Source organism: Lunatimonas sp., assembly GCF_020832325.1.
GTDB lineage: Bacteria > Bacteroidota > Bacteroidia > Cytophagales > Cyclobacteriaceae > Lunatimonas.
Genome location: NZ_JAFIEU010000036.1, coordinates 1 through 57,671, shown reverse-complemented (window position 1 = coordinate 57,671; position 57,671 = coordinate 1). Strand labels below are relative to the sequence as shown.

Annotated in this window: 40 protein-coding genes (1 of these 40 running past the window's edge); 12 read left to right on the top strand and 28 right to left on the bottom strand. The window is 46.2% G+C overall.

What is annotated here, in order from left to right:
* From JJU34_RS13055 to JJU34_RS13040, 4 genes are all read right to left on the bottom strand, one after another.
* Positions 1-488, bottom strand: the 5' portion of a protein-coding gene (locus JJU34_RS13055) for a LamG domain-containing protein (protein WP_228692822.1). Its footprint begins 352 nt before the window's first position; the window shows 488 of its 840 coding nt (coding positions 1-488); the start codon lies at positions 486-488; its stop codon lies beyond the left edge, outside the window.
* A gap of 119 nt (positions 489-607) precedes the next feature.
* On the bottom strand, positions 608-2,587 hold the full coding sequence (locus JJU34_RS13050) for a tetratricopeptide repeat-containing sensor histidine kinase (RefSeq protein WP_228692821.1): 1,980 nt from the start codon (positions 2,585-2,587) through the stop codon (positions 608-610).
* A gap of 246 nt (positions 2,588-2,833) precedes the next feature.
* Positions 2,834-4,210 carry a Gfo/Idh/MocA family oxidoreductase gene (locus tag JJU34_RS13045; protein ID WP_228692820.1) on the bottom strand — a complete coding sequence of 459 codons (1,377 nt, stop codon included), beginning with the start codon at positions 4,208-4,210 and terminating at the stop codon, positions 2,834-2,836.
* A 142-nt stretch (positions 4,211-4,352) separates the two neighbouring features.
* The gene (locus JJU34_RS13040) at positions 4,353-7,160 is read right to left on the bottom strand and encodes a DUF6797 domain-containing protein (RefSeq protein WP_228692819.1); all 2,808 of its coding nucleotides are present in this window, start codon (positions 7,158-7,160) and stop codon (positions 4,353-4,355) included.
* A gap of 259 nt (positions 7,161-7,419) precedes the next feature.
* Between JJU34_RS13040 and JJU34_RS13035 the strand changes: the two genes are divergently transcribed.
* Complete coding sequence (locus JJU34_RS13035; RefSeq protein ID WP_228692818.1) at positions 7,420-9,900, top strand: TonB-dependent receptor; 2,481 nt, start codon at positions 7,420-7,422, stop codon at positions 9,898-9,900.
* Between the two features lie 136 nt (positions 9,901-10,036).
* On the opposite strand, the gene JJU34_RS13030 is transcribed toward JJU34_RS13035, so the two are convergent.
* Positions 10,037-12,199 carry a molybdopterin cofactor-binding domain-containing protein gene (locus JJU34_RS13030; RefSeq protein WP_228692817.1) on the bottom strand — a complete coding sequence of 721 codons (2,163 nt, stop codon included), beginning with the start codon at positions 12,197-12,199 and terminating at the stop codon, positions 10,037-10,039.
* Positions 12,196-12,663, bottom strand: a complete 468-nt coding sequence (locus JJU34_RS13025) for a (2Fe-2S)-binding protein (protein ID WP_228692816.1) — start codon at positions 12,661-12,663, stop codon at positions 12,196-12,198. Before JJU34_RS13025 ends, JJU34_RS13030 begins: the two co-directional genes overlap by 4 nt.
* Before the next feature lie 275 nt (positions 12,664-12,938).
* Here JJU34_RS13025 and JJU34_RS13020 point away from each other — a divergent pair, with 275 nt between their 5' ends.
* From JJU34_RS13020 to JJU34_RS12985, 8 genes are all read left to right on the top strand, one after another.
* The gene (locus JJU34_RS13020; protein WP_228692815.1) at positions 12,939-13,781 is read left to right on the top strand and encodes a DUF5675 family protein; all 843 of its coding nucleotides are present in this window, start codon (positions 12,939-12,941) and stop codon (positions 13,779-13,781) included.
* Positions 13,782-13,814: 33 nt separating this feature from the next.
* Entirely contained in the window at positions 13,815-15,506 is a 1,692-nt protein-coding gene (locus tag JJU34_RS13015; protein WP_228692814.1) for an N-acetylmuramidase family protein, read from the top strand.
* The gene (locus JJU34_RS13010) at positions 15,503-16,135 is read left to right on the top strand and encodes a DUF4230 domain-containing protein (protein WP_228692813.1); all 633 of its coding nucleotides are present in this window, start codon (positions 15,503-15,505) and stop codon (positions 16,133-16,135) included. The genes JJU34_RS13015 and JJU34_RS13010 overlap by 4 nt, the downstream gene beginning before the upstream one ends.
* Complete coding sequence (locus JJU34_RS13005; RefSeq protein ID WP_228692812.1) at positions 16,132-18,267, top strand: DUF4230 domain-containing protein; 2,136 nt, start codon at positions 16,132-16,134, stop codon at positions 18,265-18,267. Before JJU34_RS13010 ends, JJU34_RS13005 begins: the two co-directional genes overlap by 4 nt.
* A gap of 125 nt (positions 18,268-18,392) precedes the next feature.
* Complete coding sequence (locus tag JJU34_RS13000) at positions 18,393-19,124, top strand: hypothetical protein (RefSeq protein WP_228692811.1); 732 nt, start codon at positions 18,393-18,395, stop codon at positions 19,122-19,124.
* Positions 19,121-21,874 (top strand): TonB-dependent receptor, encoded by a 2,754-nt coding sequence (locus JJU34_RS12995; protein WP_228692810.1) that lies wholly within the window; start codon positions 19,121-19,123, stop codon positions 21,872-21,874. The genes JJU34_RS13000 and JJU34_RS12995 overlap by 4 nt, the downstream gene beginning before the upstream one ends.
* A gap of 4 nt (positions 21,875-21,878) precedes the next feature.
* The gene (locus tag JJU34_RS12990) at positions 21,879-23,045 is read left to right on the top strand and encodes a DUF4249 domain-containing protein (RefSeq protein WP_228692809.1); all 1,167 of its coding nucleotides are present in this window, start codon (positions 21,879-21,881) and stop codon (positions 23,043-23,045) included.
* 189 nt (positions 23,046-23,234) lie between these two features.
* Positions 23,235-24,851, top strand: coding sequence for a hypothetical protein (locus JJU34_RS12985; RefSeq protein WP_228692808.1), 1,617 nt, complete (start codon positions 23,235-23,237; stop codon positions 24,849-24,851).
* Between the two features lie 7 nt (positions 24,852-24,858).
* On the opposite strand, the gene JJU34_RS12980 is transcribed toward JJU34_RS12985, so the two are convergent.
* Genes JJU34_RS12980 through JJU34_RS12970 form a run of 3 tightly spaced genes read right to left on the bottom strand, consistent with a single transcriptional unit; the run spans position 24,859 to position 27,279 of the window.
* Positions 24,859-25,386 (bottom strand): hypothetical protein, encoded by a 528-nt coding sequence (locus tag JJU34_RS12980; RefSeq protein ID WP_228692807.1) that lies wholly within the window; start codon positions 25,384-25,386, stop codon positions 24,859-24,861.
* Between the two features lie 14 nt (positions 25,387-25,400).
* The gene (locus tag JJU34_RS12975; protein WP_228692806.1) at positions 25,401-26,690 is read right to left on the bottom strand and encodes a hypothetical protein; all 1,290 of its coding nucleotides are present in this window, start codon (positions 26,688-26,690) and stop codon (positions 25,401-25,403) included.
* 22 nt (positions 26,691-26,712) lie between these two features.
* Entirely contained in the window at positions 26,713-27,279 is a 567-nt protein-coding gene (locus tag JJU34_RS12970) for a YceI family protein (protein WP_228692805.1), read from the bottom strand.
* A gap of 523 nt (positions 27,280-27,802) precedes the next feature.
* Here JJU34_RS12970 and JJU34_RS12965 point away from each other — a divergent pair.
* On the top strand, positions 27,803-28,831 hold the full coding sequence (locus tag JJU34_RS12965; protein ID WP_228692804.1) for an LLM class flavin-dependent oxidoreductase: 1,029 nt from the start codon (positions 27,803-27,805) through the stop codon (positions 28,829-28,831).
* 146 nt (positions 28,832-28,977) lie between these two features.
* On the opposite strand, the gene JJU34_RS12960 is transcribed toward JJU34_RS12965, so the two are convergent.
* The 4 genes from JJU34_RS12960 to JJU34_RS12945 form a co-directional block, all read right to left on the bottom strand.
* Positions 28,978-31,317, bottom strand: a complete 2,340-nt coding sequence (locus JJU34_RS12960) for a GMC family oxidoreductase (protein ID WP_228692803.1) — start codon at positions 31,315-31,317, stop codon at positions 28,978-28,980.
* Complete coding sequence (locus tag JJU34_RS12955) at positions 31,301-33,043, bottom strand: metallophosphoesterase (RefSeq protein WP_228692802.1); 1,743 nt, start codon at positions 33,041-33,043, stop codon at positions 31,301-31,303. The genes JJU34_RS12960 and JJU34_RS12955 overlap by 17 nt, the downstream gene beginning before the upstream one ends.
* Positions 33,044-33,120: 77 nt before the next feature.
* Complete coding sequence (locus tag JJU34_RS12950; protein WP_228692801.1) at positions 33,121-34,008, bottom strand: acetoacetate decarboxylase family protein; 888 nt, start codon at positions 34,006-34,008, stop codon at positions 33,121-33,123.
* Positions 34,009-34,011: 3 nt separating this feature from the next.
* Positions 34,012-35,028 carry an esterase gene (locus tag JJU34_RS12945; RefSeq protein ID WP_228692800.1) on the bottom strand — a complete coding sequence of 339 codons (1,017 nt, stop codon included), beginning with the start codon at positions 35,026-35,028 and terminating at the stop codon, positions 34,012-34,014.
* A gap of 410 nt (positions 35,029-35,438) precedes the next feature.
* Here JJU34_RS12945 and JJU34_RS12940 point away from each other — a divergent pair, with 410 nt between their 5' ends.
* Positions 35,439-35,918: a nuclear transport factor 2 family protein gene (locus tag JJU34_RS12940; RefSeq protein WP_228692799.1), complete on the top strand. Its 480-nt coding sequence runs from the start codon at positions 35,439-35,441 to the stop codon at positions 35,916-35,918.
* Positions 35,919-36,311: 393 nt separating this feature from the next.
* Here the strand turns inward: JJU34_RS12940 and JJU34_RS12935 are convergent, their stop codons facing one another.
* Complete coding sequence (locus JJU34_RS12935; RefSeq protein ID WP_228692798.1) at positions 36,312-37,832, bottom strand: sulfatase; 1,521 nt, start codon at positions 37,830-37,832, stop codon at positions 36,312-36,314.
* A gap of 4 nt (positions 37,833-37,836) precedes the next feature.
* The gene (locus JJU34_RS12930; protein ID WP_228692797.1) at positions 37,837-39,606 is read right to left on the bottom strand and encodes a c-type cytochrome; all 1,770 of its coding nucleotides are present in this window, start codon (positions 39,604-39,606) and stop codon (positions 37,837-37,839) included.
* Positions 39,607-39,749: 143 nt separating this feature from the next.
* Between JJU34_RS12930 and JJU34_RS12925 the strand changes: the two genes are divergently transcribed.
* Positions 39,750-40,286 carry a hypothetical protein gene (locus JJU34_RS12925; protein WP_228692796.1) on the top strand — a complete coding sequence of 179 codons (537 nt, stop codon included), beginning with the start codon at positions 39,750-39,752 and terminating at the stop codon, positions 40,284-40,286.
* Between the two features lie 3 nt (positions 40,287-40,289).
* Here JJU34_RS12925 and JJU34_RS12920 read toward each other — a convergent pair whose 3' ends face one another.
* From JJU34_RS12920 to JJU34_RS12860, 13 genes are all read right to left on the bottom strand, one after another.
* Positions 40,290-42,023 (bottom strand): M14 family zinc carboxypeptidase, encoded by a 1,734-nt coding sequence (locus JJU34_RS12920; protein ID WP_228692795.1) that lies wholly within the window; start codon positions 42,021-42,023, stop codon positions 40,290-40,292.
* A 94-nt stretch (positions 42,024-42,117) separates the two neighbouring features.
* Entirely contained in the window at positions 42,118-43,329 is a 1,212-nt protein-coding gene (argJ, locus tag JJU34_RS12915) for a bifunctional glutamate N-acetyltransferase/amino-acid acetyltransferase ArgJ (RefSeq protein WP_228692794.1), read from the bottom strand.
* A 15-nt stretch (positions 43,330-43,344) separates the two neighbouring features.
* Positions 43,345-44,391 carry an N-acetyl-gamma-glutamyl-phosphate reductase gene (gene argC, locus JJU34_RS12910; protein WP_228692793.1) on the bottom strand — a complete coding sequence of 349 codons (1,047 nt, stop codon included), beginning with the start codon at positions 44,389-44,391 and terminating at the stop codon, positions 43,345-43,347.
* Complete coding sequence (locus JJU34_RS12905; protein ID WP_228692792.1) at positions 44,392-45,579, bottom strand: aspartate aminotransferase family protein; 1,188 nt, start codon at positions 45,577-45,579, stop codon at positions 44,392-44,394.
* A 2-nt stretch (positions 45,580-45,581) separates the two neighbouring features.
* Positions 45,582-46,400, bottom strand: a complete 819-nt coding sequence (gene argB, locus JJU34_RS12900) for an acetylglutamate kinase (protein ID WP_228692791.1) — start codon at positions 46,398-46,400, stop codon at positions 45,582-45,584.
* A 273-nt stretch (positions 46,401-46,673) separates the two neighbouring features.
* A complete protein-coding gene (locus JJU34_RS12895) occupies positions 46,674-47,471 on the bottom strand; it encodes a PhzF family phenazine biosynthesis isomerase (protein WP_228692790.1) in 798 nt (265 codons plus the stop codon).
* Between the two features lie 50 nt (positions 47,472-47,521).
* Positions 47,522-48,973: a potassium transporter TrkG gene (locus JJU34_RS12890; RefSeq protein ID WP_228692789.1), complete on the bottom strand. Its 1,452-nt coding sequence runs from the start codon at positions 48,971-48,973 to the stop codon at positions 47,522-47,524.
* Positions 48,974-48,976: 3 nt separating this feature from the next.
* Complete coding sequence (gene trkA, locus JJU34_RS12885; RefSeq protein WP_228692788.1) at positions 48,977-50,323, bottom strand: Trk system potassium transporter TrkA; 1,347 nt, start codon at positions 50,321-50,323, stop codon at positions 48,977-48,979.
* Between the two features lie 341 nt (positions 50,324-50,664).
* Positions 50,665-53,718 carry a type I restriction endonuclease subunit R gene (locus JJU34_RS12880; protein WP_228692787.1) on the bottom strand — a complete coding sequence of 1,018 codons (3,054 nt, stop codon included), beginning with the start codon at positions 53,716-53,718 and terminating at the stop codon, positions 50,665-50,667.
* Positions 53,705-55,222, bottom strand: coding sequence for a Fic family protein (locus tag JJU34_RS12875; protein WP_228692786.1), 1,518 nt, complete (start codon positions 55,220-55,222; stop codon positions 53,705-53,707). The genes JJU34_RS12880 and JJU34_RS12875 overlap by 14 nt, the downstream gene beginning before the upstream one ends.
* A gap of 15 nt (positions 55,223-55,237) precedes the next feature.
* The gene (locus tag JJU34_RS12870; RefSeq protein WP_228692785.1) at positions 55,238-55,657 is read right to left on the bottom strand and encodes a GxxExxY protein; all 420 of its coding nucleotides are present in this window, start codon (positions 55,655-55,657) and stop codon (positions 55,238-55,240) included.
* Positions 55,658-55,714: 57 nt separating this feature from the next.
* Positions 55,715-57,091 carry a restriction endonuclease subunit S gene (locus tag JJU34_RS12865; protein ID WP_228692784.1) on the bottom strand — a complete coding sequence of 459 codons (1,377 nt, stop codon included), beginning with the start codon at positions 57,089-57,091 and terminating at the stop codon, positions 55,715-55,717.
* Positions 57,084-57,632, bottom strand: a complete 549-nt coding sequence (locus JJU34_RS12860) for a DUF1016 N-terminal domain-containing protein (protein WP_228692783.1) — start codon at positions 57,630-57,632, stop codon at positions 57,084-57,086. The genes JJU34_RS12865 and JJU34_RS12860 overlap by 8 nt, the downstream gene beginning before the upstream one ends.
* Between the last annotated feature and the right edge of the window lie 39 nt (positions 57,633-57,671).

Genomic DNA, 57,671 nt, shown 5'->3' with positions numbered 1-57,671 from the left:
GAAATATGCCCGTGTATCCGTCCATTCGTGGGGTATCGCTTCATCTCGTCGTGGTGTGTTTTACTGGCCGCATTCAAAAATAAGTAGTATTGCCGTTTCTCCCGTGTCTCGTCCCAGACACCCCCTATGGCCTGCCAATATTTTTCGGAGTCTTTTTTCACCCAAGCGACCACTGTCACCGCTGCATCCTTTCCGTAGATGTTCAATTTACCGAGCTCACCTCTCGGAATGTAGAACCAGGTACTGTCTTTAATGTAGGCAGAACTCTTGGCAATAGGTCCTTCAGATATCCGCTCAATGGGTACAGTGCCCTCCAAAAGGTGGTATTGTTCATCATTTTGAAATGATTTGGAAACCCTTGGCTGACCTGCATCCTCCGAAAAATCCCAAAAAGCCAACAAGTGGCGCTTTATCACCTTGGTCTGGGAATAGGCTACCGATTGAAGACCGAGCGCACCAATCAGTACCAAAAACAGCATACGTTTCATACTTTTTTAGGTAAATATATGCGTTTTGACAGGGACTTGAAAAATGGACCTACAGTAATCTATCCCCAAAAAAGTCAGTAAATTGATTATCAGCAATAACCGTTCATTCATAACAGAGGCTACGCCGGTGATTCATTCAAGGGCAATTCCACAAAAAAAGTGGACCCTTTTCCGTCTTCACTTTCAAACCAAATCCTACCCCCATGCGCTTTCACAATCTGTTTTGAAATGGCCAGTCCCATACCGTGAGGGGTCTCACCATCCGTGCCATAGCGCTTGCTGTTCGTGAAGAGCTCAAACAAGGTATCCTTTAACTTATCCGGAATGCCTATTCCATGATCCTGTATGGAAATCAACGCACGGTCGACTTTCTTTACCAGCTGTATATGTATGTTCCCTCCCTTGTGACTGAATTTTATCGCGTTAGCGATCAGGTTACTGACTACCCGCCACATTTTCTCTCTACTGATCCAGGCTTTGACTGGCTCGGTAGAAAGCGTAATTTGCTGCTGCTTTTCCTCTGCTTTGAAGCGAAGCAGGTCTGCACAGTAATTCAGCATACGCTCCAGATCTACTTCCTCCTTTTGTAGCCCCTCGATCCCCCGGTTTACCTGCAGCATCTCTGAAACCAGGTTCAGAGAATTATTACCTGATATCTTTATATGTTCGATTAAAGTACGGTCCTCCTCTGACCAGTTCCCGCTTTCCAACAATACATCGGCAATCATGGTCATGCTGCTGATGGGGCTTCGAAGATCGTGCGCCACGATGTGCATCATGCGGGAATTTTCTGCATGGCTTTGCTCCAATGCACCTAGCGCATCCTGCAACTCAATGTTTTGCTGGCTGATTTGCCGATTTATTGCCCGAAATCTTCTGAGGTGATAGCCTACGTTGACTAAAAAGCCAACTGCTACCACCAAGAAAATCAACGTACCCAAAAGGTAGATATTCTTAATTTCGTTTTCGCGACTGATAATGGCAATTTCGTATTGTTGTTCCGTAACCCGAAATGCTTCCTCCATATCCAAGTACCGAGAAGCCTCTGCAGACCGCTCGTTTTCCTCGTATAGTTTGGTGTAAGCACTCAAATCCCGATAGGCGAGTATTTCCTCATCGATAGCGTCGTAATACCGCCAACGCAATCTGAGAAACCGCGATAGGATATCGAAGTAACTGGTGTTTTTGAGGGTAATTCGGCCGATGGAGGAATCCAGTTCATCGATCAACCGTTTCGCACTAGAGAGATTACCCTGATCAAGGTAAAGACCCGCGAGCTTTATCTTGGCCGTCCTCGCATCGGGAATATCATATTCGGGTCTATCGTTGATCTCTATACTTCGCAACAGTGCTTTTTCTGCATTTTCAACGTACCCTAACTTGGCAAGTACACCCCCAAGATTTCCAAGCACAACGCCCTCGGCGACTTCCAGAAAATGATATTCCAGTGGTTGGGACTTTTTTGGATAGGTGGCCACCCTACTATTGATAAAATCCTTTGCCTTTTCATAATAAAAAACAGCACTGTCCAGTTTATCTAATTTTTCATAAGAAAGAGCGATCGTGGTCAGGTACCTTTGGGGATCCATCACAACAACATTAAAAGACTCATCGGGACCACAGGTAGCCACCTCTTCTACCGCTTGTAGGAAATAATCGATTGCCTGGTCAAACTGCCGTTGATTGTACTTAAATAATCCGAGCTGATACGTCAGGTCGGCAGTGGTACATAGTGGTAGGTGATTCTTTGCGAACTCCCTCCCATTGTAATAACTCCTGAACGCATCAAAAAACATCTTTCTTCCTTTTAGGATATCCCCTTCGATGAAGAAATTACGTGAATATTCCACCTTATATACCTGCTCCTTTCCCTTCAATACCAAGTCCATGCTGTCCTTATAGGCCTTGGCCATATCTAGATCCTGGTTAAAGTTAATGTAAAACAAGGCAATATGCAGGTACTTGTTCCACTGCTCTAGCGAATTCAGGCCCGAAAATTGGCTGTAAAGCGAATCCAAATAGGCGGGGTAATTGGGCAATGCCCCGGAATTTAATAGCCGATTACTCGAATGGTATAGCTCGTAAATCTCCGGTCTCATAGGTTCATATTCCTCTTGCGTAGCATCACAGCCGAAAAGAAAGCAACCCAGAAATAAAAATATACCACTTGCTATTAGAGACTTAACCATTTCAGAGAATCAACTATCTTGCGAACAAAAATCAATTTTTAAAAATAGCACAAATTTAAATATCACGCATATATATGCCAAAAATATGATGGGGTGGCCAACAGCCACCCCATGAATCCCTGCGGCTAATTTCCAGCCTGTTAACGTCCATCCACCTCAACTGAACCCTTTTACTTCCCAGCCCTTACGGTATGGTCGGCTTAGGTGCTTTTCAGCGGCGGGCAAATTGCTGATCTTCATTTTTTTCGCATCCCACTTCAACAACTTGCCGGGTTCACGCAAAGCGACCGTCCCCAGTATAATCGCTTCGGTCATGGGACCAGATTGATTGAAATGGCTCTCTGTACGTGTCCTGCCCAAACAGGCATCCACAAAATGATGGTAATGATCCCTATCTTCTAACGATGACTCCTTCACGTGACTAAATTTGGTTTCAGGCAACAACACCGGCATTTTGGTATGGGGTATTAACAAGGCCCCTTCGGTACCGATCAGCATGGCCGACTCAGCGGGATAATCTTCCACAGAAAATAAAGCCCTCACTTCCTCGGGAGGATAAAACTCGCCATCAAACCATTCTACCTGCAATTGCTTGTCTGCTGTCAGGGAATTTCCCGGAAACATCCAGGTGATATGGTTGGATTGGGGCCATGTATCGGCCATCCGTTCAGGGGATTGCTGCCAAGAATCCTGTACTCGCGCAATTACCGATACAGGATCTTTCAATCCCATCCCCTTCCAAACTGCATCAAAAATATGGCAGCCGATATCGCCGGACCATCCCGTGCCGAAGTCCTGCCACGCACGCCACTTGGAGGGATGGTAAATTGTGGGGGAATAGTCGCGCATAGGGGCTGTACCTACCCAAAGATCCCAATTTAAATGAGCAGGTGCGGGCTCACCTTGAGCAGGTCTGGGCCCTTTGTAACGGTAAGCCTCCGTTGCTCCTGGACGGTTTGAGCAAAGGTAAACGTTTTTTATTTTTCCGATATGGCCCTCTTTGATCCATTGCACCGCGGTGCGATCACCCTTACCGGAGGCATGTTGGGTTCCCAATTGGCTAACAATGCCCGCCTTATCTGCAGCACGGGTCAAAGCCCTGACTTCCGCCACGTCGTGGCACATCGGCTTTTGGCAATACACATGCTTTCCCAACCGAATGGACTCATAGGATATGGCAAAGTGGTTATGATCCGGCACACTGACATTGATGGAATCGAAATTGCTGGACTCTGCTTTCAACAGCTCGCGCCAATCGGAATAGGCTTTTGCATTGGGCAACGCTTCGGCTGCTCTCTTGAGGTGATTGGCATCCACATCGCATATCGCTACGATCTCTACATCACTGTGGGCCATAAACCGGTTCAAATCATGCCATCCCATACCCCCTACTCCCACAGCTACATGTCGCAACTTGCCATTTCGGCTTGCTGCGTTTGCGGGAAGGGACATCAATATGGGAGGCGTAAGGGCTGCCAAGGCAGCTTGTTGAATAAATCGGCGCCGGGAGGCACCTGTAAAATCTTTGTTCATAGAGAAGGCTTCAATAAGGTTATTGGGATTGTTACAAGATGAATTTAAAAATAAAATTCGGAGAAACAGCTGCAAAAATAAAAAAATCGAACAGGGATTTTTTTAACGGCTAAACCCCTGTTCGACTGGAATAATGCTTGCTCTAAAGAGACTTGATATACATAATCAACGAGGATACATCATTTTCTGACAAAACACCCAAAAACGAAGGCATACCTTCATCGTACCCCTCTACGATTTTCTTGCTGGGCTCTATGATAGACTCTTCGAGATACGCTTCGTCAGCTACCACGGGCTCCCCATCCTTTACGGGCCGTTCTTTTCCGTAGATACCCTTCATGCCGGGGCCAATTCGGCCCTCATTGTTACCATCGATCGAATGGCAGGCTATACAATTCATCTTGGCATACAACTGACGGCCATGTTCCAATGAAGCCGTTCCCTCTTCACGCACAGCTGTCAACGTAAAATCCGTGTTTTCCAATATTTCCTCTAAATCCACCGAATTGAATCCCTCCGCTAGTAGGTTTGGCTTTGCCAGATCGTTTACCGTAAACCACAGCTTATCATCCAAAGACATACCGCTCTTCGCAGCAATTTGGTATCCTACTTCCATTTGCATGACTTCGGTCATGTGCGGGACGACCAAAAAAACAGCTCTTCGATCTTCGGATAGCTCAACTGCCAAAACCGGAAGCTGCTCCTCTCCATCCTCACCGTTCAATTTGTAATGGCCGGAACCGTATTTACCACTTCGGTGGTAGTTCCAACGCTTTACCGAGTAATTGGTCACGTCCGTTGCGGAAGATTCGTCAAGTTCGGTGGCAAAGCGTATCATCACACCTCCTTCTCTGGCCTGGAATTTTTCGGGCAGATGGCTCTCCATTCCGGTATACCTGAGCCGCAACATCGCTGTCAATACATCGGATTTATGGCCCCAAAGTGCGAAGCCAGCTAGGTACATCAACCCATCGCCTGGATTGATCTCCGCCTTCATGGTGGGTGCTGGATAGTCAGCATCAATAACTGTCACGGCCCCTTGCAGTGCTTTGCCCGTATCATCTACCAATACCTGAAACAATCCCGGCCTACCATACGATAGGTGCACCATCTTGCCATTTAGTGGGCCCATCTGATCACTATGTACCCACACCTGACTAACACCCGACCGATCCTCTGCATGAGGTATCCAGGTAAGCGGTGGGGTGATCTCGGGCAGTTCCGGCAAATGCGACGTGGCCGATACACCATAATAGTCGCCTTGTTTGATCATCATAATGGGCGTTGAGGGCATGTGGTGTCCCTGTTGATCGGAACCACTCAAGCTACCTGTTTTTGGGTCGATGCCCAAATAAGGTCCGCGGAATCCAGATGCGATCATCTCCATCTCGCGGCCAGTTGCCGACACCTTAAATACGGCCCCTCCATGCTGCGATCCAGCCCGGAATCCCATGATGGCCTTCGGAGAGGAGGTTTCCGGCCCCATATCCAGCGCACCGAATTTGGCAATGTAAAAACCACCTTTTGGATCTTTGACCATATCACTGGCCCATTCACGAGTTTCGATTGACTGCGCCATGATATTGGAAAAGTTTTCGTAAAAATCGGCTTCACCATCTTTATTAAGGTCGTGGAGTCGGACAATTCCCTCTTTGCCATACACATATATCTGCCCATCTACCACGGAAATCGATTGGGGCTCATACAGTCCGGAGGCAAACCTCTTCCAAGAAAGCCGATTTAGCTTGGCATTGATGCCCTCTAATATCCAGACATCGCCGTCAAAGGTCACCACCGCTGCCTTGCTTTTATCAAAAAAATCCAGATCAACCACCCGCACATTTCGATTCCACGGATTCGGTACCGGAAGTGTCAAGCGGTCCGTCACAAATAACGCGGTGTCTGGCGCCAACTCACCTTTGGTAAGTACCTTTTCCTTCCACCTAGCCGGAGACCCTTTTTCAATTGCAGGGATCGTAGGTTTGAAATCAACCAACAGATTGGCAAAATCACTACTTTCCGTAGCTGAACCGGTCCAAATGCCTACGCCAAAGTTCCTTTTTGTGTCGGAATTGGGAATGGAAAGATAGAGGATGCGGTCATCTTTCACCCGAAGCTGCAATCCGGCTACATCTCCTGCCAAGTTTACCGCTGTGACGCGGTCACCATCCGAGCCGTGAAAAATCTTTGCGGTATGTTCAGTGAGCTCCGAACGGGCTCCGTCCGTAACTTCAGCCAACACCACATGCAACTCCTCCCGATGTGACTCAATCTGAAAAGAGCGCGTAAATACCGTGCGGTCTACATTCTGAACCGAACCAGGCTTCTCCAAAATGGCTGTTCCTTTGACAGTATAGGCCAGTACCAATTCGTTTTCCGCCAAATAGTGTCCTTCCCACCTTGCTTCACGGACATCCAATGGTCCCCAAGAAGGTGCTCCGGGATATGGGTTGGCAGGTCTCGGGTCGATAAACTCCGGAGACCTACCTGAAAGCCATCCAGGATATTGGCCCGTAGCAAAATGGGGATCTCCTAAAATACGGGGGATCTTGTTGTTTTTATCGTAAAAGCTGTTGTAAGAAATCTGGGCCATGGTAACCATGGGCAGGAAATCACCGGTCCAAGCAACAGTCCAACGCAGCATATCCGGGTCGAAGGAAGCATAGGCGCGATCACCTACTTTGATAGCCAAAGCCCTCGCTGAGATATTATCGGTAGGAAAGCCTGACCCCAGCTCTCTCGCATCGATGGAAGTCGTGATATACGGAAAGTCTGGCTCCACAAAATCTCCAAACTCCACTTGATCAAAATCTACCTGGGTAATCTCCGGTTCCTGCTGCTTACAGCCTGCCGTCAGTATCAAGATAAGCAGCAATGCAATCAGTCGATCCGCGTAGCCTTCCCGCACCAGGAGCAACTTTTGATATAGAACGTTACTTGAAATATACATCTTATTTGAGATCGTTTTTCGATTAAATCTAAGCAAGTAAGCACCAAATCGCTTAATTTCAAAAATTTAAGCGGTGCAAAACCAAGAACAAACAGGTTTCCCGAAGAAAAAAAATCCCAGAACTGTCGATCCTTAACGGGATTTCGTCGAGTGATACCCAGATACTGCCTATTGCCACCCCCTCACTCATTTTTCAACTTAAACGATCTCAGCTACATGGTGTCTAACATTCAATTAACACCTCATAATCCAGCTCATCATGAACGTACTAAGATCCATTCTATTCATTGCCGTGCTTACCTTTGGCAGCCTAGAAAGAACCTATGCCCAACAGGCACCCCGCCAGGTAATCGGCCAAATTGTGGATAGCGAAACCCGTGAACCTGTAGGCTTCTCCACCGTTTCCCTCATCCGTTCTGAAGACGAATCTTTGGAATCCGGTGCGGTGGCGGATTTTGATGGTGAGTTTGTACTAACTGGCCTACGAGACGGCCTGTATAAGCTCAAGATCTCCTTTATGGGATACCAAGAACTAATAAGCGAAACCTTTCAAGTGGCGGAAGACGTCTCCCCATCGATTCCGCTCATTTTTCACTTGGAACCTGCCCATATCTCATTGGATGAAGTGGTCATTACGGGCCAGCGGGACCTCTTTGAAGAAAAAGTGGATCGCACAATTTACCATGCCGAAAATGACAAAACACTTCTTGGCGGGGATGCTACGGATGTCATGCGTCGGGTACCAATGCTTTCAGTGGATATGGATGGCAATGTATCCATGCGGGGAAGCTCCAATATCCTGGTACTCATAGATGGCCGGCAGTCGGCAATCGTCGCATCCAACGTAGCAGATGCGTTGAAACAAATCCCCGCCGAGGAAATCAAATCTGTGGAAGTAATCACCTCCCCTTCCGCAAAATACGACGCAGAAGGCACAGGCGGCGTGATCAATATCATCACCAAGAAAAATAACCTGCAAGGATCCTCCCTGAATATCAACAGCTCTGCAGGCAACAGAAGCTCTACGCTAGGCCTGAATGGTAGCCTAAAGCAAGGAAATATGGGCTGGACTCTTGGTGGTTTTGGTCGTTCCATGTACAACGTGCTAGGATCTTTCTCCAACGAACAGACGCTTACCCAGCCCAACGGATCGCTCATGCAGGTGCTGCAGCAGGCGAATACAGGCACCAACATGCTTCTAGGCAGATACAACTTGGGGTGGGATTACGAGATCAATACGTATCACTTCTTATCGGCATCGGTTAGTTTTGGACTTCGTAACCGCGAAAACCTCCAGCAAAACCTCCTCACTGAAACCTATGTATCGGATGCCTTGATAAGCTCCCTATTAAGAAATGTGAGCACCAATGACCAGTCCAATAATGTGGATGCCAACTTTAACTACATCAAAACATTTGACCGCAAGGGCGAAGAATTTAGCCTGTCTACTCTCTACAGCGTAAGCAACCAATCCAACGCATTCGAAAACAGTCTGTATGGTGAAACCGCCGCAGAAGTAGTAAGCAGGATTCTAAATAACAACCTAAGCAAAAACGAAGAATTTACGGTGCAACTGGACTATATCAAGCCCCTGTCGGAAAACCAACTAGTGGAATTCGGCGCGAAGAACATCACCCGACAAGCGGAAAGTGACTTTATGTATTACACAGCAGAGGGCGCATCCGGGACCTTTCAGGAGTCAGCCAATCCTGCCCTCTCCAACAACTTCGCTTACAACCAGCAGGTAACCGCCGGATATGCTTCCTTTACCACCGATTTCCTCCAAGATTTCTCCTTTAAAGGGGGAGTACGGTATGAATACACCCACATCAACGCCAATTTCGGTACGATGGGTCAGGAAGCGAACATCCCCTCCTATGGGGTTTGGGTTCCCAGCGTTAATTTCAGCCATAAATTGACCACCGGGGAAATGATCAAAGCCGCCTACAACCGACGGGTACAGCGTCCGTTTCTGAACTTCCTGAACCCAAACCTCAACGCAGCCAACCCGCAGCAGGTATCTCAGGGAAATCCCTTGTTAAGCCCTGAACTTACCGACAATTGGGAACTTTCCTACAGCACAGCCTCTAAAACGGCCACTTTCAACTTCACTACCTACTTCCGAAATACCACGGGATCCATTCAGCCAGTCAGAACAGTGACCGGCCAAGACGTGATTTTCACCACCTTTGAAAATATTGGCTACGAAAAAACAGTAGGCCTGTCGGTTTTTTCCAATATCAACCTCACCAGCAAATTGACTGTGAACGGAAGCATAGACGGATATTATGCCACATTAAACAACGGTCTGACCGATCCCTTGTACGCGGCATTTAACTCAGGCTTCGTTCTGAGCGGCAGAGGAATGGCCAGCTACCAACTGCCCAACAAATGGCAAATTCAAGCCTTTGGATTCGCTCGTGGCCAGCAGGTTCAGCTTCAGGGGCAAGCCGGTGGATTGGCGATTTATAACCTTAACATCAACAAGCAATTCAACGAAAACCGGGGAAGCATTGGGTTTGGATTCGAAAACTTCCTTACCAAAGAGTTTACCATGAAAAATGAACTTATCACTCCGACCATCCTGCAACAAAGCACCATAGGCATGCAAAATGCGGGATTCCGCATCAACTTCACCTACAAAATCGGAAAACTCACCACCGATAAAAACACAAAAAAAGCAAAGGCCGTCACCAACGATGACGTAAAAGGAAGCCTCAACAACAGCTCGATGGACTAAAAACCCTATAAAGCTTTTACACGGGGCGAAAAAAAGGATGCCCATCCTTCCTTACAACGTTGAAAAAACTCCTAATACCAAAAATGCCATCTTGTAACAAGATGGCATTTTTGGTTGATCTATCGAACTAGCTCCATTAGGCCCGCTGACCCAAGTTGAATTCCTTCAATTCCTCCTGTTCGATAAATGGCTGATTTCGAAGTCTTTTTCCCGTAGCCCAATAAATGGCGTTGGAGATCGCTCCACCAGTGGGTGGAAGTGCAGGTTCTCCCAGCCCAGTGGGGTCTATGCCATTGTCCACAAAGTGGGTCTCTATTTCAGGTATTTCCTTCATACGGATCAATCGGTAGCTGTCGAAATTCTTTTGCTCCGCCAGGCCGTTTTTGATGGTCATATTCGTGTACATGGCATGGCCCATGCCATCCACCATGCCACCCCGCACCTGCTGATCAGCACCAGTAGGATTTACCACGATACCACAGTCGGTCACCGCATATATTTTTTCCAACACCGGATTTCCCTGATTCATGCGAACTTCAGCGACTTGCGCCACATAGGACCGGTGCGAGAAATAAACGGAAAAGCCCTGAGCCACACCGTTTTTCTTGCCCCATCCAGACTTTTCAGCTGCCAGTTCTACCACGCCCCTCATTCGGTCCACATCGTAATGTATACTTCCTACCGGGTTATTTTTTGCTCGGTCCAGCAATTCCAACCGAAATTGAACCGGGTCTTTACCAGCGGCTTCCGCCACTTCGTCTATGAAGGACTGCTCTGCAAAGGCCAGGAAATTCGTAATGGGGGCTCTCCAAGCATTTGTCGTGATGTGGGACTTGTAGTCGATGGACTCGATAAGCAGGTTATCTACTGAACCGGAAGGGAAGTTGTTTTCCCGGGTAGTGTTTCCTGCATTTAATCCAACCCCTTTCAGTTTGTACCCTATAAGCTTATTGTTAGCATCCAATGCCGCCTCAAATCGATACTTGACAGCCGGACGGTATGCACCTCCCGTATTGTCATCTTCTCTGGTCCAAATTAGCTTCACAGGCGCATTGACCAACTTGGAAACGTGTACCGCCTCCTCCACGAAGTCAGCTCGAAGCCGTCGTCCAAATCCACCTCCCAGGCGGGTCATTTCCACGGTGACCTTTTCGGGATCAACACCTGCAATCTCCGCCGCTGCTGCCTTGGCGCGGTCTGGGGTTTGGGTAGGACCAACCAATTCCACTCCGTCAGCCCTTACATGGGCAAAGAAATTCATTGGCTCCATGGGCGAGTGGGATAGAAACGGACACTGAAATTCGCTTTTTATCACCTTGGCAGCATTTCGGAAGGCGGCGTTTACGTCACCATCCTTACGCATTACTTGTGCCTTTCCATTATTCAGCAGATCGTCAAAGATCTTATTGTGCATTTCTGTACTTTCCAATTCCCCATCTATGGGCTCATACTGAATGTTAAGCAGCTTCCTTGCTTTCATGAGGGGCCAGGTCGAAGTGCCCACCACTGCTACATTGTCATTAAATGAAACGACATCGGTGATGCCATTTACTCCTTTTGCTGCATCCGCATCGAAGGACTTAATCTTCATCCCAAAAGGAGGACGTTGTACCATGGCGTGTTTCATCCCATCCCGATAGATATCCAGGCCATACAGCGGCTTACCCGTAAACATGGCCTTATTGTCCACGTTTTTCACCGGGGTACCGATGATTTTAAAGTCTTTGATATCCTTCAGCGGCACATCCTCCGGCACGGTCATGGTAGCGGCTTCGGTAGCCAGTTCACCGTAACCCAATTTTTTTCCACTACTGCTGTGAATCACTTGACCCTTATCGGTCGTCAAGCTAGCAATATCTACATCCAACCGTTTGGCAGCGGCTTCCAGAAGCATCCTTCGGGCCGTCGCACCGGCTTTTCGGAGCCGTTCCCAAGAGTGGGGCATGGCACCGGAACCTCCGGTAACCTGTCGGTCGTATTTTTCATTGTCCAAAAAGGCCTGCATGACTCGGACTTTTGCCCAATCTGCATCCAACTCTTCCGCTACAATCATCGGGAAAGAGGTTTTGATGTTTTGGCCGAGTTCCGGGTTGGGTGAGAAAATCACCACATGTCCGTCGGGAGCAATGGACAAAAATGCGTTGTAATTAACTGCCTGAGCCATCAGTTCCTCGTCCGTCACCACCTGCATTTTTGGTGAATCACAACCGGAAAAATGGAAGCCCAGCAAAAGGCCACCACTGGCTGTGGCTGCAATTTTCAGGAAATCTCTTCTATTGGTCTTTAGTTGTGTGCTCATGATCTGGTGGTTTTAGAGGCGGCGAGTAGGACTGCTTCTTTGATTCGGTGGTAGGTGCCACAGCGGCAGATATTGCCATTCATGGCTTCCACCACGTCTTCCTCGCTTGGCGAAGGATTCTTTTTCAGAAACGCCGCTGCAGTCATGATTTGCCCTGCTTGGCAATAGCCACACTGCGCGACGTCTACTTCTTCCCATGCTCTTTGCACAGGATGGTCTCCCTCTTCGGACAGACCCTCGATGGTGGTGATTTTTTCGGTGCCTACAGCAGAAACCGGATAGGTGCAGGATTTGACCGCATTGTCGTTTACATGGACCGTGCAAGCTCCGCATTGGGAAATGCCGCAGGAATACTTGGTTCCTACCAGGCCCAAATGATCACGGAGCACCCACAAAAGTGGGGTATCCTCATCCACATCAACCTGATAGTTCTTTCCGTTGATTTGCAAGTTGTAGTTAGCCATTTTTTAGAATCTATTGTTTAATCAGTAAATTAAAAAATTATCCAATTGTTTTCAAATAAACGACCGCTTTTAAACCTAATTTAATTTCAATCTATATTACGCCAGTCCTAAGGCCTCCAGTGGAGTTATAAAATCATATTTTTTTAAATAGCCTTCTAAAATATCGAAACTATGTTTGAAATCCGGATTTAAATAATTAAATTTTGCTCTAACTTAGATAGACGTACGTTTATCTCTGAAAATTTACTTCTAAACTATAGAACAGAGTTGATTTCATGAGTCGGTTTCTACTGATTGCTCTTATCGTGATCCTGTTGGTACTTGCCATCCTGTTTATCCTACAACCGCAGGTACTGGATGGCATATGGATGTGGTTGGTAGGATTTGCCGGCTATGTCGTGCTGTTGTTCCGGCGCGCATCGGAAGGTCTAAAAAGCCTGTTCACCAAATCGGAGAGTCCAGCCAAAACGGCAGATCCCGTACAAGCCCCCGCACAACCCACTCCTCTGATCACTCCGCAACTCTCCAACGATACATTGGACGAACTGAACGAAAAGGTCAGGGCATTGGAAAATCAGTTGCTCAACGCACAGAAATCAGGACTTCCAATGGCTTCACATGCGGTCACCGTCCTTCGGTACCTGGATGACGGCCAAACAACCCTAGGGCTGATATTCCTGAAGAATCGCTTTTTTGCCTACACGTTAGAAGACACCCACCGGGATAGTAAGGTTCACGGAAAGACGCGCATCCCGGAAGGCACCTATCCGCTGGAACTCAACCGCGTAGAAACACCGCTTACCCAACGGTATCGAAACAGATTTCCTTGGTTTGACTACCACATCGAAATCATGAAAATCCCTAACTTTAGCAGGGTCTACATCCACATTGGAAATACACACGCAGATACCGAAGGCTGTATCCTAATCGCTGACGGGGTGAATGCCGCCGATCCTCAAAAAATGATTACGCATTCCCGGTTGGCCTTTGAACGATTCTACAAGACGCTGCATCCACTACTCAATCAAGGAAAGCAATTAAGTATACAGGTGCTGAATGAGGATTGGTTCAGCAGATCTCATCTCTTGCAAAAGACAGAAGCCATCGCAATGGAATAAAAAAGCTTTAAGAAACTCCAAACTCTCATTTTTATGTCCACTTCACACCCAGAAAACGTCAAGCCCATATTCCAAAACAAACCCTACTTGTTGGTCCAACTTGGGGCCGTGGTGCTCGTCACTTTGGTTCTGCTTTTCGGGGTCGTGCCCGAGTGGCAAGACAAAAACGCCAGTTTTGCCGTGACTTTGATTCTGCTGCTTGCCGTTGGACTCCTTTATGGGATAGCAGCACGTCACATGAACCCCAGGGCCAAACAGGTAAACCAAAACAACAATCCCTACCACAGCTTTTTCTTTAAGGGTACTGTTGTGTTGACTTCCCTCCTCACGCTTTTCGGTCTATTGGGGGCATTCTTTGTGTATATCGAGCATCAAAACCTTTTTCAAGCCGTCGGGTTGGCAACAGCGGTGATTTGGATGGCAGTTTTTCTGGTCTACTTCATGTGGTCGGTGTATTTTTACAATATCAACTACGGCATTACCGATCAGGATTGGGACAGGATCTACGAGCAAGCGGAGCAAAAGCGAAACGGAATCTTTGTACCCGAAACCGAAGTAATGGATGTCCCTAGATACAATCCCTACCGGAGCCAGACATTTGGTCTGCCTCCCGGTACCGTGAGGGGCATGATTGCATTCACCCTTTTGATGGGAGGCATGTCCCTGCTCATCACCAGCTTTGGATCCGGGTACACCGGTATGGACTTGGCACTTTTACGCCAACAGTTTGAGTTTTTTGAGACGGCCTTTCTGATGATGATAGCCTTTTATTTCGGTGACAGGTCCTTGAAATACGTAAGTAAACGATGGACTGACCCGAACAAAAGCAGTTCGGAGGACAATTCAGGTACACAATCTATCCAATCCGATGGGTCGAGGCTAGCGACCTCTTCCTCGGGGCCTATGGATGACGTGGAGATAGATGATCAGGAGTTTATGCGAGAGAACGTCGGATTTCCGGACTCCCAACCCAATTCACTCACTAGCCAGCGAACCCTCCTTTCGGCATCCCTAGACACAGCGATTGTGGAGCAATCGGGTGACGATTTCATCAAATCCAACGACATGGCCCATGCCAAGGTACTCAGCGACATGGACATACGGGTCGCCTTGGAGGACTTTGAGGTAAAGCGGGGTATTCAACTAAGCCTGCCGGTAGTTAAAGCTGTCATATCTGTGGAATCGTCCGGAAGAGGGCATTTGGCCGATGGAAGAGCTAAAATACTGTTTGAAGGGCATGTGTTTTGGAGAAACTTGGTGAAGCTTGGGGAAGATCCCCAAAAGCACCTGAAAGGCAACGAAGACATCCTGTTCGAAAAATGGACCAGAGCACATTACAAAGGCGGCGCCAAAGAGTACGACCGATTGGATAGAGCCATGGGTATTCATAAAACCGCCGCGGTATACGCCGCATCTTGGGGTATGTTTCAGGTATTAGGAGAAAATCTGGAAGGAAATATCAAAGGTAGAGGCTACAAGGATGTGGATGACTTTATGGAGCATCAACACCAATCGGAGTACTTTCATCTGCTGGATTTTCTCGAATTCATCCGAACCAAAAAGTCCCGTGGAAAAAGGTTGGTTGACTACATTTCGGAGGAGCTGAATGGAAAGTACGATTGGGAGGCCTTTGCGTTCGGCTACAACGGTAGTGCCTATGCCGTTACCCAATACCACACCCGGATGAAAGCTGCCTATGAAAAACTAAAAGAACAGGGGCTATGAAAACCTGTCAACCCCTCCTATTCCGTCTCATTTCTCTTTTGGTGGTAGGGATCGGACTGTTTGCCTGCAAATCAAACGAACGAGAATTGGTGGTGGGAAAAATTCAACAAGCCAGCGACTTAGTGACATCGGAGTTTGTGGTAGACAAGGTGGTATTCGGCAAAAAAACGAAAAAAGTATTTTTCATCCCTGTAAACGAAGCTTCTTTTCTGGCATACTCCCAGGCAACGGTTAAAACCGGCATTGACTTAAGCCGCCTTGCCGAAAAGGACATCGACATCCAAGGGACAAAAATCACCCTGTCGTTACCGCCGATCGAGGTGATTAATTTCTCCTACCCCCCGGACAAGTTTGTGGAAGATACCCTGATTTCCAATCCCAGCAGGTTCTTGAACAGTATCAGCTTGGAGGATCAAGAAGAGTTTTTCCGCATGGCGGAAACAGATATCCGCGAAAGCCTGCCCTATTTAGGCATCGTAAAAACATCGCAAGAACATACACGAAAGATGATGAACTCCCTGCTTCGGGCATTGGGTTTTACCGAAATCTACATTCATTTCGCCAACAACGAACTCATTCTCCGAAGGGTCGAAATCAATGAACCCGTAGACACTGTAAGGCAACCATGATACGGCAGATCTTAAAAAGCGCCCGATTGCTACTAGAGATAGGACTCGTTATAGGGATCCTCGTGCTGATCTATTGGTGGAACCCGCTGGGACTTTTCGGTGGAAAACTAAAGCTACAACCCACGGCTACGCTTAGTGCGCAAGTGAGAGAACTCGGTGAATTGGTTACTGCCGAATATTACGGCGAAGTGATTTCAACTATAGAAGACACCCAAGTAGACAAACTGGATGAACCCAACCTACTGGAACATGCCAATGAGGTGGTGAGTGAAATCCAGGAGATGCTACAGCAACTCAAAACGTTCGACGAGCTCAACACTAATCAAAAGGATGCTATTTTAGGATCTGAACAAAGTAACTTGAACAGGCGCGAAAGAAGACGGCTGATCACAGATAAAGTATCCCGAAGCAACCTACTTGAGCGGCTGCGGTTTCACGGCGACTGGGAAGCTCTCGAATTACTACCTAAGCATAATGATGTACTGAATTACCTGTTTGATCGAACCAATCAACGTACTCGTCCAGTCCGCACCAACCTGAACGACAATCAGCTAAAAGACTTGCTGATCAGACTATATGAACGACCGCTGGAAATCAATCGGCTTTGGGATGAAAACGACTTTTTAACTACTTACTATCGACGAAGACTGGAGGAAATGCCCAAAAATGAACAGCGGAAAAAACTGGCCATGATAGGCAGGGGCACGGTAAAGGCAGGTTTTGACCTTAGAGAGCTTACACCAAACATGTTTTATATCAATGAAGTATCCAAAGAGCTTCATTTCTTTGGGCTTTCTGCCAAAATTCTGGATGCGGATATAAACCCATGGTTTATACCGGAAAAGGGTGTACCGGGATTTGACATACTAACCTACAACGGTAGGGTAAACTTCAAGGATGCTAAAAAGGTAAAACAATATGCGATCCAAAAGTTGGAAACCAACGCAGTAAACGCCAACATCCTGGAGAGCGCAGAGACCTTTGGAGGTGAGTCTCTGATGCGATTATTCAGCTTGATGACCGGCAAGGAGATCAATCAGGTGTTTTTTCATAACGACCGCATCATCCAATTGAGTCAGCAAATCATGAAGGACCGGTTTATCAATTACGAGGAGGCCATGATGTTTGAAAGTGCCCTTCGTTCGGAAATGAAAACCATTGACTCGCTCCAAAACAGCACCCAAAACCGATTCAACAACCAACAACTTGCCAATGAAAAGTGGGGGGTCGTCAATCAGCTGGCTAAAGAAATGCAAAATTACCCTTTCGAAAACGACGGATGCCGCTACGGTTGTTTTTCGACATGGGCTTTTAGCTTGTCGCACGCAGGGTTGATAGACGAAGTAGCCCAAGACTCCCTCAGCAGACTAAGAACGGCACTAAAAACCAAGCCTGTCCTCCCTGACTCTTTGTTTACGCTTTGGGCAGGGCGTGATTCGTTGTTTTTGATGGACCAATTCAATCAGGCGGTACAATTTTTAATGGCGGCAAATACTCCCGTCGGAAAGACCAAGACGATCGAATTTGCCGGTGGGGCTGTAGACAGTTTGGCCGTAGACAGTCTTCGCGCAGGGCTGATATCTTTTTCACCTGAAAAATCCGTTTTTGCGCATATTCAAGCTTCGATGGCAGACAGCGTATTTTTAATGGAGACGTTGTTTCCCTTTCGCTACGTGCCTAGTGAATGGGAAATGCTTGCCGGTCAACGGTATAAAGAACTACCCGAAAACACGGACTACGTTTCATTGCAAGGTATAGGGGCTACGTCATTCCTTGTAAATTCGCAGCATGGAAACGGGCCATGGAAACTGATTTCTGTCCCTTTCTCCCAGTTGGTCCACCCGCTACTAGTAGCCTCTTTTACCGAAAGACGGGTAATCTGTTTAGATGAAAGGGTATGCATAGCGCTATCCCCCGAACAAATCCAAAGCGGTCCGCCCGTATTTGCAGACAGGACAGGGATAACTTCGCGGCAAGGACGGGAGTTGGCTGCATTTATCGAATACCTGGTTCGTGTTCAAGAGGCAGGTTCGAATCTGGGGCCCGTCACCCGGGCAAACTTGTGGTTTACCAGAAAACTCCAAAGATCCAGTGCGGTTGTTGGAAGGGCTACCGGCTTGGAGGGTCCCTAAAGTGAGCTCTTCAATTTAAATGCCTTGGTTTTAACCAAATTAAAAAAAAGGAAAAAATGGAATTTTTAATTTTTTTCCCGTTATTTAATGCAAAATTTTAACTAGCCAACATTATTTGTAAAACGTTGAATACATTACGTCTCTTGCTTCATTTTTTTTTCCTGACGATCTTATTGTTGATTCACGCTTCAATCCTCAATGCGCAGGTACCGGTAAACGATAGCCTTTACGTGCAGTCCTATCAGCAAATGCGCGCTTTTTATCCAGAAGTGCACACCGGGTCGCAATATGCGCGGTCCCAATCATCGGTTGCAGGTCATCCCTATTTTGGACCCAATGCGATGGAATTTGGCAGCGTCACGATTCAGCAGTATACCTTCGCCCGGGTTCCATTGCAATTTGATATTTACGATGAACTACTGGTAACCTTGACGCCAGCCAAAGGACAACGAACCATCCTTAATCCGCAGAGAATAAATACATTCGAAATGGCAGATGGCAGTCGATTTGTAAAAAAGAAAAACGTGCCAGGTTTTTTCTTTCACCGGAGTGGATTCTATCGGGAAATTACAAAAGGGGATCAAAGTTTGTATTGTAAACATTACAAGGAAATTAAGAAGGACAGCTCCCCGTTAAATCCTTACCTTTCCTACCTCGAAGTGAAGCGCTATTTCATCGAAAAAGACGATCACATGCATTTGATCCGTCGAAAAAAGGACGCCTACCGTATATTGTCACTAAACCGAAGGGAAATCAGGCCGCACCTGCGGGATCCCAAACTTAAATTTAAGCGGGACAGGGAAGCCTATCTACTTCTTTTGGTCACTTCCGCCAATCGCCGTTCCAGTCAGCTATGAACCGTTTTTTTGTTACATGGGTTTTTTTATTTATTAGTTTGCCGGTAGCATGGTGCCAGGTTACTGCAAGTGAACCTATCAGTGGCCTTTTTGCCGGTGTTTCCTTCGAACGTTTTGCCCAAATGGTAGAAGACCGGTCGTCCTACCGGTTTTTCTTTAAAGCTGCAGATGTTGCCGATCTAGAGATCAACCTAAATGCAAACAATAATAGCTTGGGTGAATTGTTGGGGACGGTGTTTTCTGGCACCGATCTAAAGTATAGCATAGACCGATCAAATCGGGTATACATCAGCAAAGGGAAGGCACTACAGACTACCTTTCCAAGAACGTTTTTTCAAAGGGATCAGCTAGCGGAATCTGCGTTAGACACACTTATCGGAAGTAGCGAGCAGGATCGGCTTTTTGCCAAAAACAAGCTGTGGGAAATTGGAGTCCCTGATCAATCATTTAGTGTCCGTCAGGCCCGATTGACGGGTACGGTGAAAAGCTCCGAATCAGGCGCTCCAATCATTGGTGCCCTCGTGTATGCCGCCGGACAGGACAGCCGCGGAATTACCGACGAAAATGGCAACTACGAAATACTCCTGCCCAAAGGACGGCATACCTTGATATTCCAGAATTTTGGTGCATATCAAGAACAACGACAAATTAACATGGTGGGAGACGGCACCTTGGATGTATTCATGGATGATAATATCATTTCACTCACCGAAGTAACCGTAACCTCCCAGCGTTCCGCCAATATCCAACGTCCCGAGATGGGACTGGAGAGTATCACCGTACAATCGATGAAAAAAATCCCGGCTGTATTGGGTGAGGTAGATGTGCTCAAAGCGATTTTGACCCTTCCCGGTGTCAAGACGGTCGGAGAGGCAAGTGTCGGGTTTAATGTACGAGGAGGCGCAGCCGACCAAAACCTTGTACTTTTCAATCAGGCGACGGTTTACAATCCTTCCCACCTGTTTGGATTATTTTCCGCTTTCAACTCCGATATGATCGAAAGCGTAGACCTCTACAAGGCGGGTATCCCCGTTCAATACGGTGGTAGACTATCATCCGTTTTGGATGTGAAAGCCAAATACGGCAACCGCGAAAAAATCGAAGGAGGCGGGGGAATCGGTCCGATGACTAGCAGGATCTACCTGGAGGGGCCGCTTGGCGAGGGCACCACTTTTGCTGTCGGAGCCCGGACTACGTATTCCAACTGGCTGTTTGGCCTGCTGGATGAAACTTCCGAATTCAGAGATAGCAGGGCTTCCTTTGCCGATCTAAACCTAAATCTAAGCCATAAAATCAACGAAAAAAATGAGATCCGATTGGCCTCGTATGGCAGTGAAGACAGCTTTCGCTTTGACAGTGACACCACCTTCCGCTACCAAAACCGCAATATAAATCTGAGCTGGATAAGTTACCTGAATGAAAAGCTAGAGGCCGAATTCACCGTTGGACACGACTATTATGGGTTTCAAATTGATGGAAACTTGGATTCCCTAAACGCCTTTGATTTTGGCTTCAAAATGAATCAATCCCACTGGCGAAACCATTTTACCTACGAGCTGTCCGATAAGCATAAGATTTCCTTCGGGATGAACCACGTACTGTACCGACTGGCAGCCGGAACGCTGGACGCAAGGGATGAAAATTCGCTGGTAATCCCCCGGCAGGTGGAGCCGGAGCGAGCCTTGGAAAGTGCGGTCTATCTCGGTGATGAATTCGAAATCAATTCCCAGTGGCTAATCAGCTACGGATTAAGGTACGTCGTATACAACTACCTGGGTCCAAAAGAGGTGAACCGTTATGTACCCGGTCAAATACGCTCGGACGCTACGTTGGAAAGGACGGATGTGTATGGATCCGGTGATATCGCCCAGACTTATCACGGGCCGGAAGTAAGGCTTTCTGCGAGGTATTCCATTGACAACATGACCTCCATCAAGGCAGGCTACAATACTGGCCGGCAGTTCATTCACATGTTAAGCAACACGGCCGCCATCTCCCCTACTGACACCTGGAAAATGAGTGATCCGAACATTGCTCCGCAGTTTGGCGAGCAAGTCTCTGTTGGTTATTTTAAAAACTTCAAAAACAACAGTATAGAGACGTCCATCGAGGTATACTACCGGCGCATGCGCAACCTGCTAGACTTTGGCAGTGGAGCCACCTTGATTTTGAACGAGGCCATCGAGCAGGATATACTCAATACGCGGGGCAAAGCGTATGGGGTGGAATTAATGGCCAAAAAGACGGTGGGTAAATTAAATGGATGGGTCAGCTATACCTATTCCAGATCCCTGCTACAAACATCAGCCGAAGAGCTGGCAGAAAGCATCAACGACGGAAGGTTCTACCCCAGCAACTTTGACCAACCCCATGACGTTATGGTTGCGGCAAATTTTGAGTTTACAAGACGCTTAAACACCTCCTTAAACGCAAACTATAGCACGGGCCGACCAATTACCTTACCCATTGCCAAATTCCAATATGGAGGATCAGACCGTGTATTCTACTCAGACCGAAACGAACACCGCATCCCCGATTACTTCCGGGTAGACTTTTCTGTCAATATCGAGGGAAATCACCGGGTCCGAAAGCTGGCCCATGCGTCTTGGTCATTGGGTATTTACAATGTATTGGGACGTAGCAATCCCTACTCGGTGTTTTTCGCCCCAGTGAACGGGATATTGCAAGGCTACCAGCTTTCGATCTTTGCAAGGCCCATTCCATTTATTACCTATAACTTTAAGTTTTAAGCCCATGAACAACCACAAAATCGGAATGCTGGCAGTTTTCATGGTCATTCTTCTCGGACCCCTTGCGTGTAGGGAATTCTATGAACCAGAGGTCACAGACATCGATCATCAGTTTTTGGTGGTAGAGGGTTTTTTGGAAATCGGAGGGGGTATCAGTGAAATCAATCTTACCCAAACCATGCCGATCTATCTAAATCAAACATCCCGGCCGGTAAGTCAGGCGAATGTACAAGTGGAAAGCGAACATTCGGGCACATGGATCATGAACAGATCCCAAGCAGGAAAATACACGCTGGAGGCCACCTTGCCTGAAAGCGATGTATACCGAGTCCGAATTCAAACATCCTTCGGGGAATACCTATCGGACGAAATCATCCCGGTACCCACGTCGGAAGATCTGGAACTGGGATATGTAGGAAGACCCGGCTATGTAAGCATCCACGCATCTACCACCGGCACCGATCAATCCAAGTATTTTATTTGGGAGTTTGAGGAAGACTGGGAATTTAGAAGTCCTTATCAAAACTACTATTACTTTGACGAGCCCTCCAGGACGATTAGGAATACCCCCTTTAACGAAATCGTACAAAGTTGCTATCAAAGTTTTCAATCCTCCAATATCATACTGGAATCATCTGAGCGATTTCAAAACCAACGAATCACCCGAAAAGAAATCCAACGGATCGATACGCTCTCCGAGAAATTGGGAGAACGGTATTCCATCCTGGTACGACAGCGCGGTCTGGACCGGGATGCTTTTGAGTTTTGGGATGCTATGCGAAAAAATTCCGACGAAATCGGCGGCATTTTCAGCCCCATGCCCTCTATGATTGGCACCAACATCCGCAGCCTTTCCAATCCCGGCGAGCCAGTGATCGGTTATGTCAGTGCTGGGAAGACCGTTGAAAAAAGAATGTACATTGACAAAAGAGAGCTGGATGGCTGGGCTTCCCGGATTGAGGATTACAGATTTTGTGTGTTGGATACAGTCACTCCGCTGGATTATGAAGACCGGTACATCATTGGAGATATGGTTCCTGTACTCCCAATTTGTGAGGGTGCCGTTTGTGTTACCTACATGGCGTCCACGAGAAATTGTACGGATTGTAGGTTGAGAGGTAGTGAATTCCCGCCGGATTTCTGGGAACCCTACGACCACCATACTCCCTAGGTGCCCTGGGGGAACGTCCCCTGAATCGAGCCCGTCAGGCGGAAAAAGGCCTAAGGTATCCGTCACACCGTGGGATCATGATGATCCATGTACCTGCCTTTAGGTAGCGACTCCCACTGCGAGCAGACTGGCATCCCTGCTTTCGGTGCAGGACAGGTTATGATCAATAAAGATAACAATGATAAACAGATGACACGAATAAATATACTGTGTTTTTTCCTAACACTTTACACGACAGCACCCCTAATGGGGCAACAGTCACTGCCCGTGCTAGAGGAGGAGGTCTTGGCATTTGTTTCAGACGAATACGTGATGCCTGGAGAACACCTGTGGGTAGAAGCAAGGGTTAGCTTCCACGGAAAAGTAACCCCCTCGAAGGTTTTGTATTTGGAAATAATCAACCGGGAGGGAGTGCCCGTGCTCCAAGAAATGGCAAAAATCGAAGAAGGAAAAGCGATGGCTTACCTACTGATCAACGACAAACTCCCGTCTGACTATTACCTCCTGCGGGTATATACAAAGGTGAGTCCCTATCACTCGCCAGAAAAAGGGATCCATCATCAGGTAATCGGCATTATCAATCCGGCCCTGCCTCCGAAAGCCCCTTTGCCAAGCAATAGACCTCAAGCTCCCATTGGCAACGAGCAGGCATTTCCCTTTGACGGAATTGCTGACGGAGAAGTTTTTGGAACGAACGAGGAAGTTACCCTGTCACTGGAGGACCGTCATGCCAACGATTTCACAGTGGCCATCACCTATGTAGGGGATCTCCCGGAAATAACTCCAATAAACACATCAAACCTATACGATGTGGACGATACACAACCCGTTCCCCAACCAGAGATTTTTGGACATTTGATACAAGGGAGAGCGCTGAACTTCCCCATAGACACCACAGAGACCTATTACCTTTCAGCGCACGGCATTTCCTCCAAATTGATGATCAGCAAGCCGTTGGTTGACGGCCGCCTATTTTTTGAATCAGCAGATTTTCAGCACTATGACTTCGTGATCGTACAGGCCGAAAACCAGGAAAGCCAGCTCGACTTCGTGTTAGAATCTCCTTTCTGGCAGGTGCAACCCAAAGCAAGTTTTCAGCTACCGGCACTTCAGTTACCTGAAACACTGCTTCCCACGCTCCAAGATAGGCTTTTAGCCAGCCAAACCGGAAATTACTATTTTCCAGCACTCCCTGCTGCACCGGATACCCTGCCTCCGTTTCTCGTCGAGGACTATACTTACCTGCTTGACGACTACAACCGTTTTGATGACATGGCCACGGTCATTCGAGAATACGTACCAACTGTCTTGGTTCGGCGCGAAAACCGACAGACCATCTTTAAAAATGTAAACAAACCTGCCGCAGTGGTTTTTCAGCGTAATCCATTGATTTTGATTGACGCCATGCCCGTATTTGATAGTGACGCCTTCGCGCAATTTAACCCAGCTGGGATACGGAAAATGGAAATTGTAAACCGGCAATTTTACTTAGATCACAAAGAGTTTGAAGGTGTAATCAATCTGACCTCGTTTGATAACGATTTTGGCAAATTTGATCTGCCAAAAAACGCCCTATTTATTGCCTATAAGGGAATTCAAATTCCGAAAAACCATGAGGGAACTTGGGTCAAAAACGACGATAAACGACTTGCTGATTTCCGCGCCCTGAGACTGTGGCGCGCACTTTCAAATGAAACGAAATGGACGCTAGAAACAGGTAGATTAACGGGGAAGTTTAAAATCCGCTACCGAGACTGGAAACTTCCTTCGACGCACACCAAAAGCAGAACCTTCGTCGTACAATGAGCAAGGACTACATGCCCATGATTATCTGTAGGGATAGTTTATCCTCCACCTGAATCAATCCACCAAGCTTTTTTGGAGGAGACAGGTCGAGTTGCCCAAAAGAAAGGTCTACATCCCCTATGAGCTGATTATTCTGATGCCTAAACACCACATCTTTCAAGGAAAGGTCTTTTCCCGCTAAACTCACATCCAGATTACTCAAAAAACCCTGTCCGTTCCGGCTGAGAGACTTGACAGTTACTTTGCAAAACGGAAACTCTTCCGCCTTTATCGTCACCTTGAAGTCCCTGTTTAACAAAAAATTGCCACATCCAAAATCATCTACCGGGATAATAAAGTCAAGCTGCCTTGCCTTTGGCAGATTGCCTGTATAAAGCGTATCGCTTAGCTTCTCGTTTCCGTAGGAGCACTCGAACTTGCCAATGGAAGTAACACCCTTTACACGGATTTCCTTTTCCTTGATGACAAACAGTTCTTCCCTGTTTGCATTGGCCATCAGCAGCATCCCACAGATCAAAAACCAAGCGATACGCATGTTAACTATTTTAATTAGAAACCAATTACGCCTTCAATCATGAATCCGTTGAACTTTCCACCTCTGCGGATATCCGTGGGTCCAAAGTCATTGTAATTCTGACTTACGTACTCAAATTTAGTCAAAATATTTTTGGTTACGAACCATCCGCCGCCTACTTGCACGCGATTGATGCTAGGCGCTACGCCATTGGGAAGAGTTCCGCTCACTTCGTTGTATCTACCGGCCACGTAAAACTTGTCTGCGGTTCCGAATCGGTAAACGGCATCTACTCCCAGTTGATTCCAGGTACGGTCTACACTTTCATTCGCTGCTTTACCTTTGGATTGCTCTATATTGCCAAATAGCTCCAGCCCTTGGAATTTGACAAATGGATTCAACACCATGGCTGTTAAATTGCTTCTCATGCCCGGATTGAACCTTCCGGAGGTAAATTGCGCCGCTGTGGTAGCAAAGGTGTTCTCCATAACCATGTAATACCTGGAACCCGCACGGTCTCCCCCCCATAGGGTGTTGTTCACAGATCCTGCGGTGGTGTAAACTGATCCTGTGAGGCGAACCCTCAGGTCATCGTTGAGCTGCTTGTCATAGCCCAATTTCCCGATAAAAGAAGGCTTTCGAACATCCGGATTGGTCACTCCCCCTTGAATCTCTCCGCCTGTCATAGACGCGACAGCCAAGAATCCTCTGTCCTGAAAAATTACCTCACCACCAATTTCCGTAGTAAATGCATCCATGATGTAGTTTCCGACAAATGGATTGTAAAATGCGTTTCCGTTATCAGACCTTCTGTAGTGTGCATCACCGTAATTGATTTCCATGTGGCCAACCTTGATGGTCACCTTTTCCATGATTTTGTCAAAAGTAGGACTGTTTAAAAACGGAACCTTGTCCACTTGCAGGTAACCGCCTTTCACCCAAGATTCGGGGTGGTGCCTGGAAGAAAGGTACGTGACCAAGTTAAGTCGCACCCCATCGGCAAGCGCCACGTCAATGTTCAGGTTGGCAGTTGCCAAGTTAAATCCAGGCCCAATGTTCATCAATTGATTGAGGTTTACATTGTTGTCGTTTAACATGGGCGAGGCACTATTGGAGTGACTCAAGGATTGAAACTGCTGGGCAAAAGCACCACCGATTCGTACTTTGACACCATCGTAGGCAACTGTATCCTCTTTGCCTGTCTCAAAAATATTCAATCCCCGCTGATCATAGGGTCGCCAAAACTGCATATCACGGTCGCTCTGCGCCATCAGGCTGGTAGATAAAAATCCAGCCAATCCCATCAATATTATGTGCTTTTTCATACAAATTTGGTGTTGTTTAAGTTTAGTTGATTGCTGATAATGTCATTTCAATAGAAAGGGTTACATCGTCTCCCGTCTTGATTGTGCCGAGCATTGCTGTAGGCGGATCTATCCCAAAAGCGGTCAATTTAAAGGAGGTGGACGATTGAATGGTAACTTTAGATCCAGCTACGTTTACGTTTGAGTCAAAAGTGACGGGCTTTTTTACCCCCGCCAATTCAAGCGTTCCGGAGATCAACCATTTATTGCCCTGTTTCTTGGCTTCGGTTAATTGAAACTTTACGTCTTTGTGCCTGTCGGTAGACAAGGCCTTGTAGGCATTACCGTCCATCTGGCGCTTTCCACTTTTGATACTTTCCGCTGGCATGGATAGGCTCGCCGAATTGATGGCCTGCACGGCGCTACCACTTACTGTGAGCCTAGCTGAACCGGTTGCCTGATCAGATACCATATCCCAATCGTGCAACGTAGAAGTCCCGGATACCTTGAGAGTTGGCTTACCATCGATTCGATATTCTGCTTGTGCATGGCCTTGAAGGCTTAAGACGACTAGCAGTAAGAGTAAAAAGGTTATAGATCTGGATTTCATACTTTATATATTTAAATGATTAAATAAAACTAAATCAACAAAATAGACCATACCTGCATCGGGTACAAGCGATTTGATGCTTCAAAATTAGATAGAAGTACAACCCTAAAACATGACAAAAATCACTCTTTAGCATGAGAGATTTCAGTTCCTTGACTCAGTTTATATATAACTGAAAATCAATTTGTTAAAAATACTCTACAAGGCGCTACTCCCAGAAATCGATCTCATTTCACAAAATAAAATACCAAAAGAAATAAAAATCGCTCATCCTTAAGTAATTAGACTCGGAGGTTAAAAATATTATTATTTTTATTAAAAATTTCTTATCTGGCTAATGACAATGCAGGTGACCTGGGAACGAAAGCACTCCCTACTCCGTTGCATTCCGAGGTGGAGTCTTCCCGAATCAAGCGATGAATGGGCCATGACGGACCAAGCCCAGTAAGCTAAGGCTGAAATTGCTACCATCAACTTCGGGGAAACCTACGGATAGTTTCCCCAAAAAACCGATCATACACTCATGAAGAAAAAGATCCCTTATTCAATTTTAGACCTGGCAATCATCCGTGAAGGATACGATGCAAAGGATGCTTACCATCGTAGCATAGATCTTGCCCGTAAGGCTGAATCCATGGGATATAGACGTTTTTGGGTCGCAGAGCACCACAATATGGCCTATGTAGCCAGTTCCTCTCCTACCCTGTTGATGGGATACCTTGCTCAGGGTACCGAACACATACGCATAGGGTCAGGTGGCATCATGCTACCTAACCACAGCCCGCTGATGGTGGCGGAACAGATTGGGTTTTTGGAGACACTGTATCCGGGTCGCATCGACTTGGGTTTGGGGCGTGCGCCGGGTACAGATCAGCGAACGGCCGCTGCATTGCGGCGGGGGCGTATGGAAAGTGTACAGGAGTTTCCCAACGACTTGGAGGATCTCAAAACCTATTTTTCCGACGACAACTGGGACTCCCCTGTCCGGGCATTTCCGGCAGAAGGCTTACACGTTCCAATTTACTTACTAGGCTCAAGTATGAGTAGCGCGGTGCTTGCCGCAGAGAAGGGCTTGCCATACGCATTTGCCAGCCATTTTGCTCCTACCTACTTTATGCATGCTGCTAGTCACTACAGAACACACCATACCCCTTCCACTGAAAACCCAAAACCTTATTTTTTGGCCTGTGTCAATATGATTTTGGCGGAAACGGAGGAAAGAGCCCACTACTTAGCTACATCCTTCTACCAAATGGCATTGGGAATTATACGAGGCAGATCCTATCCGCTGAAAAAACCGGTTGCCGACATGGATGCTATATGGAGCGAACAGGAAAAAGCAGCGATACAAACTATGATGGCCTATACCTTCGTCGGTACTCCGGACACCGTGAAACCGGCATTGGAAAAATTTGTCAGCCAAGGTGGCGTGGATGAATTGATGATTACTACGAACTTGTACGATCACGAAGAAAGATTGTCATCCTATGAAATGGCATCCGTACTCATACAGAGTATACAACCCAAGGAATCAAAGTCTGTGGTATACTAGCCACTTAGTACCTATCAGATACATCAGCTTATCGAACCCACAGGTACCTTTGATTGGGTAGAGCCACTCACATTTTGAACTAGAAGGACCGAATCTTCCACCACCTAAACGGGCATGGTGAAAAATTCGGTTCTCCCATCTATTGATTATAAACGGGCGTACGTTTCAAACACATTGCCAGCGAAAAACTTTCCAAATGTCGCTACGGCTCGTATGCCTTCCTGCTTACTACTTGCATGGATGGCTTTTACGGTCCGCAATTGCTGAATAAAGTCTGCAATCCGAATCACCAACTTACCTTTTCCTACCAAAGCACCCGTTCGGTTGGTCCCTTTATAGACATCAATAAACAGCGTAGTAGTATCCTTCCAAACATCAACTACCCTATCATTAAAAATGTCCTTAAAGCCTTCAAAATAGAACGTATCTCCCTCCTCGCTTTTCAAAATGGCCGTGTATTTCATCTTTTTACGGTCCGGGGCTTCGGGGTTTTCGATGAACAAGTTAAAGCCCCCTCCAAGTGCCGTCATCGGAGACGCAGATAATGCAGGAGCAAGCATGGTTCCAAATAAACTGCCGGGATGACTGGGGTCGTTAGTGAAGTGATCCATATCTTCAGTCTGTATGGTCAGGGTAAACTCAAAGGCAGATTTGTGCTTCTTTCCCTGTTCAAACCCCCGCTCGTAGTCTTCCAGTTCGCCCATTCCAAAGAAACCCCGCATGGTCTCGGTGAATTGAACTCCCGTTCCTGTGGGAGCCGTGTTCCTATCCGGTTCTGCGGGGGGATTAAATGCGTAGGAAAATGGTTTACCCAACTCCTCTAGGATTAACTTGCAACTGCGTTCAGCCAGGCCACTAATAGTGAGTAGTGGGTTGGTTCCCACCGGACGAGGGATGATTGCCCCATCCATCACATAGAGCCCTTGATGGAGCGCTACCCCTTCCTTTCCCGAAAAAACCTGGCCTTTGTGATCCACTACACCTTTGGAAGCTTCGTCTCCCATATTACAGCCTCCCAACGGATGGACGGTCACCAGATCGTAATTCATCCGCTTATTCCAGGTTGGATTAGGGATTTTGGTGCCTCCATTGGCCTTCGTTGCCGAATAAATTTCGCCGTTTACCTTCCGGAATATTTCTTGCTTACCTACCCCTTTCCAATTGATGGCAAGTTTTCCATCATCTAGGGTCATTTCCCCATTCCCATCGTCGTGGGTCATTACCAGGTATATCTGGGTGTGTTTCACTGCACCGAAAAAAGGGCCCAAAATTAGACTTTTTAGCTCTCGCCATTTTTCTTTCCAAAAATCCACAAATCCACGATCTGTATCCTTTCCCATCAACCTGGAAAACGTTATCAACATTTTAGGCATAATGGTGCGAATAGGGCCCGGCACCGTCCCTTCTTCCAGCGTCATTCCGGACTCCATGTCTTCTCTGCCACGCATGTCAATCACACTGGTAATACAAGGACCTACATCGGCAACGGCATCTGTGCCTTTTTTACCCAACCCTATCCCCTTTATGGGGATGTCGTTGTTATAGCCAAAACCCAGCACATCACCATTACCGGTGAAGCGCTTGCCCAGTTGGCCAGATAGCGACAGCCCCTGCTGGGCGGAGCGAAATAGAATCTCGGTTGATCCCAGGGAACCTCCACTTAAGACGACCCGATCGGCCGTCACAAACATCAAGGGTGCATTGAAATGCTCCCTTCCGATGGCCACCGGATGAAAGAAAACCTGCCAGCGATTGCCGGCCTTTTTCACGTACCGCACATTGATTTCCGTAAAAATTGCCGCTCCGTGATTAAAGGCATCGGGAAGGTAGTTCATCGCGGTGGTATTTTTAGCCCCCACGTTGCAGCCTGTTACACAATCTCCACAGTTTGTACATTTGGGCTGTTTGATACCCACGTGATTCTGTTTATCCTCGAAATTGACGTTTATATCCAATAGACGAAAGGGTTCGGACATAAATGCGGCAGACTTACGCATTGCCTCTGTTTTCTTAAGCACTGGGTAGCCATTCTTGTTTTCTGGATAGGGTGTCGGCTTGAGCATCTCCCATGCGCGGTCCATGCCCTCGTGAAAACTCTCGACGTTTTCCCGTATGGCTGTAGGCCACTCGTCTTGTACCATCACACGCGGGTCCGGTTTGATAGACACATTGGCATTGACCAACGATGTGCCCCCCAGGCCACAGCCTTTGAAAACGTTGATGCCGTTTCCCATGGTGAACTCGTACAGACCATTCCTATCTAGATTTTCGGATTTCCCGCGAATAAAATTCATCTCTCTACTGGATTGGAGCAGGGTATTGGGAAACTCTCCCGGTAAAAATTCCTTGCCCTTTTCCAATAGGCAGACCTCAAGTCCTGCCCGGGACATCCTGGACGCAGCGATACTTCCTCCATATCCGGAGCCAACCACAATGACATCGTAGTCACTTTTTAATTCCGACAGAGGTTTAGACAGTTTTTTCATGGTGTACTTGAATGGGTTTTTCGATCAAAGAAAAATGAATAGGACTTCCGGCTACAATAGCGTGTTCGCCTTTGGTGGTTACCTTCCAGTCGGTAACCACTTTCTCGAATCCAATGGGATAAATGGTCAAGCATTCGCCGGTCAGATGAATGCGGAGAAAATTCTTATACCCTTCCCAACGGTAAGAGGAAGAAGCTTCTGTAATATGGTTTTTTAGCACGAGCACGCTAAAGGTTAAGTACAATCCAAAAATTAATGCGCTGAGGGTTCCTCCCAGCACTACCATCTCAGCCAGAAACAGCCCCACTTGACTAGGTCTATTGATCCCCAATCCCAACTGGCTTAAATTGATATAAGAAAACAACCACAGGAGTCCATAAAATGCTAGTAAATGAAGTAGTCCATGAACCGCACCCGCCACGTAATTCCATTTGCCGTATCCGGACTTCACATCGGTGAAAACCAGCACACCTCCGAAAAGTAAAAGGTTTAGGAAAATCGCACCTGGATTATGGCTCAGCGCCATCACGATCGCCTCGCAGGCAGGTCCTACGCCTTCTCCAAACGAGGATATCTTGCTTAACTGTTCCATGAGGGTAGTTCCATCCACAAACCGCTTGGTCTGCAGAATCCAACTGGTAAAGGCATGAACCAAGCCAAAAAGTGTCAACATGGTTAGGCTAAAATAAGGAAATGCCAAATTTAATAGACTTAGACGTACGGAGGCCTCTTTGGGAGGGAACACACTCTTTAACTCCGCCGAATAGCCGTCCACCGGCTCAATATTCTCCTTCAGCGTATGGGTAGGGTGCATGAAAGCTCCGCCTCCCCCCGCGGTAATCAATTGCCGGATTTCTCCCCGGGCCGTGGTCTCCTCATACCTGGCGTAATGGTGTAAATCGCCCGTAAGTATGGTATTGACCGTAATCGACCGGTTCTTCTCTTCGTAATCGCTGTTCCCCTTTCCATACAATACCTTGTCTATAAAGAACTTAAATCGATCATGAGCCGTATTTTTCTGATCAAAGGAACGATAGACCCAGGATGGCTCCGCGGTGCACAGAATTACCTTGGTCTGAGAGGTAAAATGGTTTTGGGCGATATCCCGAAAATAGCATATTTGTGGATAGTCAATATCAGCATGAAGCTGTATATCCACGGCAATTAACCAATAATCGTGAGGCAACTTAATAGCAAAATAGCTGCGGGTCTGCTGCGTCCGCCAATTTCCAAGAGAACGCTTTTGCGTAAAAAGCCTTAGAAAATTTGTCAGACCATCGTACCAGTCGTGGTTACCGGGAATAGCATACACGTCGGGCCGCTGTGCATTCGGTGATTCATCCTTTGGAAAGGCTGCCTCATAGGGCCCTTTTAAGCGATTGGTGTATTCGATCATTTCCGGTGTAGGATATACTTCGTCACCTCCCATCACCAAAAAATCACCCCGATGCAACTGCTTGCCCTCTACGGTAATTGAGGGCTCTGCCAGGGTCTTGGCCAAGGTATAGGTTGGGTTAAACCCGTCTCCCAGGTCAGAAATAAAATCAAACCATACTTCCTCCTTATCCGAATAATCAAACGGCTTTCCCTCCTGATCCAACGCAGCCTGCATTTCTCTTCGATCGGCAAAATTGCCAAAAACCGAAGACAAAACAGTCTTCACACCGGTAAATGCCAACTGCTTGGGATCATACCAATTGACCATTGGTTTCTTTTCAAACTTCATCTCGTCGCTGTTAATAGTTTCAATATATCTTTTTAGACGGCTCCCTTTTCCTGGCGCATCGACCATCGCTTAACACGTCAATGGATGCGGTATTTTTCGATGTCGCTGATCTGCGGCGCACGTAACCATTCCTCCGATAACCCCAGACCGATCACCGATTCCAACCCTTCGGGCATTTGCTCCGGCGCCTGGTCGTAGGTAAGAAACCAGCACTGAAAATGATCGTCCAATATGCCATTCGCCGCGGGCATATAGGTAGTAAAAACGGGATCCGGGTTGATGTCTATTTGCCGAAGCATCGCTACATTAGGGTGATCACCGATATGGAGGGATGCTTTAGCTTTCCCAAAGAGGTTTAGTCCAGCCTTCGTCTGAAAATACACATACGAAGCCATGAGCATGTTTCGATATTGGCAATAGTTGGTAGCTCCAATGCGAATACCCAGACTGCTCGATCGGGGCTTTTCAATTTCTACACGAAACACAAACTGCCCGTCCTTTTCGTATTGACTGCTTACGTTCGAAGGCGTATCGATAAAATCCAGATTTGCCTGATGTTTGGGCATCCCCCAAATTCCTTTGCCGCCTTTCACCGACACTTCCGAACTCACGGGCAGGTCCAGAATAAACTGTCCGGTCCCATAAAGACCAGCAAAAAGCGCATTCAAAACCCTTGGCGCAGCCTTTTTCCCATGGGTGCAGCCGATGGCTATGCTAAACTCTATGTATTTTCCAATACTGGTGTCCAGGTAATTGATCACTGTAATCAACAAAATACCCCGTCCATTGGGAAGTTTTAAAGCGTGTATTTCATTGCCAGGCAACAATGCGTTGGCCTTTTCCCAATCGCAGGAAAACCCTGCCATGAATGCCGGTGCATTCTTTGCTTGAATCGGCATCTGATAGGGTATTCCATCTACAAGGGAAAACCTGCCGGTATAACGCTTGATCCTTTTTGGTGGCATAGGTCAGTTTTTATCCAATTCGGCAATCATTTTCGGGAATACGTCGATGTGTGCGTTTTTTCCAAAAAACACATCCAAGTGACTATATTCGTCCAGCAGGTACAATTGATGAAAACCAGGATTAAGTTTGTCCAAGTATTCGAATGTTCGCTTTTGGCTTTCTGCCAGAAAACACTTGTTCTTCTCTCCTGCAAAAAGTACTATGCGGGCCTCCGTCTGTGGAGGCGTCACCTGATACTCCATGCCGGATCCATCGGACGGCTTGAGTACCCCCTCGCGCACACAACTTCGAATATGTCGGAAAAATGTGAGCGGCACATGGGCAAATTCGTACTGGATCCAGTCCATGGTCTTCTTGTCCAAGTTTTCCAACTCCCACAGCGCGGGCATCCCAGATCCGTAGGTAAAGCTAACCATCTTGCCAACCGTAGTATCTGCCTCCCAGTGTGTAGCCTTCACCAACTTTTTAATCATTTTGGATTTGAAATCCGGTGCGCCCAAGCCCCATGAGGGGTCCAAATAGTCAAACATAGTGCCCACTATAGGGAGCAGAACACTCAACTTGAACACAGAAAACCGTGGGATTACGGGATGTAACGAAACCGCGTTGCTGATGATGACCTTGACCTGGGGAAGCAAACCCAAAGCAGCTGAGATCATGAAGCTGGTACTCCCCTGACAGTGAACAATGGCCTTTAACTCCGAGTGGCCCGTGCATTCCAACACCTTCTGCACCGCAGCTGGGTGATCGAAGTGGGCTACTTGATCCAGATCCCATTCGTTGGGTTCCAAATCTATACTCGCTCGCCAGTTTTCTAGCCACACATCGTATCCCGCATCGGAAAGCATGTGAATGATGTTTTGCTCGGCAGGAGGGTTAAAAATATTGCTCCTTACTCCGGCCCCGTGGACCAGGAGTACCGGTCCTTTTGGGGTGGGATTTTTGGTTACATAGTGCTTTAAATTACAGGAAAACCCATCTAGCGCTTGGAAGGGAATCGTGTCAAATTGGTTGTTCATAGAGCTTAGATTTTCAGGATTTAAGTTATACAGAAGGATTGAAAATCCAAAGAAAATTCCAAAAAATAATATTTTTTCGTTATTTAGCCATCATTTGGATTCAATATCCCTTCGAGATACCGATAAACAAGGAAGATTTGACTCAGAATACCTACCTTCGTACCATGCTATCAAGCATTTCAAAAGAAAGCAAACCGAACGGATGGAAGAAAGATGATTACCCTTCAACAACCCAAAGACAGACGGGCATTCTACCTTTGCTAGGGAGCAAATTATGACCACTAAAATTCAATCATAGCCATATGAAATCGAGCATGACGTAGCCGTCACACACTGGAATGCCCCGCTATCGGGGAAACCATGCGACAGGCAGGGATTCGATCTGACCATTAAAAATCAATTATAGACAGATGAAAACAGCGCGATACCTTTTTGTACTGACTTGGATGTGCGTTACCGGATGTTCTACATCAGAACAATCAGAAGAAGATAACACGATGAACTACCAAAACGACATCGAAATCATTGCCGCCATGAGTAGTGCAAGGGCCCGAGCCTTCAATGAGGGAAATGCCGCCGAAATTGCCAAGTACTTTGCCGAGGATGCGTTTCTAATGGCGCCGGAAAAAGAAAGCCTGCGGGGAAAAAAAGCTGTGGAAGCCTACTATCAGGCTATTTTTGACGAGTACAAAACCATCCTGGAAAGTGGCTATGAAGATGTGGTCGTTGACGGTAATTTGGGATATGGAAGGGGTTTTGCCAAAGTCACCCTGATCGCTAAATCTAGCGGAGACACCCTTTTCTCCACTTCTAAATACCTCAATATCCTGGAAAAAAGAAACGGAATATGGATTACCACTCACGACATCTGGAATGGAAATGAACCATAAAAAAAGCTATGAAACAATGTTTCATAGCTTTAGTCAATTAACAATAAACCCAAAATAACCAAGCTGCAACAGAAGGATTCGAACCTTCTACAAAGTGTTTCTTTGCTCCCGATTAACCTTTCGAAGGCTTTGTTACAGGAAGGGGTTTTCTCCCCTTTTGTTGACACAAAGATAGCGGAGGTTTTTCGATTAAAAAAATTTTTACTTAAGTATTCTTAAAAAATATATTTTTTTTAATCCAAGGCTTCAGAATTAATATTTTATTAATTGGAAGCCGCTAGGAAAGCGCTTCATTAGAAAGATTATAATTTGGAAAAAAAAGGATTAAATAACCCTTGGCAGAATAATGATTGGAATAAGACTCAAAACCAGCCTTTACAAATGAATTAGAGCTCATTTTATCCAATCATCCCAATTAATCGGACTACCCTCCCAATGCCATACGCCGTTGATATTTTCCAGGGTACGGTGCTGACTTCCCGGCGCATGAGGAGCATCCTGTTCCTTCAACCAACCGGCCAATGCATTCTTTACCTCTCCATAAGCTGGGTCCAACGCTAAATTTAGGTGTTCGTGAGGGTCTTGCGCGTGATCGTAAAGCTCTTCTGATCCATCTGCATACCGGATATAACGCCATCGCTCAGATCGTACGCTATTGTTTCCTGGATTATGGGTGGTGATTGCGGGTCTTTCTCTAGACGCATTAGAGTCCCGCAGCTGAGGAGCCAGAGAGAGGCCTTCGAGTCCTTCTTTAGCTGAAAGCCCAGCCCATTCCACCAAAGTCGGATAAATATCCAAGAGCTCCGCAGGACGGCTTACGACCTTTCCCTGAGGAATATCCGGGCCTGCAAAAATCAAAGGAACATGGGTTGATCGCTCCCACAAGGTATTCTTTCCGGTGATCCCTTTTTCTCCGAGATGAAATCCATGGTCCGACCAAAGTACCACAATGGTATTATCCGAGAGCCCCTGCTTCTCCAACGCATCCAAGACCCTTCCCACCTGGGCGTCCGTAAAACTGATCGTGGCCATGTATGCGCGTACAAAATTTTCCCATTGGTTGTTTTCCTTCAGCCAACTCAGCCTGACCTCCGGGAGATACCAATGCAGGTACCAAGAAAAATCCGGAACATCTTCTCTTTCATCGTCCGGTGCAGGCGGCAATTGGATCCCTGCCTCCTCGGGATAGAGGTCAAACCACTTTTGGGTAGCAAACAACGGAACGTGGGGAAGCCAAAATCCAACGGCCATAAAAAACGGCTTTCCCTCTTGCGAGTTGGCCAATTGCTCCAGCTTTTCCTCCGCCCATGTGGCGACTTTATAGTCGTTTCTCACACTGTCACCAACCGCGGGATAAACGCCCCAGTCGATCAACGGGTGGTTGCCCATATGGGTGTTGGGCACGATCTTTTGCGCAGGGTGTCCAGCGGTGCCTCCTCCGATCGGGCCCCACTCTTCAAAGTCAGCCCGCTTTTCCTCGGTATTACCCAGCGTATGGAATATCTTCCCGTTGGAAAGTGTACGGTATCCATGTTGTTGAAAATACTGCGGAAGGGTCACAGCATCCCGCGTCAGGTCCACATCCCTGAAATGCGGAGCGAGGTTGTAAATGCCGGTCGTAGAGGGTCGATACCCGGTTAGAATACTGGCTCTGGAAGGATTGCACAACGGCGCCTGCGTATGGGCGTTGGCAAACAATACCCCCCTTGCTGCCAGCCGGTCAATATTAGGTGTTTGGATCTGCGGGTGTCCCCCCAATACGCCTACCCAATCGTTCAAGTCATCGATGGCGATAAAAAGAACATTAGGTGGGAGCTTTTCCTCGGATAGCTGATCTGAAGCACAACCAAACAAACTACAGAGGGCTACCATATAGCCCGTAAATCCTACGATCCACTTCGATTTTAACGTCATAAAGTTATTTTTTTGGAAAGACGACGGTCCAGATATTTCCTCCCCGTTGCCTCCCACCATATTCAATCACATACAATTCGTTTTTTACCAAAACCGCATCCACGGGCTGCGAAAACCCCTCTGCGATACGCCAGGTTTCTAGTCGGAAGTTCGATACTTCGGGATCAAAGGTCACCCGCAGTTGCAATAAATCCTCCCCGTTGTTGGTGAAAGGTTGCATGAGGCTGGATTTAGTACCTTTGGTATATCGAAGCGTAAAGGCGTTTCCGGTGTACGGATCGGCCAGTCGACGGTCTCTATCAAAGTTTAACCCCAATGGGGACGAATGGGCCGTGAAACTTGAGATACTCTTCCCCTCCATGAAAGCATCCCTGATTTCACCAGTTTTTCGATCCCGGTATTTTACGGCATCCGGACCAAAATTCTGCATGCCGGGCGTAAAAACGACGCCCTCAGGTCTCTTCGGGAAATCTGGATCATTGTAAAAATCGTGAGGCCAAGCAGCAGCCGAGGTATTCAAAAAGGGATCTTTCTCCGGATCCGGATGCCAATCTGCAAACTGCTGAGGCGTTTCCAAGCCTCCCATTACCCAGGGAAACCCGTAGTGGTGCTCTTCCCTGACCCAAAACATGTCCTCACTCTGATCGTAGTCACCGGAATTCACGACGGCAAACAGGTTACCATCCCCATCAAAATCGATGTCGTAGGCATTGCGAATGCCTTCTGCATACAGGTATCCGGCATTCCGAAGTTTTTCCAGGTCATTTGGCAACACCAAATCCCGTGCATCGATGGGAAACCTAAAGATTGCGGCCGTTAGGGGTTCATTTCTGGAATTGGGATACGCGCCTTTATTATCCTGAACCTCCCCGTGATCGGTCCTAGATCCGCTGACCACAAACAGAAAGCGCCCATCGGGACTGACCCTTACCGCACTCCAACCGTGATCAAAGGGAGTGCTAGTGGTCCCATATTCCACGGTCGAAAATACTTTTGAAACTTGGTGATTCCCCGAGGGGTCCAATTCAACTCGCATCATCCAACCGGTAGTCCCCTTGTTGTCATTGACCCGTATATTGCCTGCCAAAAAGAGCGTATTGCCATGCATGGTGGCACCTTGAAGCCGGTTAATCCCATGATCTGCGGCACTAACCACCTTCTCAGTCCTGAGCGGTTTTTGACTGCGGTCTATTTTATACACCTCTCCTTCAAAGGTAGCATACCACAGGGCATCCGCCTCTGGCTGATAAAATATCCGTACGGCCCGAGCAGCCACTTTGAGATAGTGTTGTATGCCTACATCCTCCCGAAGACTAATCGGCGACGCCGCGAGGGTTTCAGCCATTCCCTCACCCAATTTCCGAATATAGGCAGTTACCTGCCACCGCTCTTGCTCAGAGAGCACTTCTTCAAAGGAAGGCATGACGCTTCTGCCTTGGCTGATCTTCCAAAAGATCGCCCCATCCGTCTGACTCAAAAATTCCTGGGTGTGAAAATTGGCAGGTATAGAACCCATGGCGCTTCCAGCAGCCCCATCGCCCATCCCACTTTCTCCATGACAACTCCAGCAATACACCTGATACAGTGCCCGACCGGCTTCTACAGAGGCCTCATCCTGAAAAGGATTCAATCGGTGATTGGCCTCTTGGGGTGCCTTCCACAACAATGCCTGTTCGGAATGCCCCCGATCTGAAGAAGAACAGGCAAAAAACACCAAAAGACTGCTTAAAAACAACGCGAATTGTATCCGAGGCCAAGTTAATTTACCACTCATTGCGCTTTAATAACCTTTGTTTTCAAACTAAAGAAGCCAAAATCCAGTTTAATATAACTGAGGTGGTCCGTACGACTGCACAGACCTTCTAAATTGCCAAATATTTTTTGTATTCCAGATAGAAAACCTAAAAAAGTACACCTATGAAGCGAATTTACCTCAGTATTTTGGCCTTGTTTATCTTCTCCCAAATTTCCTATGGACAAATAGGAGAAAACTTTCTTAATGTCGGATTTGACGGCGCATTGACGCTGAATGAATACTATCAGAATGAATTTCCTGCAGGGTTTGGGGGCTCGGTAAAGGCACTCTATGGCGTTGGAATGAACGGGCAGTTAACCTTAACGGGAGGTTTTACTTATATACCCATCAGGTCTACCATTGCACTGCCATTTGGTGACAACGTAGCTTTTAACCTCATCCCCGTCACGATCGGTTACCGCGTGAATTTCGACCACTTCTTTTTTGAACCTCAACTGGGGGGAGCAATGCATATAATCCGAAACCGGTTTGCACAAACCAGCGATAATCTAACCTCCGTTGAATTAGGTTTTGCAGCAGAGGCCGGTTACGTATTCGACCCTCTGGAGGTCAGTCTCAGGTATCAGCACACAGGCAGATCTCCCTTTCATCTGGGTATACTGGCCATGCGCGTTATGTTCCGCATGCCGGTATTTTAAGGGCTACTCCAGCCTATATATGGGATATGCATGGTACTCTTTTTCCTTCCAGGACGAGTTTTCATATACCCAACGCAGTTGCGCAGATCCGTCTTTGGCAAAGGATTCATCGCGGAGCTTTTCTTCTTCAAGTTGTTGCCGAATGGTCGGATTGGCCGCCAAGTAAGCGGCTGCTAAGTCCTCAAAAACATACGCAGAGTATCCCTCCTTCGCTTGCAGGATGGTATCAAAGAAGTTCCACGCAAAAAAACTATCTTCCCCCTGCGGTTCCAATACCTCAACGAGGTACCTAATTGCGACTTGTTGGGTAGGCACTACGTAATCCCCTTTTCTAAACGCATAAGAGCCCGGTTTTTTATCCACCTGCACGTCCGAATGCAAATAGTGCCCTTCGTACGCCCTCGGGGTGGTTTTGAAATCCCTTATTTCATATGCTGTAACCTGCAGCACCGTGTCTTTTTCCAGCCGCTCCATTTTTATACCATTTCTGGAGAGGTTCTCAATTATTTGAAACCAACCCTGTGGTATAACATATGCCTTAGGTACCTGAATGGTAATACCTGGCACATAGGTGTGGTAAAAGGCTACTTGCTTGGTAAAGGGTCTGCCCCGGTCGTAATATAAGCGAGGCAAACCGGATACATCAGAAGGCTTAAAGCCTGATTCAAACCCATGAAAGACGATCGATTTAAATTCTTCGCGATTTAGCTGATGGTTTAAGGCAACCTCCACCTGCTGCGAAAGCCATTTGCGCTGCTCATCGTGTAGGCGCAGGATCTTATGGCCGTCTCGCTGTATAACGGCAAAAAACGTTTCAAACAAGGCATACGTCGAGCGTACCCTTTCCTCGTAGGGTTTAAGCATGTGCGTTTCGGGCATAAAGCTCAACGTTCCGAACAATGCCGCATAGCCACTGCTATACCGGCCACTGTCTTTAAATTGGGCCCAGCCGTCTTCGGGTTTCCCATTCCACGCATTCACATAGGGTACCAATGGAAAACCCACGTCTGCCATCCCCTGATATAGCTGGGGTTCCAACTCGTCTTCCAGGTATGTCCCCATGGGTCCGCCTAAGCGGTTGTGCTGGGTGGAAATAAGCGTCATTACGTGCTGGTAGTCAGCTCCATTGCTTACATGCGTATCGATAAAAAGCTGGGGACTGAGCCAGTGAAACAGTTCCTGAAACGATCGCGCATTTCGGGTATCGGCTTTGATGAAATCCCGGTTGAGGTCGTAATTGCGGGCATTTGCACGAAAGCCATAGGCAGCTGGCCCGTTTTGGTTTACCCGGCTGTAAGAACCCCTGTTGAGGTGTCCTCCAATATTATACACCGGGACTAAGGCGACTACTGTATTTTCGGGCAGGGAAAGTTTTCCTGTAGCCAGATCTCGGATCAGCATCATGGAGGCATCTATCCCATCCGGCTCTCCAGGGTGAATGCCGTTGTTTATAAACACTATCAAGCGGTCATCCCGGTGCCAAACCTCCGGATCAAACTGCTTCCTAGGATCATACAAAACCACATGCAGCGGAAATCCGGCATCCGTCATACCCTTCTCAACCATTTCGATGGCGTCAAAATCCGTTGCAAGCTGCTGGAAATAGGCCACTACCTCGGAATATTCCGGAGTTTCCAGCCCTCCGCTGGATTCAAAACGGGTTGTATAGGCTTGCTGTCCATATCCATCGACAAGCATTGCTGCAAACAGCAAGAGGGTAAAAAGGGAATTTCTCATGGCCAAATTTCCATAAAATAAAAAAGGAAAGCAACGATATGCCTCAAGAGGCAGTATCCTTACTTTCCGGCGAAACTTACTTGCGGTTATACCCCTAAGTGGTGTACACCGAGTTAAACATGACATAATCTGTGGTCAGATCACTTCCCCAGCCCACTGCCTCGTATTTTCCCGTATTGAGTTCCAGGTGGACCCGGATATGGGATTCCCTGAGCAGCTTTTTCATGTAGTTTTTGTCAAAATCAGTCGGAGTTCCTTTTTTGAGTACCTGCACCATGTTGTTGCTATCTCCCAGATACAGGTTGGCTTTCCGATAATTAAAGGCGATTCCTGCGTTTCCGCAGGCGGCAATGATACGGCCCCAGTTTGGATCACGTCCAAACATGGCGGTTTTCACCAGGACGGAATCAGAAATCGCCCGCACCATCAGGCGTGCGTTTACCTCTGATTTTGCATTGGATACGTGGTATTCGATAAATTTAGAAGCTCCTTCTCCATCCGATACGATCAACTTTGCCAAGTGAATCAACAATTCCGTCAATTTATCTCTAAACATCAAATACAACGGATCATCCGTACTCGTGATCTGTCGATTACCCGCCATACCGTTAGCCAAAACCGCCACCATGTCGTTGGTAGACGTGTCGCCGTCCACGGTGATCATGTTAAAGGACCGCTCCACACAGTAATTTAATGTCTTTTGCAGAAGCTTTTCGTCAATTGCAATATCCGTCGCCACGAAGGCCAGCATGGTAGCCATGTTGGGATGGATCATACCGGACCCCTTGGCCACCCCTCCGATGGAGATTGTCTTTCCCTCCCATTCAAACTCCACAAATCCCTCTTTTGCAAAGGTATCCGTGGTCAGGATGGCATTCGCAAGGAAGGAACCCGCTTTCGGCTCGTTGCTTAGCTTGGGGATATTGGTGCGAATCCCTTCCACCACTTCCTCAGTCGGAAACTTCTCTCCGATCAACCCAGTAGAGGCCACAATCACGTCTTCTTTGGAAATAGAAAGCATTTCTGCTACCGTATCCGCCATGGCTTCAGCACCCAGCCGACCCTGCTCTCCGGTACAGGCATTTGCATTTCCGGCATTGCACACGATCACCTGTGCCCGGTTATTCTTAAGATGCTTTCGCGTTACCTTGATGGGCTCGGCCTGCACCTTGTTCTGCGTAAGCGTGGCCGCGGCAGCAGCTGGAACCTCCGAATAAATGAGGGCGAGATCTCTTCTCATGGACTTAACGCCGGAGTGTGCTCCCCAACATTTAATGCCCTTTACATTGGTAATATTTTTTATCATCGTAAAGCAGTAAGATTATGGTTTCATGGGAACTTGGTCCAAACCGACGGCTTGTTCCAATCCCAACATTAGATTCATGTTGTGTACGGCCTGGCCGGCTGCGCCCTTCACCAGATTGTCGATCGCTGAAACGACGATAAGACGCTTCGTACGGGGATCGATATGAATGAAGATATCACAGTAATTACTACCGCGGACATCCTTCAGGCTAGGTGCTTGCTTCCGAAAACGGATAAAAGGCTGCTCTCGGTAAAATGTTTTATAGGCAGCTACTACCTGTTCCTCTGAGACATCTTTCGCCAAGGAAGCATATGCAGTAGCCAAGATCCCCCGGTCCACCGGCAGCAGATGTGGCGTGAATTGAACCTGACATCGGTTGCCTTGGATCAGGCCCAATTGCTCCTCAATTTCAATGGTATGCCGATGGTTTCCAATTCCATAGGCACGAAAATTTTCGTTCACATTCGAAAAATGGGTGGTATCACTCGCTTTTACACCTGCACCGGTTGTACCAGATTTGGCATCGATGATCACTGAATCGGCATGCACAAGCTCTCCAGCTAGTGCCGGAGCTAATCCAAGAATGGATGCCGTGGGATAACACCCGGGATTTGCCACCAAGTCCGCCTGCGCAATCGCTTCGCCATGCAGTTCGGGCATTCCATATACCGCTTTGCCAAAGCCTTCCGCATAGACATGTCGCTTCTTATACCAGTCCTCATATACGGTAGCATTGGACAATCGAAAATCTCCCGACAAATCAACCAACTTTGTTTTTCCGTACCATTGCCGGACAAATTCCATCGAAACGCCATGGGGCAATGCCAAGAAGAGCACATCCTGCTCCTCCACGTCAATTTCCGCTGCCCGCTCGAGTGGAAGGTCCAAAATCCCAACAAACTGCGGATGTAAATCCGAAAACGCCTTGCCGGCGTGTGTTTCGGAAGTGATATGCTCGATAGAAACAAATGGATGGTTTACTAAAATCCGTGCGATTTCGGACCCGGTATACCCGGAAGCTCCAATGATCGAAGCCTTGTATTTTTTATTCGGTAATGACATTTAATCGTTTGTTAACAGTTCCCTAAGTACTTCCAGCGCAGTTTTCAGATCGCTTTTGGGAATATTCAGCGGCGGCACCAGCCGGAGTACATTGTCTGCTGTTGCATTCGCTATGATACCCCTATCCATGAGCGCCTTGACCAATGGCGCCGCCGGTTTGTCTAACTGCACGCCGATCATCAGACCGACGCCCCGGACCTCCCGGATCGTGCCAAACTCTTTCTGAAGCCCCCTAAGCTTATCCATCAACCAAGCACCTTTTTCGGTTGCCTCATCCAGCAACTTTTCTTCCTGAATAACCTGCAGGGTAGCCAATGCCGCTGCTGAAGCCAGTGGATTGCCGCCAAATGTGGTACCGTGATCGCCAAAGTCGATGGCATCGCCAACTTTCTTCACGCACAAAAAAGCTCCAATTGCCATGCCCCCACCCAATCCCTTGGCCAAGGTCATGATATCCGGCTGTACGCCATAATGGTCTTTGGCAAAGTACTGGCCTGTTCTACCCACCCCGCACTGTATCTCGTCAAAAATAAGTAGGATTCGGTGTTCATCGCAGTAGTTTCGCAACTGCTGAAGGTATTGAGGATTTGCCGGTCTGATACCTCCCTCACCTTGGATAGGTTCCACGATGATCGCAGCCACTTCCTCGGACGACACAGCCTTGATGGCAGCGATGTCGTTGAAGGGCACTTGTGCAAAACCGGTTGGTATGGGTGCAAATCCCCTTTGGTATTTCTCCTGTCCGGTAGCAATGGTCGCAAGCGTTCTGCCGTGAAAGGAATTTTCCATAGAGATGATAGTACCTCCCTTTCCGTTCGCATGTGCCCACTTTCTGGCCACCTTGATGGCGCCTTCCACCGATTCGGCGCCGCTGTTTGTCAGAAACACATGATCCATGTAGCTGATATCCACCAACAGTTTGCTCAGGGCGACCTGAGGGGGACTGACGAAAAAGTTAGAAACATGCATCAGCTCGGCAGCCTGCTCCTGTATGGCTTTCACCACCTTCGGGTGGCAATGTCCCACATTGTTTACCGCAATCCCGGCAAGCAGGTCAATGTATTCCTTTCCATCTGCATCCCAAAGCCTGGAGCCTTTGCCCTTGATGAAGGCAAGCGGAAAACGCTTGAAGGTCGGCAAATAATGTAATTTGTCTTCTTCGTGTAAATATAGGTTAGAGATTTCCATATCTAGGGGGTTATAATGGTTCCATTTTTACGGTGATCAACGAGCACATCCGTGAGCAATTCAGGCTTGGTTCCGTTGAGGATGACCACTTTCTTCACCCCATTCTCCAATGCCTCCAAGCAGGATGTGATTTTCGGAATCATCCCACCTGTAATGGCTGAGCCAAAAAGCCCTTGTAATTCAGGTGCGGAAATCTCGGGGATCAATGAATTGGGATCTGGAAAGGACCGATAGAGACCGTCCACGTCCGTTAGCACCACATAGGCATCTACATTTAAAGCAGCTGCTATTTTACCGGCAAAAACATCTCCATTTACATTGTAATCATTTCCTTCCTCATCAGATGCCAGGCAGGCGATCACAGGTACAAATCCCGCATCCAGCAAGCCATCGATCAGCTTTGTATCCACCTCCATCAGGTCTCCCACAAAACCCAGATCCTGTTCCTGTATGGTTCCATCGGGCGCTGTCTTTCGGTGTACGCGTTTCTTTGCCACGGCAAACTTACCATCCTTGCCAGAGATTCCGACCGCAGACAGACCGTTCCGGTTGAGCGCAGAGACCAAGGAACCGTTTACTTCTCCTTTGAGTGTCTTTTCAATGCAGCGAAGCGCCTCACCACTGGTATGTCGGTGCCCATCGTAAAACACCGAGCTGATTCCTGCTTCTTCCAAAGCCTTGTTGATAAAAGGTCCCCCGCCGTGAACGAGGATTACTTGGTAATTTCTATCCTTAAGCTCCTTGAGCTGTTTCGCAATTTCCTCTTTGAGCTGTTCATGGATCATCGCATTCCCACCGTATTTGATGAGAATTTTAGGCATGTTCATTTTAGTATTTTTTTTATATGAACGAGGCAAATAAAACTTACTTGCCCCTATTTACAGTAGAAATATACTGCGTAAAAATTTCGAGAAATCGTCATTTTCAGACATATTTCCAAATGTTTAAGCAACAACCATACCATTGATAAACAATTATTGCGAAAAATTCGAAAAAATAACCCAGATAAAAAAATTAATTAAAATTATTAAAATGATTCAAAAAACAACTACAACGACGTTAATCCTCTTGGAATCAATACCTACATGACCCTATCAAAGATCATTTTCCCGCGTAAAATAGCCGGATAACCTGACTTTCGACCCCAGGAGTTGAATGTTGAAGACCCCACCCCTGCTACTTAGTTGATGAGCGATCATATCCTTCTTTTCCAGCCGTTGTGACCAAAAAGGTGACAACATGGCATGGGATGACCCCGTGGCAAAATCCTCCAATTGCTGTACATGAGGTACGAATGTGCGACTCACAAAATCCACCTTGGATCCGGGCGCGGTAACGGCATAGCCGAAAATTTCGCTGTCGCGCAGCCGGTCAAAATTGGGCTGCATGCCTTGAACTTGTTGTTCCGATTCGGTGAGTATCAAATGCTTGTTACCTGTTTCGTACATCGCAAGCACCGGAATGCCCAACCCATCCCGGATAGCTTGGGGTACTTCGATTTCCTGTATAACTGGAATGGCATCGAGCAACAGCGAAACCTGATCCGGATAGTGAAAATGAACCTCCATTTCTCCGGATCCAAAACGCAATGTAAAGGTCTCTATGTCTTTGTACTTCTGGCCCAAGTAGGCCCCTGCAGCCGCTGCACCGTGACCACATAAACCGATCTCTTCGTCGGGCGCAAACCAACGCACCCAAAATTCAGTAGCTTGCTGTGCATTTCTTACCAAAAAGGTGGTGGCCGGTTGCTGGTATTTGGCGGCAAGGACCTGCATATCATTTTCTGAAAGCGGTTCGGACACCTCCACAATGGCCGCGGGGTTACCCTTGTATCCAAGTTTTCTTTCTGTGAATACAGCATAAACCGGTACTTCGTTCGATTGATTTTCCATTTGAATGTTTTATCAAGTCAGCGACAATGACCTCTATCCAGAATAGGTAGTTAATTGGCCCTCCAAAAGAATGGAGTGAACAGTACCAGAATGGTAAATAACTCCAGCCTACCCAACAACATTAAAAAGCTTAGAAACAGTTTGGCAAACGGCGAGAAAAACGCAAAGTTATCCATAGGTCCGACAAGGCCAATCGCAGGTCCCACATTTCCCAACGCTGAGGCTACAGCACCAAAAGATGTCAGTAGATCATATCCCGCTATGGACATCACGATACTGCCCACCACAAAAATCATCAGATAAACCAGCAGGAAGGTGAAAATATGGGTAATAATCCGACCATTTACCCGCTCACCGTTTATTTTGAGAGGTATTACGGCACGGGGGTGAACGATCCGCTTAAACTCCAACGTAGAGTTTTTGACAAACGTCAGGTGGCGGATGAATTTGATACCTCCTGATGTGGACCCTGCACAGGCACCGGTAAACAATAGCATAAAGAAAATGATCGTAAGTCCTGAGTTATACGAAGTGTAGTCGGCGGTGACATAGCCAGTAGTCGTAACCAACGAAACTACTTGAAACAATGTATCCCGAAAGGCCTGTTCCCAGTGTACACCAGTAATCAAGTAAACAGCAATAGCTACTACAAACACCACCACAGAAACCGAAATCAAGTAGGCCCGGAATTCATCACTGGCCCAAACCCTGTTAAACTTACCGTTCAGCCCCAAATAAATCAGCGTATAATTGGTGCCTGACAAAAACATAAAAAACACGGTGGTATATTGAATATAGGGACTTGTGTAATAGGCCATCGAAGCATTTTTCGTCGAAAACCCTCCTGTAGCCATTGTGGATAGAGAATGACATACCGAATCAAAAAATGTCATCCCTTGGAAATAATACACCCAGGTGAGTACAATGGTCAACCCTACGTATACCAGCCAAAGCCGTTTAGCCGTCTCCTGTATGCGTGGGTGCAGCTTATCTGAGGTAGGGCCCGGTGACTCCGCAACAAACAGCTCGATCCCACCAATCCCCAAGAGTGGAAAAATGGCAACAGTCAACACGATAATTCCCAAACCACCGATCCACTGGGTCATGCTGCGCCATAGCAATACACCCGAAGGCAAAACTTCGATATCTTCCAGAATAGTAGCACCAGTGGTGGTAAATCCGGAAATTGTTTCGAATACTGCATCTGCAAAATGAACAATCGACCCACTGAAAAGGTATGGTAGGAGTCCAAAGATCGTCATAAACACCCAGCTTAGAGCGACTATAAGATACCCTTCCCGCTTGCGGATGTTTTGGTCTTGTGAAGCAAAAGAAAAAAACAACGTCGCACCAACCGTTCCCGAAATCAAGGCTGCCATGATCAGCGGAAAATCATCCCCGCTGCGGTAGTAATAGGAGAATGCGATACAGGGCATCATACTGATAGCCAACAGCATGAGTAGTCCCCCCATTACCTTAAAAATCGCCTTAAAATGAATCATCTTTTAATTGAATAGTCTTTCTAATACAGGCTTTGCCGAAGGCAGTGCTAGCACGATGGCTTTGTCGTTTAACTGAAGGTGAAAGTTACCATCCGGAATATACACTTCATCTCCACGTATCACGCCTGCAACAATGGCGGTTTCCGGAAAATGCAGTTTTTTCAGTGACTTTTTGGTGAGTCGATTATTCTTTGTAACCACGTATTGGACAAATTCCGCATCCACCCCGTGTATGCCTGCTACAGCCTCCACGTTGCCTTTGCGGAGGTACCTGCTTACGTAATTTGCCGCAACCAGCTTTTTGTTGATTAGCGAATCCACCCCGATGCTGTGGGAAATATGGATGTATTCCCGGGTATCCACGTGCGCAATGGTTTTATATACACCGTGATTTTTGGCACTGAGACTGGTGATGATGTTGGTTTCCGAACTCTCTGTAAGGGCCAGAAATCCGTCCATGGTTTCCAAGCCTTCGTCAATCAGCAGACTGATGTTCTTATAGTCTCCATGAATCACGAGGGAATGGTCCAAGCGTTGGGAAAGCCACTTGCATCGCTCCTTTTGGTTATGAATCAATGTGACTCGATAGCTCTCCTCCAGCTTTTTGGCCGTGGAATAGGCTAGGTCATCTCCACCTATGATCATCACCTGATTAATGGGTACCTCCTTGTGACGAATCAATTCCTTGACAGAGTCCACGGCCGTCTTATTCGAAATGAAATACACATGGTCTCCGTTTCGGATGTAGGTGTCTCCCTTTGGAATAATGGTAATTTGGTCCCGGACCAGCGCGATGATGCGAATGTCTTCGAAAATAGGATCCGTACTGGCATCGGATAGTCGCTTATTCACCAAGGGCGAGTACCTATCTAGGGTGATGCCCACGACGTTCAGCTTACCTCCCTCAAACTCCATGACATCCGAAAAGGTGGAATTTTTCATCATCCGCGTAATCTCGTTGCTGCAAAGCATGGAAGGCGAGATGATGGAGTCAATGCCTAGGTTCAAAAAATAGTTTTGGTTTTCCGGAAAAAGATAATCGTGGCTACGGACCCTGGCGATCACTTTCTTGGCCCCCAACTGTTTGGCCATAACCGCAGTGACCAGGTTGGTTTTTTCTGAGGTAGTAACAGCCAAGACCAAATGAGCTTGGTGTACATTGGCCCGTTTGAGTACATCGATAGAGGCGGAATCTCCCAACAGGGTAAGAACATCCAACTGGGAGGAGGTACTTTCCAATACATCGGCATCGAGATCGATCAGGGTGATATCGTTGTGTTCAAAGCTGAGTTGCTCAGCCAAATGATACCCCATATCTCCCGCTCCTGCAATCACAATGTTCATTGCCATCTCAAAAATTTTCCGTTGTGGTTAACCGGCGCAAAAATACATAAGATTATTCGGCATTTTGTTTTTTGATTGAACTATTTATGGATCAGGCTCAAAACACCTCGACGCGGGCTAGGACTTGAACCAGTCAATTTTCGAGCAAATGAAGTCGGTGAGATGGGGGATTTAGCAGATTGACAACGAATCCTCTGCCACTCGGTCGCTAGTGGGATCAAACCTGTAGTAGGGCCACTACAGTTTATGCCTTTTGTGCTATGGCACAGCCTTTCACTCCTTGTCCTCCATTTTATGTTAATGTTTGAGAAAACCGCTAAATCCATCGATTTACAAATAATCGCGAACTATTTTCCAATTCTCGGATGATCAATCATCCTTTTCATGGTGTCAAATAAGGCCTGATAGAAAGATTCGTCCTTTGCATACAATTTATACAACTCCAGCTCCTTTTTTCGCTGCTGCCCCATTACCTCATCTAAGATTCTCTTGAAAGCCAAGTCACGGTTCTGAGAATCTCTATTATCAGCTACTTTGGTTTTAAAATCTGGATGGGCTTGAATATGTCTGCTGATGGATATGAACTTTACTCTCTGATCTTCTGGTGTAGCATCCCAACCTTGAAACCATCGATCATTGAATGATTTGATGATTTCATCTAAGGGATCTTTGTCTTCATTGTTACCATGTGCACCTCTGGGGTTAGGGTTTTGTGGATCCAATTCGGTTGACGAATCATCTAATCCAATGGTGTAGTTAAGCTTTGTTCTTTCTAAGCCATAGGTCGATAAATCAACAGACTCTAACAATTCATCTATCAATTCATCTTCCTTAGTCTTGACAATCAATTTGGGAATCAAGAATTTCAAAAACCAAAACAGCTTTTCCCAAGGCAATACTTCATAAGGCATGATGGAAGCCATTTGTCCATATATCTTCACAAACTGCTTCGCTTTGATTTTGAAGTCTGCCTTTTCATCGTCTTCCAAATCCAATGCTGCATTGAAACGATTAGCTGCTGTATCAATGATAGGACTCAGTTGTTGTGCATCTACACCCTCAAAATAGTTGCTCACAAACTCTTCTACCTCTTCCCACTCGTACACACCCACATCATCCAAAGTCCCTTTTAATTCATGTAAAACATTGATATCTGTCGCGCCGCTGAGTGAGGTGGACGTATAAAATGGGTCAAAGGATAATTTAATTTCATCCACATCATTGAAAAAGTCCAACACAAATAAATCTTCGGTTTTCTTCCCCAATTTATCAGCTGCACGATTCAAACGGCTTAACGCCTGAACTGCTAAAACACCTTGTAGCTTTTTGTCCACATACATGGTGCAAAGCTTGGGTTGATCAAAACCAGTCAAGTATTTATTGGCCACAACCAACATCCGATAATCATCGGAATCAAAGTGGTCTCGGGTATCTTTTTCTGCAAAGCCATTCAAATCAGCTTCTGTATATTCAATCCCATCCACTGTTTTCTTTCCCGAAAAGGCAATGGCTATTTTGAAGGGATTTCCTTTGTCATTGATGATTTGTTTGATGGCCAAAAAATAACGAATAGCCGATTCAATATTTTGTGTAATCACCATCGCTTTTGCTTTCCCTTTGAGCTTTTTGGTATTGGACACTTTTGTGATGAAGTGCTCAATGATGATTTCGGCTTTGGTAGCTATGGTTTGTTTGTGTCGCTCTACATACGCACGGAGTTTTTTCTGTGCCTTTTTGGTGTCAAACAAGGGGTTGTCTTGAATGGACTTTTCTATTTCATAGTAGCTTTTGTAGGTGGTATAATTGGCTAATACATCCAAAATAAACCCTTCTTCAATGGCCTGCTTCATGGAATACAGGTGAAAAGGTTTGAAGCTGCCATCTTCCTGCTTTGTCCCAAATCGTTCCAATGTGGCGTTTTTGGGTGTTGCTGTAAATGCCAAGTAAGATGCATTGCCCTTCATTTTTCGGGCTTGCATGGCTTTCAAAATGATATCTTGGCCATCTTGGTCATCCTCCTCATTAACTCCCATACCCATGGCCTGATTCATAGTACCTGCTGCAGTACCACTTTGTGAACTGTGTGCCTCGTCAATAATGACTGCAAATCGCTTGTCGCTGAGGTCTGCTATACCATCCACAATAAATGGAAATTTCTGAATGGTGGTAATGATGATTTTCTTACCTTGTTCCAAACTCTCTTTCAAATCTCGGGAAGAAAAAGCTGGGGCAACGATATTCTTAACTTCGGAGAATTCTTTGATATTTTCGCGCAATTGTTTGTCAAGCAATCGCCTATCGGTGACTACAATTACCGAATCAAATAGCGGATTTTGAACCCCTTTTGAACCGGGCAAATCATCCCTTTCTGGATAAGTCTCTATCAATTGATAGGCTGCCCACGTGATGGAATTTGATTTTCCAGATCCTGCTGAATGCTGAATCAGGTAGGTATGGCCTACACCATTTTTGGAAGCATGACTGAGTAATTTCCGAACAACATCCAATTGATGATAGCGAGGAAAGAACAGGGTTCTTTTTCCTAATGGATCTGTAGATTTTCCATCAAACCTCACAAAATGTTGAATAATGGTAGCCAAACTCTCTCTCGTAAAAATCTCCTCCCACAGGTAGGAAGACCGATGCCCAAATGGGTTAACAGGATTTCCTTTGCCGCTGTTGTTTCCTTTGTTAAAGGGCAGAAAGAAAGAGTTGTCCCCATCTAGCTTGGTACACATATATACTTCATCTGTATCTACCGCAAAGTGTACTACGCATCGGCCAAACTGCAGCAATGGCTGACGAATATCTCTATCTTTCTTGTACTGACGGATGCCATGACTCTTGGCTGTTTGTCCGGTCCAGGCATTTTTGAGTTCCAGTGTGGCGATGGGCAAGCCATTGATAAAAACCACCATATCAATCTCTTCTCGCTGATTGTCTGTATTGTAACGAATTTGACGGCTTACACTGAACTCATTCTTTTCAAAATTAGCTTTTACAGCCTGACTGCTGCTCGACATGGGAACTTGATAGAGCAAGGTGAAGTGGGCATCTTCCACTTCCAAGCCTTTGCGGAGTAAGCGAAGTATCCCATATTTCTTGATCATACGGTCATAGCGCTCCACTATCTTCAGTTTCCAGTCTGCTGATCGCTTGAGTTTATCCAACTCTTCTTCCTGCTTGTTTTCTAAAAAATGCCAAAACCGTACTTCGTCCAAAGCATATTTCGGATTGAAATCATTGGCATCTCCCATATAAAAACCATTACCAGCACGATAGATCGCATGAGGTTCAGAAACTAGGCTATCATCACCGCCTTGTTCTTCTAAGGAAGAACCTGTTAGGGCTTTCTCAATGGCAGCTTCTAGGGCGGCTTCGTTAGTTTTACTTGTTGTCATCTGCAATTTTTTCTTTGATTTTCAATCCTGCTTTTGTCAATCGGTAACGCTGTTTCTTACTTTTTGGCTTATCAGGAATTGTCATTTCGATCCAATTGGACTCAGTCGCTGGATCAAGATAGTTTTCATTAAAATTTGTCCGGTGGGTGAGGCCCAACCTTTCCATCATTTCACTCCTACTTAGTTCTCCCTCCAATATCCACAAGAGTCGGTGCGGCAAATATTCAAGGTTTATAAATAAGCTATCATGTGCGGTATCATGTGCGGTATCATGGTCGGTATCATGTGCGGTGCTTGCAGAAGGACGCCAAATCGTAACAGTAAATGTCTTATTGTCTTCAAAATCAGGCATTCTTAAGCCTCTCTCTGCACTCAGGGTAAACATCTCGGGAATCCCCGTCCCAAAGCGCTCAATCGCACCAGTCAAGAACATACAGTTGGCCAGAGCTGGATTAAATGGATAAGAACTATGTGGGTCTTTCAGTTGTGAAATATTTAACTCCTTTGGAAGGGAACCTGGATTAGAGATTTCTATTCGATCTTTGAAAACGGAAACTTGAATGCTTCCTTTGCTGTAATAATCCCGATGTGCAATGGCATTAATAATACCTTCCGCGATTACTGCTCGAGGAACTTCGTAGGTAGTATCTACTAAATTGGTTTTACTTCTGTCACCTGTGGATAGGCTGATTTTGGAAAGTACGAAGTCAATAGCATCATCTGCCATTTGAAATACTGTACCTCCAAATTCCTTGTAATCGGGAATTGGTTTGCTTACGTTTAATCCATGGAAATGTGCACATTTGACTGTAGCTGTTGGGAAGTATAGTTGGGTTTTTTTACCAAAAGCCAGCATAGCACTATTAGTAAGCTGCCCTTGTTTCAACAAATGCAGGTGAGTAAGAATTTTTTCTTTCGGATCCGTTTCTTTGAAAGGGAAGTTACGCTTGGCCCTTGCCTCCCGAACAAAGGTCATCAGCCCCTCTTCAGAAATATCATGCAAACTGGCCTTACTTAGTATATTGCTGTCAAATTCATCTGCATCAATTTTCCCACTTTGCTTAAGATAAAGTATGGCGGCTCTGTAAATTTCCGTTTTGAGATCATCCAATGACTCAAAACGCTTTCTGGAAACCTTATCCCCAACTTTATCAATAAACTTCAGCTGTTTGGGATGACGCTTCAAAGTTTGATTTCCTTGGATAAATACCCAACAGGACTTATGGTTTTCTTGTGCTGCATCGAATTCTCTTTCAGTTGGGGAAATCCCCTCTTTGTCTTCAAATCCATAATCAGCGCCCAATATTCCCAAGTAGATTTCGGCCTTTTGTACTTCATGGAGGTACACTTTTCCGGGACTATCCCATGTAGCAGCTACTTCTTCAAATAAAAAAGGTTCAAAAAACAATTTTAACAACTCATCTTCACGAATATAGGCAGCTAAGGCTTGCCGCTCGTTGGCAAACTCCTTTTGTACACTCGATATGAAGATTATTTCTTTCATTGTCAGAACTTTGATTTAGTTGATTTTTGGATTACCCTGATTCTTTTGATTAAACTTCTTGTTTTGGACTCTTTTGAATTGTAATGATTTTGCACCGAAATTGATCAGTAACCCTATTTCTAAATCATAAGCTTCTAGGTAATTGATCGCTTGCGCCAAGTGCACATCTTCCAATTGAATAATGGCCTTTAGTTCTACTGCAATAATCCCTTCCACCAAAAAATCGACTCTTCTGGTGCCTATTTGCTGATTTTTGTAAAAAACAGGCATATTATACTCCCTTTTAAAACTTATGCCTTCGTCCGTCATTTCAATTTCTAAAGCTCGTTGATAAATGACTTCCTGAAATCCATTACCCAAAGCTGAATGCACCTTCATCGCACTTCCAATAATTTGGGAAGTTAAATCAGAGTACTTGTATTCATTATTAATCATAATTTATCAAAAATCATAGTTCATCGTAAATCATAGTATATCATTTAATCACATAAATCACAGTTCAGACACCCTTATCTTCCCCGTCACCGCCCCATCAATCAGAGTTGATTTCAATTCCTTTAATTTCACTATCTGCTGCTCCTGCAACCTTATCGCTTGATCTATCTTGACGGATTGGGTTTCGATGTGCGTAATAATTTTATCTTGTTCATTTTTATCTGGAAATGTGATTTCCATATTCATAAACATATGGGCGTAAAACCTTAGTCTAGAGGAATGAAGACCAGTCGAAACTTTATTGTAATATTCAATATACTCACCTGTTTTTAGTTTATATTCTAAAAACCTTTTGTTAAAAGAATCCATTTTTTTCATTCTATAAACGCCATATGATGGACTTACTATACCTGTTTGGTTTGCAACACCAAGAGCACCCATCCATGCCCACATGATATTGTAAACTAAATCTCCATCTTGACATATCTTAGACCCAGAGTAATCTTCAGCCATAAACATGTTTATTTCCTTTTCAGAACGTGGAGTTACACCAGTCATATGAGATACAGACAGTAATTCTTCATTTCCATTTATAGACCTTTCTGATACTTCGTAAAATAAATACTTGCATCTCTTTACCTCCCAGTGCTCTGGAATCTCCCCAATCCATTCCACACCGCTATCTTTCATTCGTCTGAACTGTGATTTTTTATGATTGGTTGATGGACTTTGATTTTTTGAATCAAAATCAGCTAAATCAAAATCATCACACAAATCATAGTTCAGACCTTTTGTTACCGCATTTTGAATGATAATCTGCTTGCGTTCTTTGAGCAGGGCAATCATCTTTTCTTTTTGAGCAATGGCACGGTCTATTTTAGCGGTTTTGTCATCTAAGAATTTGGCGATGGCGGTTTGTTCTTGGATAGGTGGAAGTATTGACCAAATAGCAAAAAAATCATCTGTGTACAATCTCAATCTACTTTCTATGACACCTGAACTGTTCCTTTTAAATTCAGATTTGTATATCTGGCTTCTCACTAAATAATGAAAGAAGCGTTCAGAGTTACCAGTGTTTAATCGATAAATTGAATAGGCAGGACTTGTTATCCCATCAAAAGGAGAAAATCCAAGGCTACCATTCCATGCAAGCATGATGTTGCTGACTAAATCGTTTTTATATACCTTTTTGTATCCTTCAAGTGTTGAAGCAGTTGTTAATAAATCTCCTTCTTCAACTTTATCTGATTTTTTGGTAACACCTGTGTACTGTGATACGGAGAGTAAATCTTCTGAGCCTTGTGTACTTCTTTCGTTTATTTCTTTGAATAAATACTTAAATCGCCTTAATTCCCATCCCTCAGGAATCTCTCCCAACCATTCCACACCCGAATCCTTGTAAGCAGGATATTTTTGAACTTTCAATTTATTCATGGCTGCTCGTTTTTAGGGTTTGTTCAATCTCTTCAATGGTAGGTAGGCTAGATTTCAAGTCCTCTGGTACTATTTCTGTCAGTTTAAACTCACTCATGCCCATAGGTTTATTGATGTCTCTCAAGGCAAACTCAGCTTCCGCCTTACTTTTTGATTTGGTAAAAATCAACACGTTGTGTCCCCAGGGCAATTGGTCAACAATGTGTTGACCAAAATCAAAAGCTGTCAACTGGTCAACGGTCTGTTGACTAATTTCCGACTGGTAGAATTGATAAAACTGTTTGCAATATTTCAGGTTGGTTATCGAGAAACCTTTCAAATCTGGAAATTCAGCCGATAAATCTTTGGAGAGCTGATTTAAAAGTTTATCGCCCCAAGCGGCTTTGGATTGCTGCTCAGTAATCATTCTACCTAAATCAAAATAAAAGTGTATCAACTCTTTATTAGCTGCCAAAGCTGCCTTTACCCTTGCAACACTAACTTTCTCTTTTAACGCTTTTAGCCAATCTTGATATTCTATGTTGCTTTGTATCTCCATCATTCCATCAATTTTTTAAGTGTTTCTGCATCGGGCAGGGCG

What these genes read in the sequence shown, in the direction of transcription:
- JJU34_RS12950 (WP_228692801.1), bottom strand. Translation starts at nt 34,008, where the DNA reads ATGCCACCAAAAAGGATCAAGCGTTATACCGGCAGGTTTTCCCTTGTA.
- trkA (WP_228692788.1), bottom strand. Translation starts at nt 50,323, where the DNA reads ATGGCAATGAACATTGTGATTGCAGGAGCGGGAGATATGGGGTATCAT.
- JJU34_RS13040 (WP_228692819.1), bottom strand. Translation starts at nt 7,160, where the DNA reads ATGTATATTTCAAGTAACGTTCTATATCAAAAGTTGCTCCTGGTGCGG.
- JJU34_RS13015 (WP_228692814.1), top strand. Translation starts at nt 13,815, where the DNA reads ATGTCCACTTCACACCCAGAAAACGTCAAGCCCATATTCCAAAACAAA.
- argB (WP_228692791.1), bottom strand. Translation starts at nt 46,400, where the DNA reads ATGCCTAAAATTCTCATCAAATACGGTGGGAATGCGATGATCCATGAA.
- JJU34_RS13030 (WP_228692817.1), bottom strand. Translation starts at nt 12,199, where the DNA reads ATGAGCACACAACTAAAGACCAATAGAAGAGATTTCCTGAAAATTGCA.
- JJU34_RS12985 (WP_228692808.1), top strand. Translation starts at nt 23,235, where the DNA reads ATGACACGAATAAATATACTGTGTTTTTTCCTAACACTTTACACGACA.
- JJU34_RS12940 (WP_228692799.1), top strand. Translation starts at nt 35,439, where the DNA reads ATGAAAACAGCGCGATACCTTTTTGTACTGACTTGGATGTGCGTTACC.
- JJU34_RS12870 (WP_228692785.1), bottom strand. Translation starts at nt 55,657, where the DNA reads ATGATTAATAATGAATACAAGTACTCTGATTTAACTTCCCAAATTATT.
- argC (WP_228692793.1), bottom strand. Translation starts at nt 44,391, where the DNA reads ATGTCATTACCGAATAAAAAATACAAGGCTTCGATCATTGGAGCTTCC.
- JJU34_RS12890 (WP_228692789.1), bottom strand. Translation starts at nt 48,973, where the DNA reads ATGATTCATTTTAAGGCGATTTTTAAGGTAATGGGGGGACTACTCATG.
- JJU34_RS12990 (WP_228692809.1), top strand. Translation starts at nt 21,879, where the DNA reads ATGAACAACCACAAAATCGGAATGCTGGCAGTTTTCATGGTCATTCTT.
- JJU34_RS13005 (WP_228692812.1), top strand. Translation starts at nt 16,132, where the DNA reads ATGATACGGCAGATCTTAAAAAGCGCCCGATTGCTACTAGAGATAGGA.
- JJU34_RS12925 (WP_228692796.1), top strand. Translation starts at nt 39,750, where the DNA reads ATGAAGCGAATTTACCTCAGTATTTTGGCCTTGTTTATCTTCTCCCAA.
- JJU34_RS12995 (WP_228692810.1), top strand. Translation starts at nt 19,121, where the DNA reads ATGAACCGTTTTTTTGTTACATGGGTTTTTTTATTTATTAGTTTGCCG.
- JJU34_RS13020 (WP_228692815.1), top strand. Translation starts at nt 12,939, where the DNA reads ATGAGTCGGTTTCTACTGATTGCTCTTATCGTGATCCTGTTGGTACTT.
- JJU34_RS12865 (WP_228692784.1), bottom strand. Translation starts at nt 57,091, where the DNA reads ATGAATAAATTGAAAGTTCAAAAATATCCTGCTTACAAGGATTCGGGT.
- JJU34_RS13010 (WP_228692813.1), top strand. Translation starts at nt 15,503, where the DNA reads ATGAAAACCTGTCAACCCCTCCTATTCCGTCTCATTTCTCTTTTGGTG.
- JJU34_RS12880 (WP_228692787.1), bottom strand. Translation starts at nt 53,718, where the DNA reads ATGACAACAAGTAAAACTAACGAAGCCGCCCTAGAAGCTGCCATTGAG.
- JJU34_RS12965 (WP_228692804.1), top strand. Translation starts at nt 27,803, where the DNA reads ATGAAGAAAAAGATCCCTTATTCAATTTTAGACCTGGCAATCATCCGT.
- argJ (WP_228692794.1), bottom strand. Translation starts at nt 43,329, where the DNA reads ATGATAAAAAATATTACCAATGTAAAGGGCATTAAATGTTGGGGAGCA.
- JJU34_RS12935 (WP_228692798.1), bottom strand. Translation starts at nt 37,832, where the DNA reads ATGACGTTAAAATCGAAGTGGATCGTAGGATTTACGGGCTATATGGTA.
- JJU34_RS12860 (WP_228692783.1), bottom strand. Translation starts at nt 57,632, where the DNA reads ATGATGGAGATACAAAGCAACATAGAATATCAAGATTGGCTAAAAGCG.
- JJU34_RS12960 (WP_228692803.1), bottom strand. Translation starts at nt 31,317, where the DNA reads ATGAAAAAACTGTCTAAACCTCTGTCGGAATTAAAAAGTGACTACGAT.
- JJU34_RS13035 (WP_228692818.1), top strand. Translation starts at nt 7,420, where the DNA reads ATGAACGTACTAAGATCCATTCTATTCATTGCCGTGCTTACCTTTGGC.
- JJU34_RS12875 (WP_228692786.1), bottom strand. Translation starts at nt 55,222, where the DNA reads ATGAAAGAAATAATCTTCATATCGAGTGTACAAAAGGAGTTTGCCAAC.
- JJU34_RS12975 (WP_228692806.1), bottom strand. Translation starts at nt 26,690, where the DNA reads ATGAAAAAGCACATAATATTGATGGGATTGGCTGGATTTTTATCTACC.
- JJU34_RS13045 (WP_228692820.1), bottom strand. Translation starts at nt 4,210, where the DNA reads ATGAACAAAGATTTTACAGGTGCCTCCCGGCGCCGATTTATTCAACAA.
- JJU34_RS12955 (WP_228692802.1), bottom strand. Translation starts at nt 33,043, where the DNA reads ATGAAGTTTGAAAAGAAACCAATGGTCAATTGGTATGATCCCAAGCAG.
- JJU34_RS12980 (WP_228692807.1), bottom strand. Translation starts at nt 25,386, where the DNA reads ATGCGTATCGCTTGGTTTTTGATCTGTGGGATGCTGCTGATGGCCAAT.
- JJU34_RS13050 (WP_228692821.1), bottom strand. Translation starts at nt 2,587, where the DNA reads ATGAGACCGGAGATTTACGAGCTATACCATTCGAGTAATCGGCTATTA.
- JJU34_RS12945 (WP_228692800.1), bottom strand. Translation starts at nt 35,028, where the DNA reads ATGAACAACCAATTTGACACGATTCCCTTCCAAGCGCTAGATGGGTTT.
- JJU34_RS12905 (WP_228692792.1), bottom strand. Translation starts at nt 45,579, where the DNA reads ATGGAAATCTCTAACCTATATTTACACGAAGAAGACAAATTACATTAT.
- JJU34_RS12895 (WP_228692790.1), bottom strand. Translation starts at nt 47,471, where the DNA reads ATGGAAAATCAATCGAACGAAGTACCGGTTTATGCTGTATTCACAGAA.
- JJU34_RS12930 (WP_228692797.1), bottom strand. Translation starts at nt 39,606, where the DNA reads ATGAGTGGTAAATTAACTTGGCCTCGGATACAATTCGCGTTGTTTTTA.
- JJU34_RS12920 (WP_228692795.1), bottom strand. Translation starts at nt 42,023, where the DNA reads ATGAGAAATTCCCTTTTTACCCTCTTGCTGTTTGCAGCAATGCTTGTC.
- JJU34_RS13025 (WP_228692816.1), bottom strand. Translation starts at nt 12,663, where the DNA reads ATGGCTAACTACAACTTGCAAATCAACGGAAAGAACTATCAGGTTGAT.
- JJU34_RS12970 (WP_228692805.1), bottom strand. Translation starts at nt 27,279, where the DNA reads ATGAAATCCAGATCTATAACCTTTTTACTCTTACTGCTAGTCGTCTTA.